Origin of the sequence: Flavobacterium sp., assembly GCF_043756175.1 — a bacterium.
Taxonomy (GTDB): Bacteria; Bacteroidota; Bacteroidia; order Flavobacteriales; family Flavobacteriaceae; genus Flavobacterium.
The window spans coordinates 1-43,266 of sequence record NZ_JAYURN010000079.1 but is presented as its reverse complement, the minus strand read 5'-3'; the positions used below and the strand labels follow the sequence as shown (position 1 = coordinate 43,266).

Here is a 43,266-nt window from a genome sequence, read left to right as displayed (position 1 = left end):
TTTACACATTCGAGTTTAAATGTATAATCATATTTGACTTTTCTTTCCATAAAAATACCCCCAAATAGTGTCTAACTTTTTGGGGGCAGTCTAAAATTTCTAATCGGATTTTTTTATAATGGATTTTAACTTTTACAATAAAAATATTACATCATGCCTGGCATACCGCCACCCATTTGTCCGCCACCAGCATTTTCTTCTTTTATTTCTACCAAAGCACATTCGGTAGTAAGAATCATACCAGCAACAGAAGCTGCATTTTCTAGAGCTACACGAGTTACTTTTTTAGGATCGATAATTCCAGCTTTTAGCATATCTACATATTCATCAGTTTTAGCATTGTAACCAAAATCACCTTTTCCTTCGGCAACTTTTGCAACAACAACTGAGCCTTCCAAACCTGCATTTTCTACAATAGTTCTTAATGGAGCTTCCACAGCGCGAGATACAATTTGAATTCCTGTTGCTTCATCTGCATTATCCGCTTTAATGTCTTTTAATACATTTTTAGCTCTCAATAATGCAACACCACCACCAGCAACAATTCCTTCTTCAACCGCAGCACGAGTTGCGTGTAAAGCATCGTCTACACGATCTTTTTTCTCTTTCATTTCTACTTCAGAAGCAGCACCAACATAAAGAACGGCAACTCCGCCAGCTAATTTAGCCAAACGTTCTTGCAATTTTTCTTTGTCATATTCTGAAGTTGAAGCTTCCATTTGACCTTTTATTTGATTGACACGATTTTTAATCATATCGGCTTCTCCAGCACCACTTACAATCGTTGTATTGTCTTTATCGATAGTTACTCTTTTTGCAGTTCCTAACATTTCGATAGTTGTATTTTCTAAAGTAAATCCTCTTTCTTCAGAGATAACAGTTCCGCCAGTTAAGATGGCAATATCTTCTAACATTGCCTTTCTTCTGTCACCAAAACCTGGTGCTTTTACAGCAGCAATTTTTAACGCACCACGTAATTTATTTACTACTAATGTTGATAATGCTTCGCCATCTACATCTTCAGCAATAATTAATAATGGTTTCCCTGATTGTGCAACTGGTTCTAAAACTGGCAATAATTCTTTTAGAGAAGATACTTTTTTGTCATACAAAAGGATGTATGGGCTTTCTAATTCTGCATCCATTTTCTCAGGATTGGTTACAAAATACGGAGAAAGATATCCTCTGTCAAATTGCATTCCTTCTACAACATCTACATAAGTATCTGTTCCTTTAGCTTCTTCAACCGTGATAACTCCTTCTTTTCCAACTTTTGCGAAAGCATTAGCGATTAACTCACCAATTACTTCGTCATTATTAGCAGAAATAGAAGCGATTTGTTTTATTTTTTCTGAATCACTTCCAACAACTTTAGCTTGTTTGGTCAAATCGGCAACAATAGCTTCAACTGCTTTGTCTATACCGCGCTTCAAATCCATTGGATTGGCTCCAGCAGCTACGTTTTTCAAACCTTCTTTTACAATAGCTTGTGCCAAAACAGTTGCAGTTGTAGTTCCATCACCTGCCAAATCATTGGTTTTTGATGCTACTTCTTTTACCATCTGAGCTCCCATATTTTCTAATGGGTCTTTCAATTCTATTTCTTTTGCAACAGTAACTCCGTCTTTAGTAACTGTTGGTCCACCAAATGATTTTCCAATAATTACATTACGACCTTTTGGTCCAAGTGTTACTTTTACAGCGTTTGCTAATGCATCTACGCCGCGTTTTAATCCGTCACGTGCTTCTATATCGAATTTTATATCTTTTGCCATTTTTATTTGCTTTAGGCAGAAGGCTTTAAGCTTTAGGCTTTTCCTGCTGCTGAATTAGTATTTGTTTTAATTTGTAAATTTTACTTTTTATAATATTATTTTCCTTTTCTAGGATTTCAAATGATTCTAGATTAATATAATTTAGGTCTTTTGAAAGAATTAATAAATATTTTGTTTCACTTGCAGAACCTAAGGCAATATTAAGAAATTGATTAAATTCTTTGTCTGAATTTCTTCCGCAACCTTCGCTTATATTTGTCGGGATTGAAGAAGTAGCTCTTCTAATCTGACTTGTTAAACCGTATAATTCTTCTTTTGGAAAAGTTGAAGTTATTTTATAAATTTGCAAAGTTAGTGAATGACCCAATTGCCAAATCTCATATTTTTTAAAATCTCTCATTACTTAAAGCTTATTGCCTATGGCTTAAAGCTAAATGATTGCAAGAATATCTTCTTCTCTCATTATCAAATAATCTTTTCCTTCTAGTTTTAATTCAGTTCCTGCATATTTTCCGTAAAGGACAGAATCACCAACTTTTACTGTTAGTGGTTCGTCTTTTTTTCCGTTTCCAATTGCAACGACAGTTCCTTTTTGTGGTTTTTCTTTGGCGGTGTCTGGAATAAAAATCCCTGAAGCTGTTTTTGTTTCAGCAGCTACTGGCTCTATAAGAACTCTGTCTGAAAGTGGTTTGATATTTAATGCCATAATGTTATATGTTTGTTTTATTAATATTATTGTCTTTTCAGAAATTATGCCAAGCCATTAAAACTGACATTTTTTCTTATAAAAAATGCCAGCATTGACAGGCTGGCACTTTGTTTTTGTATTTCGTAAGAAACTATTTTTTTGCTTCTTCTGTTGCTGGTTTTGCAGCTTCGGTAGTAGCTGGCGCTTCAACTGGTTTTGTTTCAGTAGTTGCGGCTGCTGGAGTTGCTTGTGGTGCAGTAGGAATTGCTGGAGTTGTAATAGCGCTTTCATCAATTATTTTGGAACCAGTGTCGCTATTTCCTCCATTAAAACTTAAGCTTGACATTAAAATCAATACAATTAATGCACCTGCAAGATACCAAGTACTTTTGTCTAAAAAATCTGTTGTTTTTTGTACGCCTCCCATTTGAGTTGAACCACCTAATGAAGAAGATAATCCACCACCTTTAGGGTTTTGAACCATGATAACTACGATAAGTAGAAAACAAACTATTGTTATTAAGACTAGAAAAATTGAAAATGTGCTCATTGTTTAACTATTATTATTTTGTTGTAACGTTTTTATATCCGAAATTCGGTCTGCAAAGAAAGTAATTTTTTCTGGATATTTCAAAATTAATATCTCATATGCTTGAATTGCTTTACTATATTTTTTTTGTTCTAAATAAACCTTAGCCAAAGTTTCGGTCATTAAATATGAATTATCTTCTGTTTTTATAGCAAATACAGGTGTTGAAGTGTCTTTTTTAACTGGCGAAATTTTAGGATTGGCTTCTATAAATTTATCTATAATATCTAATTTTGATGACAAATTATTTTCTAAAACAGGGTTTTCGTCTCTAATTATTGGTTTTATTTTAGATAATTGTAACCATTCTTGAAACGAATGTGTTTCTGAATTATTGAATGTTAGTGGTTTTCCTATATCTAATTTTTCTTCAACTGTTATAAGCTCAACCTTTTCCGTTATTATTTCTTCTTCTATATCTTGAGTTGCTTCTTTGATAGATGAAATAATCGATTTTTCGAGATTGTTTACCTCTGGTTTTATTTCAGCTTCAACTGTTTCAATTATTGTACTACCTACAACTGTTATATCGAGAATTTGAGCTTCTTTTTCTTCAAAAAAACCTTTTTGAATACCTGTAAAATTTTCGGAAGTGATTAAATCAAATAAAATAGTTCTGTCGGTTGTAAACGCTGCTGTGTGTTTTAGTTCTGAATTATATTTGAAACTATTTTGTTTGTATAAACCTTTTAAATGTATACTTCTAGCACTTTGGAAATAAGGAAAATCACGCAGAATTTTTTCCAAAGCAACAATTTGCCTGTCATTGACGGCATCTGGTTTGTTTATTAAATAAGTGTATTCTGTTACGTTCATTTTCAGATTTCAATCTAAAATTAAATTACCATTTTGCTAATGTAGCGTTAAACATATCTTGCGAAATGCGTTCGAAAATTAAGTCTAGAGATTTTTTTAGTTGCGCTCCTGTTGGTAAATTACCTCCTGGGAAATCATCATAAAAATTAAAGCGCCTCTCGAAATCTTCTTCTGGTTTATTTTTGTTTGAAAACTTAAGATTGATGGTTATCGATAATCTACTTTGTGCTGCCGTTAAATCGGCAGTAGCTGTCATTGGGCTAATTCTGTAATCTACAATTTCGCCTTCGTAAACTAAATCTCCGTCAGTTGATGTTAAGTTTAAATTGGTTTGATTTTGAATTAAATCCTGCAAACGACGTGTAAAATCTCGGTCTATTCCTGGTTCTACTAATTCGGAAACATTTTGAAAATAACCTACTTGAAACGTTTTTGCATCAATTTTCCCTGTTCCAGTAAAATTGTAAATAGAACAACCTTGAACTAAAAAAACGGAAAAAAGTAAGAGTATGTATTTTATTCTATTCATTTTATTTTAAAAATTGCTTCTCTAGTTGACTAACGATCGAGCCAAAGATATTTAAATAATTGTCAATTGTCAATTATTTATTATCAGTTAAAGGTCAAATTGTTTTATTTTTCTATACAAAGTTCTCTCAGAAATTCCTAATTCGTCGGCGGCAGCTTTGCGTTTCCCTTTGTTTTTTTCTAACGATTTTTTAATCATTTCAATCTCGCGTTGCTCCAATTTTAAGACTTCTTCCTCTTCGATGGTTTCGGCAAACAAATAATTATCTTCACTTTCTTCAAAGTCATTTTCTTCGTCATGATTGTTGAAAGTTGTATTTCTTGGTTCTTCTTCAAACGAAATTTCGCTATCGGCTTCCTTAGAACCGTATATTTTCTGAATTAGATTGGTGTTGATTTCTTGCACTTTTGCCGAACCATTTTTCATCAATTCCAATGTTAGTTTCTTCAAATCATGCAAATCACTTTTCATATCAAAAAGGACTTTGTATAATATATCTCTTTCTGTCGAAAAATCGCTTTCCGACTTTTTATTCTTAATAACTGAAGGCAAATTGCTTCCTTCTTGTGGCAAATAGGATAATAAAGTAGCACCTGAAATATCGCGATTGGTTTCTAAAACCGATATTTGTTCGGCCATATTTCGCAATTGACGAATGTTTCCTGACCAACGAAATTTTTGTAAAACAGAAACGGCATTGTCATCTAATCTCAAAGGAGGCATTTTGTATTTATGTGCAAAATCGGCAGCAAATTTCCTAAAAAGTAAATGAATATCATCTTTTCGGTCACGTAAAGGCGGTAATAAAATGTCTACGGTACTCAACCTATAATATAGATCTTCTCGAAATTTTCCCTTTTCGATGGCATCAAATAAATTAACATTGGTTGCAGCCACTATTCGAACATTAGTTTTTTGTACTTGCGATGAACCTACTTTTATAAATTCTCCATTTTCTAAAACTCTAAGCAAGCGGACTTGTGTTGTTAGCGGTAATTCGCCCACTTCATCTAGAAAAATAGTTCCACCATCGGCTACTTCAAAATAACCTTCTCGGGTTCCAGTTGCACCTGTAAAAGCTCCTTTTTCGTGACCAAAAAGTTCGCTGTCTATGGTTCCTTCTGGTATAGCTCCGCAGTTTACAGCTATATATTTTGCGTGTTTTCTGTGTGAAAGCGAATGAATTATTCTTGGAATGTTTTCTTTTCCCACACCACTTTCACCAGCTACCAATACCGAAATGTCAGTAGGAGCAACCTGGATAGCTTTTTCTATAGCACGATTCAATTTGGGATCATTTCCAATAATCTCGAATCGTTGTTTTATTGATTGTACTGTTTCCATTTTAATTAATAATTGATAATGAACAACTGATAATTATTTTAGATAATAAAACTGAAATTGTCAATTATCTATTATCAATTGTCTATCTATTTTTGATTGGTTGTTTCCTCAGTTTTGTGTTTTGGAAAATAAGTTCTAACGGCATAAAAAGTAATAGAAAATCCTACTACAAATGCAATTATTGCCATGATTATGTTTTTTTTCGACATCTTATTTTAACTTTTTTTAATTTGTTGTTTTTTAGCCACAGATTAAAAAGATTTTCACAGATTTTTAATCATTTTTTATAAGGCATATCTTTTATATTGAAGCGATTTGTTTTGAAAATTCACTAATAATCCAATTTCTGAATCTGCAAGTTTTAAATAATTTAGAACTTGGGCAGTATGTTCGTTAGAAAATTCTTTAACAGCTTTAACTTCTAATATTATATCTTCATTCACTATGAAATCCGCATAGAATTTATGTGGTAAAATTTGACCTTTATATTCAATCAAAAACTCTTTTTCTCTTTCGAAAGGAATCTTATTTTCTTTAAACTCAATTTCTAAAGCATCTTTATAAATTACTTCTAATAATCCTGGACCGAGAGTTCTATGAACTTCCATACAAATACCAATAATTTTATAAGTTTCCTCTTCTCTGTAACCGTCCATATTTATTTTATGTTTTTGCCGCAGATTAAAAAAATCTGTGAAAATCTTTTTAATCTGTGGCTAACTTTTTTAATTCATCTCACTCAAACCAACTGCAATTCCTTTCAAAGTTCCGCTTGTGCAACTTTCTATTTTTACATTTACAAATTCACCAATTTTAAAATTCTCTTTAGGGAAAACCACTGTAATACTTTGTGAATTTCTTCCTGAAAATTCTTCTTTCGATTTTTTAGACACTTTTTCTACTAAAACTTCTACAGTTTGACCTATGAATTCTTCACTTCTCAACCAAGCGTGTTTTTGTTGCAAATCGACAATTTCTTGTAATCTTCTGGCTTTTGTTTCTTCAGTAACGTCATCTTCCATTTTTCTTCCAGCCAATGTTCCTGGACGTTCTGAATACGAATACATATAACCGAAATTATACTTTACATATTCCATTAAACTCATAGTATCTTGGTGATCTTCTTCGGTTTCGGTAGGGAAACCAGCAATCATATCTTGCGAAATAGACGCATTTGGAATAATTGCTCTAATTTTATCAATCAAAATCATATATTCTTCACGAGTATGCAAACGATTCATTTCTTTCAAAATTCTATTACTTCCCGATTGAACCGGTAAGTGAATGTGTTTGCAAATATTAGGATGTTTCGCAATAACATGCAAAACACTTTCGTGCATGTCTTGTGGATTTGAAGTCGAAAAACGAATTCTCATTTTAGGAAAACAAACAGCAACCATTTCTAGTAATTGATCAAAATCGACAGCAGTAGCTTTTTGCATTTCGGTAGCATTGGTAAAATCTTTTTTCAATCCACCACCATACCATAGGTAACTATCTACATTCTGACCTAAAAGCGTAATTTCTTTAAAACCTTTGTCCCATAAATCCTGAATTTCAGCCATAATACTTTGTGGTTCACGACTACGCTCACGTCCTCGAGTAAAAGGAACTACACAAAACGTACACATATTATCGCATCCACGAGTAATCGAAACTAAAGCCGTAATTCCGTTACTCATTAATCGAACAGGCGAAATATCTCCGTAGGTTTCGTCTTTGCTCAAAATTACATTTATGGCATCACGACCTTCTTCGACCTCATTTAATAAATTAGGTAAATCTTTATAAGCATCAGGACCTACAACTAGATCGACAATTTTTTCTTCTTCTAGAAATTTGTCTTTCAAACGTTCGGCCATACAACCTAAAACGCCTACTTTCATCTTCGGATTAATACGCTTTACGGCATTGTATTTCTCCAAACGCTTGCGAATAGTTTGTTCCGCTTTGTCCCGAATAGAACAAGTATTTACCAAAACCAAATCGGCTTCTTCCAATATATTTGTAGTATTATAGCCATTTCCCGAAAGGATAGAAGCTACAATTTCCGAGTCCGAAAAATTCATCGCACAACCATAACTCTCTATAAAAAGTTTCTTGTTGTTTTCGGGTTTATTTTCTAAAACAAGACTTTCTCCTTGTTTGCTTTCTTCGATAATCTTTTCCATAAGTCAAATTCTTTGGCAAATATAGTATAAAACAAAAAATCTGACAAGATGGCAGTTGTGATTTAACAAATTTTTTATTAGGAGCTGTTCCCGCCATTCGCTATATCTTTTGCTTTCTAAAGAAAAAAGCAAAAGGATGTCGCTGCTGTCGGGGCTAAAATACCCAGTTTCAAAAGAAAATTTCTCTAAAAATCAAACCAAAAAGACATTATATAAAAAAAAAATATACTTTTGCCAAATCAATAAAACAGCAATGGCAAAGAATTTAGTAATAGTCGAATCACCGGCAAAGGCAAAAACAATCGAAAAATTTCTTGGAGCAGATTTCCAAGTAGAATCAAGTTATGGTCATATTGCCGACTTGCCGTCTAAAGAAATTGGAGTAGATGTGTTAAACGGTTTTAAACCCAAATACGAAGTTTCGCCCGACAAAAAAGCGTTGGTTTCGAAACTAAAAACTTTAGCTAAAAATGCCGATATGGTATGGCTAGCTTCCGATGAGGATCGAGAGGGAGAAGCGATTTCTTGGCACCTTGCGGAAGAATTGAAACTAGATCCTAAAAAAACGAAGCGCATTGTTTTTCACGAAATTACAAAAACTGCAATTTTAAAAGCAATAGACAATCCACGTGAAATAGATTATAATTTAGTTAATGCTCAACAAGCACGTCGTGTTTTAGATAGATTAGTAGGTTACGAATTATCGCCAGTATTGTGGAGAAAAATAAAAGGAGGATTGTCGGCTGGCAGAGTCCAATCAGTTTCTGTTCGGTTAATTGTAGAACGTGAAAGAGAAATTATCAATTTTAAACCTGTTGCGACTTATTCTGTTCAGGCTGAATTTACTAACGAAGCAGGAAAATCATTCAAAGCAAAACTACCTAAGAATTTTAATACTAAAAAAGAAGCTGAAGATTTTTTAAATAAAAATATCGGTTCTATATATAAGGTAGGAGATTTAGAAACAAAACCTACAAAAAAAACGCCAGCAGGACCATTTACTACGTCGACTTTGCAACAAGAAGCAGCTCGTAAATTGTATTTGCCAGTAGGAATTACCATGCAATTAGCCCAACGTTTGTATGAAGCTGGATTGATTACTTATATGAGAACAGATAGTGTGAATTTATCTAAAGATGCGATGGAAGCTGCACAAGCTGAAATTATTAAATCTTATGGAAAAGAATATGCTAAACCTCGAACTTTTGTCAATAAAAGTAAAGGCGCACAGGAAGCACACGAGGCAATTCGTCCAACTGATATGTCGCAACATACTGTAAATATTGACCGTGATCAAGCAAGATTATACGATTTAATTTGGAAAAGAACACTCGCATCTCAGATGGCTGATGCCGAATTGGAACGTACCAATGTTAAAATAGAAGCCAATAATCATTCAGAACTTTTTACAGCCTCTGGAGAAGTAATTAAGTTTGAAGGATTTCTAAAAGTATATTTGGAAGGTCATGATGATGACGAAGAAGAGCAAGAAGGAATGTTGCCTTCGATGAAAGTAAATGAAAAATTAGCAAATAATTATATTACTGCTACCGAGCGATATTCTCGAGCTTCAGCAAGATATACCGAAGCTTCTTTGGTGAAAAAATTAGAAGAATTAGGTATCGGTCGTCCATCTACTTATGCGCCAACAATTTCTACAATTATTAATAGAAATTATGTGGAAAAAGGAAATTTAGAAGGTCAAGAAAGAAATTATACACAATTGACACTTCAATCAGGTAAAGTAGGAGAGAAGTTGCTTAAAGAAAACACAGGATCTGATAAAGGGAAATTGGTTCCGACAGACATTGGGACCATAGTTACAGATTTCTTAGTGAAAAATTTCGATAATATTTTAGATTATAATTTTACTGCCAAAGTAGAACAAGATTTTGACGAAATTGCCGAAGGAAATATTCAATGGGCAAAAATGATGCAAGATTTCTACGATAAATTTCACCCTACGGTAAAAGATGTTGAAGCTAATGCTGATAGAGAATCGGGAGAAAGAATTCTGGGAATAGACCCAAAATCTGGAAAACCAGTTTCGGTTCGTTTGGGTAAATTTGGACCAATGGCACAAATTGGTGCGGCCGATGATGATGAAAAAACATTTGCAAGTTTATTGAAAGAGCAAAATATTGGAAATATTACTTTAGAAGAAGTATTGAATTTATTTTTACTTCCAAAAAATCTTGGAACTTATAAAGGTGAAGAAGTTGAGGTTTCAAACGGACGTTATGGTCCTTTTATTCGTTTCGGAACTACATTTGTTTCTTTGCCAAAAGGAGAAGAACCTTTGAATGTGGATTTGAATAGAGCACAAGAATTAATTGACGAAAAATTATTGGCCGATGCACCAATTGCAGTTTATAAAGGTGAAGGAGTACAAAAAGGAACAGGTCGTTTTGGACCTTTCTTAAAATGGAATGGTATTTTTATCAACGTAAGTACAAAATACAATTTCAATGATTTGTCACAACAAGATATTGAAACGATTATTGAAGATAAGATTCAAAAAAATATCGATAAGGTAATTCATAATTGGGAAGCTGAAGGGATTTTGGTTCAAAAAGCCCGTTGGGGAAGATCTGAAATTACAAAAGGTAAAATTAAAATCGAATTAAGCAAAGACGTTGACGCAACAAAATTGACATTGGCCGAAGTGCAAGAAATGATTGCTAAGAAAACACCAGTAAAAAAAGCACCAGTAAAAAAAGCAGCAGCTAAAAAACCTGCCGCAAAGAAAGTAGTTGCTAAAAAGAAATAAAATATGGCATTCGATTTTTTACAACCATTAGACCAAAGTTTTTTAGAATTTATTCAAGGATTGTCACCGCAAACTTTGGGTAAGAAGGTTGTATTTCATACTGATGCTGAATTTCCAAACATAGAAAATGCATCTATCGCAATCATTGGTGTTTTAGAAAATAGAGGATTGGGAGATACGAACGAAATTGTCGATTTATCAAACATAAGAAAAGAATTTTATGGTTTGTTTCCAGGGAATTGGCAAACACAAATTATCGATTTAGGAAATATCGTAGCAGGAGAATCGTTAGAAGATACTTATTATGTTATAAAAACTGCGGTTGCTCATCTCATCAAAAATAAAGTCATTCCAGTCGTTATTGGTGGTTCGCAAGATTTAACCTATGCTATGTATCGCACTTATGATCAGTTAGAGCAAATGGTTAATGTGGTTTCAATAGACAGTACATTCGATTTTGCACGAGAAAATGGCTTAGAATCGGAATCATATCTAACAAAAATGATTGTCGATGAGCCAAATAATCTGTTTAATTATAGTAATATAGGTTTTCAAACGTATTTTAATGCGCAAGAAGAAATAGATTTAATCGAAAAATTATATTTCGATGCCTATCGTTTGGGCGAAGTTTGTAATAATCCAACAATAGCAGAACCTGTTTTTCGTGATGCGGATTTGGTTAGCATCGATTTATCGTCAGTAAAGTCTTCAGATTCAGGGAATTTTGCTACATTTGTTCCTAATGGTTTTTCAGGCAAAGAAATTTGTTCTTTATCGAGATACGCTGGGATTAGCGATAAAGTGAGTTCTTTTGGTGTTTTTAATCACAAAAATACTAAACAAGAATCGGTTTTAATAGCCCAAATAATATGGTATTTTGTTGAAGGTTTTCATTTCCGGTCTAACGAATATCCATTTGGAACCAAAGAGAATTATATTAAATACATTGTTACTTTGGAAGATGAACTTGTTTTTTACAAAAGTAATATTACTGAGCGATGGTGGATCGAAATACCATTTATATCATTACAAAACAATAAGTTAAAGAAATCTACGTTATTGCCTTGCGTATACGAAGATTATTTAGCTGCGTGTGCGGGCGAAGTTCCAGAAAGATGGTGGAAAGCCCAAAGAAAAAATATTATTTAATTTCCAACAACATAAAATATAGCGAAAACCAATTATTTTTAACTTTTTTAAGGTTTTTTTAATAAAAAAATTGTTTTTTTGAAAATAAATAAATAGGTTTACGCCCTTAAAAGATATGAATATATACTTAACCCAAATTTATATGAAGAAGTTCATTTTATTAGCAGTGCTGGTTTCATTTTTATACAGCTGCGGTTCAGGAGACAAAGGAGAGCTTGTAGGTGTTAAAGGTAAAGCTTGGCATACCGAAAAGCCTTTTGGTATGACATTAGTGCCTGGTGGTGCTTTTATCATGGGTAAATCAGATGATGATTTAGCAAACGTACAAGATGCTCCAACTAAAACAGTTACTGTTCGTTCGTTTTATATGGATGAAACAGAAATTACTAATAGTGAGTATAGACAGTTTGTTTACTGGGTAAGAGATTCAATTGTTAGGACTCGTTTGGCTATCTTAGCTGATGAATTAGGTGAGAAAAATGATCCTAAATCTAAATCTTCTAAAAAAGGTGGTAGCATTGCTGATTATGCATTTGTTGATGCTGATACAACAAATATGAGTGTGTATGACAAATACATGTACGATAATTATTACAGTGTTGGTACTGGTGATGATCCTTATGCGGGAAGAAAAATAAACAACAAGATTCCTTTGAAATGGCAAACGGGTCAGTATCCTGATGATAAATATACGGAAGTTATGGACTCTATGTATATTCCTTCTGAAGAAGCATACAATGGTTTAAGAACTATTGATGTAGAAAAATTAAAATTCCGTTATTCTTGGATGGATATTCAAGCAGCAGCAAAAGCAAAAAAGGGAAAGCGTAAAGAATTTATTCGTAAAGAAGAAGTTAAAGTTTATCCTGATACAACGGTTTGGATTAAAGATTTCGCTTATTCCTACAATGAGCCAATGCATAATGATTACTTCTGGCATCAAGCATATAGTCAATATCCTGTAGTAGGGGTAAGTTGGAAACAAGCTAAAGCATTTTGTGCTTGGAGAACTTTGTTTAAAAACTCATTCGTTAAAAAACAAAAAGGTCGAGATTTAATAAATACTTTCCGTTTGCCTACAGAAGCAGAATGGGAATATGCTGCTCGTGGTGGTATAGAATCTGGTACTTACCCATGGGGAGGGCCTTATGCTAGAAATGACAGAGGTTGTTATTTAGCTAACTTTAAACCAGTGCGTGGAGATTATGCGGCTGATGAGGCTTTGTATACTGTAGAAGCTCAATCTTATGAGCCTAATGATTATAACTTATACAACATGTCAGGTAACGTAGCGGAATGGACAGACTCGTCTTACGATCCTGCGGCTTACGAATATGTCTCTACAATGAATCCAAATGTCAATGATCTTAAGAATATGCGTAAAGTAACGCGTGGTGGTTCTTGGAAAGATGTTGCGTATTACTTACAAGTAGGTACACGTGATTTCGAATATGCAGATTCTGCAAGAAGTTATATCGGATTCCGTACATTACAAGATTATATGGGAACTGATGCGACAGGAAACGCAGGAAAATAATTAATTAACCAAACTTTATTTTATATTTTAACTTAACTAAATTTATTTATTATGGCAATTTTAAGCAAAAAAGCAATGAACTTCGCTTACGGTATGGGAGCAGCAGTTGTAATTATTGGAGCATTATTCAAAATTACTCACTTCGAATTAGGGCCTTTAACGGGTACTGTAATGCTATCGGTTGGATTATTAACAGAAGCTTTAATTTTTGCATTGTCAGCTTTTGAGCCAGTTGAGCATGATTTAGATTGGTCATTGGTTTATCCAGAATTAGCTGGTGGTGCTGCTAGTGATAAAAAAGAGAAAAAAGAAGATTCTCAAGGATTGTTGTCTCAGAAATTAGATGCAATGTTGAAAGAGGCTAAAATTGACGGAGAGTTAATGTCAAGCTTAGGAAATAGTATTAAAAATTTCGAAGGAGCTGCAAAAGCAATTTCTCCAACGGTAGATTCTATGACTTCTCAAAAGAAATATTCTGAAGAAATGAGTATGGCGGCTGCGCAAATGGAATCATTAAACAGCTTGTACAAAGTACAACTAGAAAGTGCAACTCGTAACGCACAAGCAAACAGCGAAATCGCTGATAACGCTTCTAAACTTAAAGAACAAATGCAGTCTATGACTTCTAATATTGCTTCATTGAACAATGTTTATGGTGGTATGCTTTCTGCAATGAGTAACAAAGGATAATTAGTTTTTAACTAAATTTATTTACTAACAAAACTAATTTAAAATAAAATGGCAGGAGGAAAATTAACCCCTAGACAGAAGATGATTAACCTGATGTATCTGGTTTTTATCGCAATGTTGGCAATGAATATGTCCAAAGAAGTGTTATCAGCTTTTGGATTGATGAATGAAAAATTTGAAGGCGCAAACACTTCGGCAGTTGCTACAAATGAGCAAATGTTATTGGCTTTAGATACTAAAGCGGCTGAAGCTAAAGGTGAATTTGCTGTTGCGGCTGCATCTGCACATAAAGTTGAAGCTGTAACAAAAGGTTTCTATGCTTATATTGAAACATTAAAAAAACAAGTGTTAGAAGGTGTTGAAGTTGATCCAGAAACTGGAAAACTACCTTACGAAGCAATGGATAAGGGAGAAAGTATTGACAATTGGTTCACGGGTGAAGGTTACGCTCCAAAAGGAAATGAAATCATTGCTAAAATTGAAAAATTTAAAGTGGATATAAAATCATCTCTTGGGTCTGAAATAAAATATGGTCCACTTTTAACAGAAGTAAACAAAAAATTCGATGTTTCTGATGTAGCTAACAAAGAAGGTTTGAAAGATAAGTATTTGGCTTACCACTTTAAAGGTTTTCCATCAGTTGCTTCATTAGCTAAACTTTCTGCATGGCAAAATGATGTTAAAAAATTAGAGTCAGATGTATATAGCGTAGCTTTAGGTAAAGCAGCAGTTTCTGCAGCTTCATATAGCAATTATAAAGCTATCGTTGCACTTGATAAGAATGTATATTTTGCAGGTGAAAAAGTTACTGGTAAAGTGGTTTTGGGTCGTTATGACGAAAACACTAAGCCTTTTGGATTTACAGGTAATGGTGCGAGTTTAGATGCAAACGGTCAAGCTAATATTTCATTAACTGCAGGAAATGTTGGAGAACAAACACTTGCAGGACAGTTTACTTTCTTAGAAGACGGAAGGACTATTCCTTTGAAATATGAAGGTAAATATGTTGTAGTACCTAGACCAAATTCTGCTACAATTTCTGCAGATAAAATGAATGTTGTGTATCGTGGTGTTCCTAACCCAATGACAATCTCATTTGCTGGTGTTGCTAATAATAAAGTTAAAGCATCTGCTCAAGGTATGTCTGGTAGCGATGGTAAATACGTATTAAGAGCTGGTTCTGGAACTTCTGTAATGATAAATGTTTCTGCAACTTTACCTGATGGTAAAGTAGTTTCTGATAAAAAAGAATTCCGTATCAAAGGTTTGCCTGCTCCAACTGGAAAAATCCGTGGTGAGGTTGCTGCTAAAGGACAAAAAGGAAACTTAGGATCTTGTACAATATCTGCAGTTATGGAAGATTTCGATTTCCCAGTTACTGTAAATGTGACACAATTTAATATTAAAGTACCTGGACAACCTACAATCGTAGTTTCTGGTAACAAAATGGATGGTAGAGCAAGATCTGCAATTGACAAAGCTACTAGAGGTGATGTAGTTGTTATTTCTGAAATTAAAGCTAGTTTTCAAGGAATTGACCAAGTTGCAAAAAGAGTTTCAACTTGTACATACGAAGTACAATAATAGTTTAAGAATTTCGTTTTAGTTCTATAAACTTTACAATTATAAAATTATGAATTGGAGAAATTTATTTTTAGTTATTATACTTATTGCAGGAAGTTCTTCTTCTTTTGCACAATCTAATTTGTTGAATGCTAAAATACCAACTGATATTGGTAAAAAATCAGCTGCACAACAGTTAAAGGATAATGACAAACCATTAGAATATGGTTACGTTGACGACAGAGATATCTTGATGTCTAAGAAAACTTGGGAAATTATCGATCTTGATGAAAGAATCAATTTTCCTTTGTATTATCCTATAGATACTGCTAACGTTGGTAATGAGCGTCGTTCATTATATGATGTTTTAGTAAAAGGGATTAAATCTGGTAAAATCACAGAAGTATATGGTGATAGTTATTTTAGAGAAAAGAAAACATTAAAAGATATTAATGCTTCTTTAACTAAAACTGATACAACCGATGCTGGTAGAGAGCAAATGAATGAAGATCCAGATGCTTTTAGAACTAGAGTTACTGAAGTGCCAATTTACGAAAATGTTAAAGTTGGTAAAAAAACTAAAAAGAAACAAGTTGGTACAGAAAAGAAAACTATTCCTGCTACTAGAACAATTTCTGAAGAGTTTATTAATAAAACAGACTTAGCTTCAATAGACGTTTCTGATTATAAAATTGTAGGATTGTGGTATTTCGACAAACGTCAATCTGATTTGCGTTACAGAATCTTAGGAATCTGTCCTGTAATACCGGATGTTTATACTATGGATAAACCAGAAAAAGAGTATGTTGATTTATTCTGGGTTTTTTATCCAGGAGCAAGAGAATTATTACATGAATGGAAAGCATTCAACGATAAAAACTCTTCAATGCCAATTACTTTTGATGATTTGTTAAACTCACGACGTTTCAATGCGCTTACTTATAAAGAAGAAAACGTATATAATGATAGAGAAATTGTAGACTACATGAAAGATAATTCATTAATGCAATTGTTAGAATCTGAAAGAGTAAAAGATAAAGTTCGTAATTTTGAGCAAGATATGTGGAATTACTAATATAATTTTCTCCAATTTAATATATAAAAACTCTTACCAATTTGGTAAGAGTTTTTTACTTTTGCAAAATGATTGATTACTTAATTATTGGATCCGGAATTGCAGGAATTTGTTTTGCAGAAACTGCTTTGCAAAATAATAAGACTATTTTTGTTTTTGATAATGATTCCCAAAACTCCTCAAAAATTGCTGGAGGAATATATAATCCAGTCATACTAAAACGTTTTAGCGAAGTTTGGAATGCTACAGAGCAAGTAAAATTCTTAAACGAATTTTATCCCAAAGTAGAAACTCGTTTAAACGTAAAAATTGATTTTAAAACACCAGTTCTAAGAAAATTTTTTTCAGTTCAAGAACAAAACAATTGGTTTATTGCTTCTGATAAACCTAATTTATCACCTTTCCTATCCACAAATATTCTGCACAATACCTACTCGGGTATTGACGCTCCGTTTGGTTTTGGCGAAGTTTTGCATACAGGATATCTCGATACAAGATTGTTTCTCGAATCCTATCACTGTTATTTGAAAGAGAATAATTTATTTTCTAGCGAAAGCTTTGATTATTCACAATTAAAAATGCATACCGATTGTGTTTGTTATGGTGATATAAAAGCTAAAAACATCATTTTTGCCGAAGGATTTGGTTTGCATTCAAATCCATATTTCAACCATTTACCATTAGATGGAACAAAAGGCGAGCTTCTAATTATAAATGCACCCAATCTAAATTTAGATTGCATCTTAAATTCTAGCGTTTTTATTTTACCTATCGGAAACGATTTATTCAAAGTTGGTGCTACTTATAATTGGGCCGATAAAACAAATAATCCATCGGAAGAAGGGAAACAAGAATTGCTTGAAAGAATTAACGAATTGCTTAATTGCGAGTTCGAAATCATCGAACATTTTGCAGGAATTAGACCAACGGTTAAAGACAGGCGACCGCTTGTTGGGACACATCACGAACATAAAAATCTTCATGTCCTTAACGGATTGGGTACTCGCGGTGTTATGCTGGGTCCGTCATTAGCGAAATCATTGTTCGATAATATTGAAAATAATATCCCACTAGATACTGAAATGGATATTAAACGCTTTAATAAAAAGCGTTAAGAGATTCTTTGAGTTTTCTTTAATTATAATAGCCATGGTAATAATAATTGTAATGTGAGCTATTTAACTAAAATTATTTACAACATAATTGGTTATGATGTCTATTATTGAGTTGATGAGAGCAATAATAGTGATCATGTAGTTAATAACAATTATAATGTCCTTTATAAAAGAGATGATGTTGTTGATTCAATCGTACTAGTATGGTAATTATATTGACAATATTGTTATCACAAACAATAAATATGTTAATTATATTAATAGGATGAACAATAACATAGATAGTGTGTGCAATAATATTACTAATTGTCGCTATATTATTTATTAACGTATATGATTTTTCATATATTTTCATTCCTGCTCCTCTAATGAGAAGAGGAGCGTCTGAGTTGGAATGAATTTGTGTGAGTAAAAGAATTAGATTTTGAGTCCTTTTACTAGATTGTATTCGCTAGATTGATTTCCGTATTGTGATTTGATACTGTCTTTTATTCGAATTGCAATTTGTGATAGTTGGTTATAACTAGAAATTCTTGTATCATTATTTTGTTTTAGTTGCGAGTAAGAATCCATTACTTGATTGTTTGCTGCTGTTGCATTTGTATGTATCGCATCAAGGTTTGTTACTAGAAGCTGATTGTTTGAAGGATTATAGTTTACGCCAAAGTTTGTTAGATTAGTAATTAAGTCTGCAAAAAATTGTGTTTTAGAACTGTAAGACTGATAAGATTGACTTACCGATGCTTGATCTGTTGTTGTTGTAGGTTTTGTATTTGCACCTCTTATTTTTGCAATAATACTCGCCACGTCTGTTGCTTCTTTAGCTTGTTTGCCAAAACTTGCTTTTACAGTAGCATTTATAGGTGAAAGGATTTTTTGGATGGAATAATCACTTTTTTCAAATAGTTGTTTTCTGCTTTCGACTGATAATGAATAAGTTTGCTTTTTTGTTGCGACTGTGTTGTTTAGGTTTTTAATTTGAGTAATAAAGTTGTTGAATTCATTAAAGCTAAATTCTGGTTTTTGAGGTTGGTAGTTTACAAAGGTTTGTAAAGCGGTTGCTAATTTTTCTGCATTGCCAATACGTGCACCATAACTGTTTTCTGAAGTTGATTTCATAGTAAATAATTTAAGTTTTTAATTGATTAAGTTTTTATTTAATCAAATAGTTTGCCTTTGTGATAAATTAAAATTTAAAATTTTGTTAAAAATTTACTTACAATTTCATTGAATCGTTAATAGATTGATTTTATGATTTTTAAATAGATTAAAATAATTTTTGATTACTCTAATTTATTTTGGTTAGAAGTGCATCTAACTAAAAACTATGATTGTTTGGTATTGCTTTTTAATTGTAGTTTTGCCGAAAAAATAAAAAACATACTGAATTATGAAAAAAAATCTTACTTTATTGCTGTTTCTAATTGGTTTTATTTGTAATGCACAAAAAATAAGCTTTGATTATGATGAAGCGGGTAATCAAATTCAAAGATGGTTGTGCTCAAACTGTCATGATAAAAATTCAGGTGAAACACCTAAAGAAATTGCTGATTTAAAACAAGAAGATTTACAAAAATTCTTTCCAACAGATGTGATTTCCTATTACCCTAATCCAGTAAAAGAACAACTTTATCTTAAATGGGAATTGGTAAATGATAATAAAGTAACTTCAATACAATTGTATTCATTGAGTGGACAGTTGGTAAAATCATATACTAAGTTAGAAAACACAGACAATTATGCGATGACTTTTGGGGCATACCCTAATGGTATATATACATTATTACTTGTATATACGAATGGAGAAAAAAAATCGATAAAAATCATAAAAGAATAGAATAAAGCAATACAAAACAATAAACGCCAAAATATGAAAAAGTTAATGTTAATCTTTCTTTTACTTTTAGAAACGATTTCTTACAGTCAAAATAAAAATTTAGGAGGAACTCCTGTACAGGGAATTATAGCCATAAAAAGAGATCAAACAAATATTGGTACCTCAAAAACAGAAAACACTTCAAAAGCAACGACTACAACATTAGCACCTTCAAATCCTACAGGAGGTTCTCAAGAAGTTGGAATTACTGAGGGTCAGTTAGATGTTTCCTTAACAGGAGGGGCAACATATAATATTCCTATTGCAGTGCCACCAGGAAATAATGGAATTGTACCACAAGTTAGCTTGGCTTATAATAGCCAAGGAGGAAATAGTTTAGCTGGTTATGGTTGGAACATAACAGGAGTATCAGCAATTACTAGAATCCCATCAACAAAATTTCATGATGGAATAATTGATGCGGTCGATTTTGATAATTTAGATCGCTTTGCTTTTGATGGACAGCGTTTAATGCTGAAAAGTGGTACTTATGGCGGTAATGGGGCTGAATATGAAACAGAAAATTTTAGCAATATAAAAATTACGTCTATTGGTGTTTCTCCTTTTGGAGCAAATTATGGACCTGCCTATTTTTTGGTACAATATCCTGACGGTTCATTAGCGCAATATGGTGCTTCAACCGATTCTCAGTCTAAAACAGACTGGGCAATTACTTTTTGGCAAAATCCACAAGGAGTAAGAATAAATTACAATTATACCGTATCTAATAATTCTATAAGAATTACTTCCATTAAATACGGTGCTATTGGTTCAAATACTCCAATTAATGAAATTCAATTTATATACAGAACAAGAAATAGACCTGAGAGTCTTTTTTTAGGAGGAGAAAATTTTATATTAAACTCCATCTTAAGTGAAATAAGTGTTTTAGGAAATGGTATTGGTTTTAGAAATTATATTTTATCACACGATGTTACTTCATTAGGTTACGAACGATTAACTAGTATAACTGAAAAAAGTGGTGATAATGCAAAGAGTTTTAATCCAACTATTTTCAAATATGAAGATTTATCAAATTCGATTACTCTAAGTGATCCTTTATCGTATATAAGCACAACAAATACTACTCAGTACAATACAGGTATGATTTCTGGTGATTTTACTGGAAAGGGAAATATGGATTTTATTTTATATCCTACCAATGGACCAAATGCAAAAAATCAATATTGGCTTTTTTCTAACATTCAAGAAGGGACAAATGCCACGCTTGGCTATATACATAATGTTGGGAATTTTGAAAAAATTTTTCCTATTTCATGGCTTGGAGGAAGTGAAACATACGGATATAAACTAATGCCTATGCAAGGTTGGAATGTTGTAGCATACAATGAATCGACTAATACTACGACTTTTACGAATTACTCTAAAGGAGATGCAAGTCCTATTTATTTTCAAGATGTAAAATCATACAAGTTTCCTAAATTTATTAATGGGTATTATAATGAATGTATTCCTATTGTAAATCCAGCAAACAACAATCAAGATCAACAAGCTAAAACAGTTGATCCAATAGGTACAGGGCCAGTGTATATTGAAGTGATAAAAGTTATACCTAAAGAGTATTTGAACGGCGATTTTAATGGGGACGGAATATCGGATGTTATTGTTGTAGAAAAATCCTTTACTTATTGTATGAGTAGTGGTTGTAATACCTATACAGTAACTAATAATTCAGGTAGTACCTATTTTGTAAATTTAGATAGACGACTAACTAGTAATTATGTAAATGCTTCTGGGCATGTTCAAATTACTTTAGGTAGTAAACTTGAAGTAGCTGATGTAAATGGAGATGGAAAATCAGATGTTTTGATGTTTGATTCAGGCAGGGTAATTGCTTATTCTTTAAATGAGAATAAACAACTTGAACAATTATGGGTAACCAACGATTCTGATATTTCTGTAGTATCTGAAAGACCAACACTTATTGGCGATTATAACGGAGACGGAAAAACAGATTTCATTATTCCGCAAGGATTTGGGCAAGTATTTGCTAAATTTATTTCTACAGGGAATGGATTCGTAAAGAGTGTTGAAACATACCAAATTGCAAATAAGGATTTTTATAATGATTATCTTTCTTACGACACCTTCGATTATGGAAATATTATACCAAATGACATAAATAAAGATGGTAAAACAGATTTAGTTTTAGCGAAATATAGAGTTGATCGAGTTAACAATGGTGTGTCAACATTTGATATTAATGTCAAATTTTATACAAATGTATCGAATAATTTTATTTTAACATCTGAACAAGATTTGATACCTGGCTATGAAAACAGTACTTGTTTACCGCTTCCTATATTTTTACCTTCGGATAAAATAAATAATTCTCTCGAATTAGGATTTGTCTACCAAAATAAAATAGTTAGATGTAATTCTCCAAAAGATTTTAGTAAAGAAAAATTGCTTAAATCAATAACTGTTGGTAACGGACTAACTGAATCCATAACTTATAAACCTTTAATTGAGGAAGAGGGATACAATTCAGATAATATTTTATTATACAAACCATCAACTAATATAGAGAATTATCCAAACACAGATGTAAAAGGGGTGCCTAGTTTTCAAGTCGTTTCGAAACTAGAAAAACAAAGTCAAAATACATATAAAAAACAACTTTTCGGATATTATGGTGCGGTATCAAATGTGGAGGGTCAAGGTTTCTTAGGATTCAGAAGTTTATGCAGAACAAATTGGCATAATGATAACCTTCAAGTAATATCGAGTGTTACCAAACACGATATAGCAAAAAGAGGTGCTCTTATAGAAAGTTATAGTTTTTTGAACACCAGTTATAATTTTGAACTAACCCCTTCTGATTTTATAAGCAAATCAGTGATAAATTATGATAGTAGCTTGTCTTCAAATAAAGTATTTAAGATTTGGAACACAACTGCTATTAGTACTAATGGACTCGATGGGACATCAAGCGAAACGTCAACTCAATATGATGAATATAATAATCCAACAATAAACACATCTATTATAAAATCAGGAAGTATTGTTGAACAATCAGAAACGGGTATTTTAACTTATTTAAATCAACCTACTGGCACAACTTATTATATTGGTCGCCCACAAAAGAAAAACACTAGTATAACACATAACGGAGATACAACTACTGCGGAAGAAATATATACTTACAATAGTAATCATTTGCTTTCTCAAATTCAGAAGAAAGGACACCTAACCAATTACATCGCAGAAGATAATGAGTACGATACTTTTGGGAATATTACCAAAAAAATCATTACAGCAACACCTTTAGCACCACGAATAAACAATTATGAATACGATACTTCAGGACGGTTTTTAATCAAGAGTACAGACATTGAAGGATTAAACACTCAGTTTGCCTACAATACAAGTAATGGATTACTTAATTCAGAAACTAATCCTTATGGTTTAACAACTCAGTATTTTTATGACGTTTGGGGCAAAAAAATAAAAACAACCGATTATTTAGGAAAAAGTGTCAATACTACTTACACCAAACCCGAACCAACCACCAGTTTAATCAATACAATAAGTGACGATGGCAGTTCGAGTACAACCAAATATGATGATTTGGATAGAGAAATCGATTCAGGAACAAAACATATAGACAATCAGTGGTCTTATGTAACAACACAATATGACGATTATGATAGAAAAGTAAAAGTATATGAGCCACATCTTCCTAATAATGGTAGTAATTTTACAGCATACACTTATGATGGTTACGGACGACTCATAAAGACTGTGGAGCCTACAACCAAAACAACTAACATTACTTATTCAGGGTTAACAACCGTAGTAAGTGATGGTTTAAAAACAGTAACCACAACTAAAAATTCATTAGGAAATCCTGTATTCGTTACCGATAATGGGGGTACGATTAATTATACCTATTTTGCCAATGGGAATTTAAAAAATACGAATTTTGAAGGTACAATCATTAGCATGGAATATGATGGTTGGGGCAAAAAAACAAAATTAACAGACCCATCGGCAGGAACTTATTTATATGAGTATAATGCTTTAGGAGAAAGTACAAAAGAGGTCAAGCCAAATCCGAAAGGTGAAATAAATTATACCTTAGATAGTTTTGGAAAAATTACAGAAAAAAGAATTACGAGTGCTGATAATTTAACGGATTCAAAAACAACTTATACCTACGACCCAACTTCAAAATTAGTAACGGCTAGCCGTTATGATGATTTTCTTGAAGGAACACATACCGATTATACCTATACTTATGATGCTTCAAAAAGAATCATTAAAACGACTGAAAGTAATCTAGCAACAGCCAGTTTTGAACATCAAACAAAATATGATGATTTTGGAAGACCCCTCAAAGAACTATATAGTGCTACAAATTATGCCAATGGGAAGACATCTAACAAATGGGTTCGAAACACCTATAAAAATGGTTGCAAATGGCAAATTATCGATGAAGCTACAAGTCAAATACTTTGGCAAAAAAACACAGTAAATGCCAAAGGACAACTAATATCGGGGAGATACGGTAGTGGAATTACCGTTTCCAATAGCTATGATCAGTTTGGATTTCCAACACAATTCAAACATGAATTTTTTGATGATGGTATTGTTGTAAATGGTACAATTGGTGTAATGGTCAATGTGATGACGCTAAATACAACTTTCGAGCCTATAAGAGGAAACCTAACCAGTCGTTCTAATAGTTTGTTTGCCGTTAGTCAAACCACAACCACAAATTCTCCTACTGGCCCAGTGACTACAACCAGTATGGTGCCGTATGCTGAAATTTTTAAATACGATTCCTTAGACAGGCTAACAGAGTGGGGAGCAGTACCCGAAACACTACTCAATTTAGGGTTTCAATATGCAAAACTACCATTACCAGCTAATTTAGAGCAGTTTATACCTGTTGCAGGAGGTGTTTTAACCAATAATTTGCTAAGTAAGCTAAACATAGCCACTACCGCAGCTAATTCGGGAGGAGAAAGAAATGTATTTGCTAACGCTACAAGCGGTACTAAATTGCGTTTCAAAGCCGATGTAAATAAAAATGGGACGGACAAAATTCGTTTGGTAGCAGTCGAAAAAAACATTACAACTGGAATAGAAACACCATATGAATTAGGATTAGCTAATGAAGGAACTTTTGAAATAGATTATACTGTTGCAAGCAGTAATGTAAATCTATTTTTAAGATTCGTCAAAAGTCCTTTAAGTACTGATGTGGGAACTTTAAAAAATTTCAGAATTGACAATGTTATTGTTTCAAAAATAGTAAGTGAAATTCAAAGTTATGATAACAAAGGACGTATTACTAAAAATAAATTAGGAGATTATAACTATATAAATACTAGTAAGCAATACCAAAACACGTCTGTTTTTACCACACCAGAAGCTAATAATTATTATAGTTTAAGACCACTACAAAATGTAAGCTATAATGCCTTTAAGAGTCCTGTACAAATAACAGAACAAGGAATTGAAAAAATTGATTTTTCTTACAATACTTTCAATAATAGAAGTGCCATGTATTATGGTGGTCTACAAGTTGACAAACTACAACGAAGCAAACGCAAGTTCTATGATGCCAGTGGCACAATGGAAATTAAATACAATACCAACGGCGTAACAGAGTTTATAACGTATATAGGAGGTGATGGATATAGCGCACCTATCACACTAAGAAGTGACGGTACAACACAAGAATATTTGTATTTGCATCGAGACTATCAAGGTAGTATTATGGCGATTACGAATCAAGCAGGAGTAGTCCTAGAAAAATGTTTGTTCGATCCTTGGGGTAGTATTGTAAAAGTACAAGATGGAGCAGGCAATACTTTGGCTGGATTAACCGTTTTAGACAGAGGTTATACGGGACACGAACATTTAGAAAAAGTAGGTTTAATAAATATGAACGGTCGTATATACGATCCTAAATTACACCGTTTCTTGCAACCTGATAACAATATACAAGACCCATATAATACCCAAAATTACAATCGCTATGCCTATGTAATGAATAATCCATTAATGTACACAGATCCTAGCGGAGAATTTTGGCACATTGTAATTGGCGCAGTTATTGGTGGGGTAATAAATTGGGGTGTTCATGGTTTTAGATTCGATATGCAAGGTCTAAAAGCTTTTGGTATTGGCGCAGGAGCAGGAGCATTAGGCGCATTAACAGGTGGTGCAGCATTTGCAGCCGCTGGTGGCGCAGCCGCAGGAGCAGGAGGAGCACTTGCGGGAGCTGCGGGAAGTGCAGTAGGTGCTGGTGTGTCATCTAGTTTTTTAAGTTTAGGAAACCACTTTGTACTGGGAGATCCTTTAATGACTACAAAACAAATAGTTACAGGTATCGTAATAGGTGGGATTACTGGAGGTTTGTTTCAAGGGGCTAGTGCATTATTAAATGGTAAATCTTTTTGGACTGGTACTGCTCCAAGAATAGCAGTAAAACCTATCACTTTGCAAGCAGCAGGATTAGCTGAGACAAAAGGATCAGGGTTACAACAAAATGGAGAAAAAATAGAGAGTAGTATGCCTAAATTAGCATCTCCTAAAGAGATGACTCAAGCAGCAAAGCCTACCACTTTCTCTAAAGTAACTACTGTTGATGGAAAAACATCTTGGAAAACAGATGGGTTTAAAGTAGTTGAAGATAGTGGAACAAATTCTGTATATCAAGGTGTTGATAAAGCTACTGGACAAGTAAAATATTATGGAATAACAGAGAGAGTTCCTGAGGTAAGATTTGGAGAACATCTTAATTCCATTGGTACTGGTAAAGAACTGTTGAGATATGAAGTAATTGATGGAATGGAAAATTTAAGTAGAATAAATGCTCGAATATTAGAACAATCATTGATAAATCAAGCAGGGAAAAGTAATTTATTAAACATAAGAAACTCCATTGCACCAAAATTTTGGTCGCAGTACGGTATAAACCCTTAAGAAATGAAACGAGTAATTGTAAAAAAAGGAGATGTTTTTTTTGTTAAAATTGATGATACTAGTAAAAGGTATTTTCAATACATTACAAATGATTTAAAACAACTGAATAGTGATGTAATAAGATGTTTTAAAAAAATATACTCAATTGAAGAAACCCCAAATTTAGACGAAATAATAAATGATGAAATATTTTTTTATGCTCACTGTGTAACAAAATGGGGAGTTAAACTAGGCTATTGGGAAAAAGTAGGTAATATAGACAATGTAGGTGCATTTGAGCAGATTTTGTTTCGTGGCACAAATGATTACGGCACAATAAAGGGAGAAGAACCTATAAAAGTTTCAAATAATTGGTATGTATGGAGGATAGGAGAGCTAAAATCAACATATCTTGGCAAACTTGAAGGAGAAAATAGAAATGCTGAAATAGGAATTGTTATGGATGCTGAAAGCATTGTACACAGAATAAGGACAGGTTATTATGATGGATTTTATCCAGATTACAAATAGGTTGTCAAGAACCAAACCAGACTGATCAAATATATAACCAAGAATAGCAGTAAAACCTATCACTTTGCAAGCAGCAGGATTAGCTGAGACAAAAGGGTCAGGGTTACAACAAAATGGAGAAAAAATAGAGAGTAGTATGCCTAAATTAGCATCTCCTAAAGAGATGACTCAAGCAGCAAAGCCCACTACTTTCTCTAAAGTTACTACTATTGATGGAAAAACATCTTGGAAAACAGATGGTTTTAAAAGCCAAGTGCCTGCTGAGTACTACCCTCAAAATAATGGCGCAATGCAAGGAACAACTCAAAGTACAGTTTTAGAAGCAGGTACAAAAATAGATAGATTTGGTAGTGAAGCTGGTAAGTTTTTTTCACCAGAAGGAACAGAATTGCAATTGAGAGCTCTTCCTCCCGGGAATAATGGTAATTATAATGTATATGAAGTATTAAAACCATTTCCAGTACAAAGTTCAATAATAGCACCTGCTTTTAATCAAGTTGGTACAGGGACTCAATATTTAGCTCCAATTAGTGCTAAATACTTAAAAGATTTTGGATATATTATTAAAGTTAACTAATTTTTTTATGATACCTAGAACTATCAAAGAATTAAAAAAGTATATGATTGACAATTGTTATAATTGTGACTTATATGCTGTTATAGATAAGCAAAAACATGATGGCTTTGGATTGGAAGAGTGGGGAGAATTATACGTTTGGTATTATGTCGAAAGAGGAAATCGCGAAAATATTAATTATTTTAACGCCGAAGAAAAAGCTGTAGAATATATCTATGATGTACTTTTGACAGATAAATTTGCGAGAAGTCATTTTTTTAAATTAATTGACGATCCATTAAAAAAAAATGAATTAGTAAATAGCCTTAATAATAAAAAGATAGAATTTTGGACAGATGAGATACCTTATCTAGGTATAGATGGTAAGGCGACAAGATTCTTTATTGTTGGTTGTGATATAAAAAAAGTGAAAGATTTCAATTAATTTTTAATAGAGCCAGAATAGCACTACATTTAGTAGAAAAGGTTTATAATATGAATGATTTAAATAAAATTGAAATTTTAATATTAGAAAAGCTTTCTTTAAAGTATCCAAGTATAAGAATGCATATTCCAATTATAAAAGTTTTGAACCGAAAAATTACTGGTGTAGGAATGTATGTAAATTTCTACTATCCTGATACCCTTATAATTCCTAGTCTCGAAATAGAAGAAGCATCAATAAGCACAAATGAGAATATTGAAGTTGAAAATTTAGAGTATGGTCTAGGTTATGAATTAGATATATCTAATGGAAAAATTAAATTTATTGAGTTTGTTACTTATGGTGAGGAATGGGATGGTAATTTTGTTGGTTATAAATTTATTTAACAAACACAATGTATATTCCTTTTTAATATGAACGATTGGAGACTAAAATTAAAGGGCACAGAAGATAATTATGACTGGTTTAATTCTATACAAGTATATAAAGCTTTTTCTGATAATAATTTATCAATTAATGATACCATAGATATAAATGTAAGATTAATGTTTATTATTACTTATTGTCTTTTAGAAGGAAATTTTTCTGAAAAGGAAAATGAATATGGAGAGAAAATATTAAAGAAAATATTTAAAGAGAGTTACAAAAAATTTAGTAATAATTCTGATTATTTATTTTGTATTAGTGTTGTGACAAAATTAAATGAATATGCTTTTGATTTAAATGTAAAAGAACCCGAAGTTTTTATAAATAAAGCTATTGTTTTAAATCCAAATATTAATTTATATAAATATTGGCTTTCGAGATTAGAAAAACAAGTAGATTTTGATGAAGAATATTTGTATTCAAATTTTATTAATGATTGGAGAGAAAAAAAGGGTTTATTAGGTAAATATATAGTTGATTCTTTAAGAAAAAAAAACAAAAATAAAAAATCCATGTAGTTAGGTATAGGGACAAAAAATATTTACATTAAATAAACTATATTTTTCCAATTTTACGAAGAGTAAACAAAATGTAATAGTAAATTCTTGCAAGGTCAAGTCTAGAGAACTATAATAAAACATCGCAAATTTGAGATCAATAACCTATTTTTGCAAAAAAAATAAAAAATCATGAAAAAAATAATATTCCTACTACCACTACTATTTTGTATGTGTACAAAGTCAGACGAAAGTGTAGCGCCACCTATTGAGCCAAAAAGTACTTTCGCAATTACTGCAACACCATCATCGGCTAATGTGGCTGTAGATGAGAATTTTACTATAACAGTAGCCGCAAACGAAACCATAAAAGGTTTGGGTGCTTCGTTAGACAACTTTGCTACGGGTGGGCAAATGTTTACAGATTTTGGCACTTCGAGAGTATTGTATTTTAATACTTTAGGAGCAAAAACGATTGCTATTAAAGCTACATCAGCAAGTGGCGCAGTATTTATTAAAAATGTTAACATCAATGTTACTCGTGGTAATGCTCTAAAAATTACGGGAATGCAAATTACGGCGTTCGACAATATGAACAATACATGGGATCCTGAATTTGGACCAACTGACCCAAATAGGTTAGCAGATGTGCTTTTTAATTTTAATACAAGTCAGATTTATACCTATTTTGAAACTCAAATGACGAAGAGAAGATGGTATCTCTCAACTGTAAAACAAAATCAAGGAGATTTAACTTGGGATTTAACCAATGCTAATTTATATATAAACCCAAACAGGGAGATAACTTTTAGCTTAGGAGACGAGGACACACCTCCTGTAGGTCAAAATCTAATTCCTAATTTACCGGATTATAGAATAATTTCCTTTGCTAATTATTTAACTACAAAACCCACAACAATTACCTATTCTTTTCCTGATGCAAACTTGTCATTTATTATGACGGTCGAATGGGCTAATTAGTTATTATAATAAAAAAAAACGACTATGAAATTAAAATTAATCCTTTACTTTTTCTTAATTCCATTACTCACTTTTGCACAAAGGGAAGCTAATATTTGGTATTTTGGTAATCATGCAGGATTGGATTTTAACAGCGGTTCTCCAGTTGCGTTAACGAATGGACAGCTAAACACCCAAGAAGGTTGTGCAGTATTATCTAATTCGGCTGGGCAATTATTGTTTTATACCGATGGAAGTACGGTTTACAACAAAAATCATGTAGTAATGCTTAATGGGACAGGTTTACTTGGTCACTCTTCTTCAGCTCAATCGGCAACGATTGTTCCTAAACCTGGATCTACTACTTTGTTTTATATTTTTACAACCGACAATGAACATGATCCAAACGGATTCAGATATTCAATCGTAGATTTGTCATTAGATAGTGGTTTAGGAGCGGTAACATCTAACAAAAACGTATTGGTTTATACGCCTACAATAGAAAATTTAGCAATTACCAAACATGCTAATGGTACTGATTATTGGATAATAACCCACGGATGGAATAATAATAGTTTTCATGCTTATTTATTAACTGCTTCTGGTTTAAGTGCTGTACCAATAACAACAAATATTGGAAACGTTGTAGCGGGTATTGGATTTGTTGCAGCAGGAATTACTAAAATCTCTCCAAGTGGGTCAAAACTAGCTTTTTCTAGTGTGTCAGATTTTGTACAGCTTTTCGATTTTAATAATAGTAATGGAATTATTTCAAATCCACAAACGCTATTGTCAGAATTCGGAGAATTATATGGATTAGAGTTTTCTCCAAACGAATCAGTTTTGTACGTTACAAATTCTTTTTATTATGATACGAATGCTTTTTTTAATAAAGTATATCAATTTAATTTATTAGCGTCTAATATATCTGCCTCAAAATTAGAATTATATAGTGGGCCACTAACACCAGGTCAATTACAATTGGGTCCTGATGGTAAAATTTACTTGGCAGTATACAATCAAACTAAATTAAGTGTGATTAACAACCCTGATATTGTTGGATTAGGCTGTAATTTCCAACTAAATGCAATAGATTTAGGAGGTAAAATAAGTATGGGAGGTTTACCTTCTTTCAGTCAATCTTTTTTTTTTAATCCGACTATTCAATTTGATAATGCTTGTGTAGGGCAGAGCACACAATTAACATTTAATACAAATCAAACTATTTTAAATACCACTTGGGATTTTGGTGATGGTACACCGACAAGTAATAACATCATAGCCAATCACATATATACCGTTGCTGGAACTTATACGGTATCAGTGGTGGTAACAAGCCCTTTAGGTATAGGTACAAATACTAGAACTATTGTCATTTCAGATGTGCCAACTGCCACCCAACCACAAAATATGTTGCCATGTGACAATAATAACAACGGCTTGTATAATTTCGATTTAACTACTCGAAATTTAAGTATATTAAATGGTCAAAATGCTAGTTTATATACTGTAAAATATTTTGCCAATGCAACAGATTACGCAAAAAATATAGCGATTGCAACACCAAGCAGTTACCAAAATGCAACGGCTTACCAACAGCAAACTATTATTGCAGAAGTGTCTAACAATGCTAATAGTGATTGTAAAGCAACCACTACTTTTAACATTGATGTTTTTGATACGCCACTCCCAAATCTTCCTGCCAACATATTAAACTTAACTTCTTGCGATAACACAACAGTAGGAACAGATACAGACGGAAAAGTTATTTTTAATTTGACACAAAGAGCTAACGCAATTTTAAATGGTCAGTTGGCTAGTCAATTTACGATTACTTATTATCGTGATGCAGCTTTAACAAATCAAATACTAACTCCAACGAGTTATCAAAATACCAATCCCGCAGAAACTATTTATGTAAAAGTAGCAAACAATGACAATACGAATTGTGTAGCCACTACCTCATTTAATTTGCAAGTATTTTCGTTGCCATTTATTACAACCATAGTAGATTTGAAACAATGCGACGACAACACAGATGGTTTTAGTATTTTCAACCTAACGGAAGCCAACGCTAAAATTTTGACCAATATTACAAACGAAACTTTTTCTTATTTCGAAACAGCTAATGATGCTCAGAGCAATATAAATCCCATTCCAAATTTTACTACTTACACCAATCAAATTGTAAGTAATGATGTGATTTATGTTCGAGTTTCTAATGACAATGGTTGTTTTCGTGTGGCGCAACTCAATTTGATTGTTTCGACGACACAAGTACCTGTTACTTTTACTAGAAATTTTACCCAATGTGACGATGCTATTTCAGGAACAAATACTGATGGTATTTCAGCTTTTAATTTTTCAAGCGTCGATACAGAAGTTAGGAATCTTTTCCCTGTAAATCAATTATTAACCATTACTTACTATCGAAAATTAGCCGATGCTTTAGCAGAAAGTAACGCTATAACCAATATTTCAAATTACCGAAACATTGGTTATCCGAACACACAAAACATATACACCAGAGTTGATAGCGATTTAAACAATGATTGTTTGTTGTTAAAAAGTTTTATCACTTTGAATGTAGAAAGAATTCCTATAGTGAGTCCAATTGTCAGGAATCATTGCGATGACAATCAAGATGGTAAATATGGTTTTGATACTTCAAATTTGCAAACCACTTTATTAAATAGTTTAACAAATGTTACCGTTACTTATTTTGACCAAAATAATAATCCTTTACCTAGTCCGCTACCCAATCCTTTTGTAACGGCTTCACAAACTATTAAAGTAGTGGTTACTAACAATACTGCCAAAGCTTGTTCGTATGAAACAACCATACAGTTTGTTGTGGATGATTTACCAGAAGCTTTTTCTATCCCAACGACTTTAGCCACTGTTTGTGATGATGAAGCAAATCCAATCAATCAAAATGGTTTGTATTCTTTTGATACTTCAACCTTTCAAAATACGATTTTAGGAAGTCAAACAGGAATGGTAGTAAATTATTTTGATGCTGTTAATAATCCTTTACCAAGTCCTTTACCAAATCCGTTTGTAACTGGTACGCAAAATGTAAGAGTAGATGTTATTAGCCCAATCAATACTGTTTGTAAAGCAACTTATACTATTGTATTTGTTGTAAAGCAAGTACCTAATATTAATTTATTAGGTGACGAACTAGTTTGTAACGAACAAACAATCTCAAAAACGATTGATGCGGGACTTTTAGACCCAACCCAAGCACCAAACTATACTTATGTTTGGAAACTAAACGGTAATCCAACTGTGATAGGAACAAATTATACCTTAAAAATAAATCAAGCAGGAATTTATACTGTTGCTGTTTCTAATAGTTTAAATTGTCCTACGATAAGAACAATTACTGTTGCTGCTTCCGATAAAGCTACTATTACATCGGTAAACGTCGTAGATTTGACCACGCCAAATAGCATAACAGTTTATGTTACTGGTGCAGGGAATTATGTTTATGCAATTGATGATATAAATGGTTTGTATCAGGATGAAAATGTATTTGCTAATGTGAGTGCAGGAATTCACACGGTTTACATCAAAGATTTAAATGGTTGTGGCGTTGTACCTAAAGAAGTTGCTGTTTTAGGAATTCCAGATTATTTTACGCCAAACGGAGATGGCTATAATGATTATTGGAATATTAAAGGTGCAAATAGCACTTTAAACGCTAAAACCATTATTTATATTTTTGACCGTTTTGGTAAATTAATTAAGCAAATTACACCAACCAGCCAAGGTTGGAATGGTACTTTCAACAATCAAGCATTACCTGCAACAGATTATTGGTATTCTGTAGAACTAGAAGATGGAAAAACTGTAAAAGGACATTTTGCTTTGAAGAGGTAGGTTTTTTTATTATAAAAATATTATATTTTTTCTTTCCAATCTTTATCATAATGGATAAAAATATTAATCCATATATTCCTAGAAATTCTCATGATAATTGGCATAAAACAAGTTAGCGAAAGCATAATAGCGACAAAAGAAGTCTTTAAATTAGTATGAAAACCATAATGTGACATCAAAAAAGTAGCGATACTAAGTAAAACTCCTAAACCATAACTAACGAACATTGCACCAAAAAAGAACGAAGGTTCCATTTTATATTTCAGACCACAATGACTACATTTTTCGTGCATATCGAAAACTTTACTCAAAATATAGCTATTTTTTACCATATACATACTTTCTTCATGACATTTAGGACAAGTTCCTGTTAAAATGCTATATAATTTGGATCCTTTTTTTAACATTTGCAAAAAATTTAGTTTACCATGATTTTGGTGATACAAATTTACGATTTTCATTCAATGTTTAAAGTATCAAAACTTTAAACTTTAAACAAAAAGATAATGCTTAACATACACAATTTGTCGGTTTCCTTTGGAGGAACATATTTATTTGAAGAAGTAACCTTCAGAATGGGCGCTGGCGATAGGGTAGGACTTGTTGGAAAAAACGGTGCAGGAAAATCGACCATGCTAAAAATATTAGCAGGTGATTTCAAACCTGATTCTGGTCAGATAGCAACAGAAAAAGAAGTAAGAATAGGTTTTCTTCGTCAAGATATCGATTTCGAACAAGGAAGAACTGTTTTAGAAGAAGCCTATGAAGCTTTTACAGATATTAAAATTGTTGAAAAAAAATTAGAAGAAATTAACCATCAATTGGTTACTAGAACCGATTATGAAAGTGAGGAGTATTCTCAAATTATTGAAGATTTATCAGATTATACACATCGTTTCGAACTTTTAGGTGGTTACAATTATGTAGGTGATACCGAGAAAATTCTTCTCGGATTGGGTTTCAAACGTGAGGTTTTTGATAATCAAACAGAAACATTCTCTGGTGGATGGCGTATGCGTATCGAATTGGCGAAATTATTGCTTCAAGCGAATGATATTCTGCTTCTCGATGAGCCAACCAATCACTTGGATATAGAAAGTATCATTTGGTTAGAAAGTTTCTTGCGTAATTATCCAGGTGTTGTGGTTATTGTATCGCACGATAAAATGTTTTTAGATAATGTGACAAACAGAACTATCGAAATTTCATTAGGAAAAGCTTACGATTTCAACAAACCGTATTCTGAATATTTAGAATTGCGTCATGAAATTCGTGAAAAACAATTGGCTACTCAAAAGAATCAAGCCAAAAAAATTGAAGAAACTGAAAAGTTAATCGAAAAATTCCGTGCCAAAGCCTCTAAAGCCTCTATGGCGCAATCATTGATTAAAAAATTAGATAAAGTAGAACGGATTGAAGTCGATGAAGACGATAATTCAGTAATGAATATTTCATTTCCAGTTTCTAAAGTGCCAGGAAAAGTAGTAGTCGAAGCGGAACATGTTACCAAAGCTTATGGTAATAAAACGATTCTAAAGAACATTTCACTTTTAGTAGAACGCGGAAGCAAAATTGCCTTCGTTGGTCAAAACGGACAAGGGAAATCTACTTTTATCAAAGCGATTGTAAATGAGTTTAAATACGAAGGATCAATCAAATTAGGACATAATGTACAAGTAGGTTATTTTGCTCAAAATCAAGCCGAATATCTAGACGGAGAAATTACGTTATTGCGCACTATGGAAGACGCTGCAACCGATAGCAACCGTAGCAAAGTGCGTGATATGTTGGGTTCATTTCTGTTTAGAGGCGATGATGTTGAGAAAAAGGTAAAAGTACTCTCTGGAGGAGAAAGAAACCGTTTGGCGTTGTGCAAGTTGCTTTTGCAACCTATCAATGTTTTATTGATGGATGAGCCTACGAATCACTTGGATATCAAATCTAAAAACGTACTAAAAGCGGCACTGCAAAAGTTTGAAGGAACTTTGCTTTTGGTTTCTCACGATAGGGATTTCTTGCAAGGCATGTCAAACTTAGTATATGAGTTTAAAGATCAAAAAATTAAAGAGTATTTAGGCGATATTAATTATTTCTTAGAACAACGCAACATGGAAAACATGCGTGAAGTCGAGAAAAAAGATATCGAAAAGAAAGAAGCGCCTACCACAAATGCAAAAACATCATACGAAGACCAAAAGAAAAACAAATCACTTCAAAATCGTTTGAGCAAAATAGAAAGTCAAATAAAGGATTTAGAAAAAGACATTCAACAAGACGACAAAGCGTTGGCGTCTAACTATGACAAACACCTAGAAGATGCAAAATTCTTTATTGCCTACAACAAGAAAAAAGCCGATTTAGATAAATTATTAGAAGATTGGGAAGTTGTGCAAGGCGAAATAGATAACGCTAATTAGGAGCTTTTCCAGCTTTCAGTTATAAGTTTTTTCATTTCCTTATTTTTTTCTAAGCAAAAAAAGGAGCTTCTATCGTCGCTCTTTTTTCGCAAGAAAAAATATAACGAAATTTCAAAAAGCTTTTCACTTCAATCTGGGCTAAAAACCAACGTTGAAATGATGATTGACATTTAGTTAATTTAATATAAATCAAATTAACTATTATCTGACTGAGACTAAAGACTTATAATAGTTTTAGATAAATAAAAAGGTATAATAATAAGGTTGAAAAACATATATCATGATTGTAATTGTTTTACTATTTATTTTTAGTGTAATATTATTTTTTTTAGGCTTAAGATTTTCTGCGATTTTTTTTAAGTCTAAAGAAATAATTCAATTTACATTAGTTGAAGATGAAAATATATTTCAAATTAATACAGATGGGAAATATTCCGTATGTATTGTAGGTGGTGGTAGTATAGAGAATTTTAACATAACTATTAAGTCAATTGAAAACGGTAATTTATTAGAGACTAAAGAAACTTTTTTTAAAGCTAGATTTATGAAAAATGGAGGTGTCGGGACAGTTTTTTATGACTTTTATGTTGCAGAAGTTGGTGATTATTCATTGAAAGTTGAATGTATTAATAATTTGTCTGTTAAAACATCAATGTTAAAATCAATTTCATCTATTGAAAAAAGAAAGGCTATAAATGAGATTTCTATTTTAATTAAAGAATATTCCTCACCATATCATTTTATACTTGGACTTGTTTTTAGTATAATCGGTCTTATGATTTTGTTGTTAGACACTTCATTCTATTTGTACAAATTGGGTGTTATTGTACCAACTCATTAATTGTGTTTGTTGCAGTTTATTTTTCTTAGACGATATATTTTGAATTATTTAAACGGATTTCGTTCAATCCAAGTCACTTCTGGATCAAAATACTGAAATAATTTTCCAATATATTTATTAATAAAAGGATTAGAATGAGAAATAAAACCAACCATTTGGATAGGTTTTGCACCAACGGAGCTTTTTATTTCGAGTGCTGTTCGTGAAAAAATAAGTTTCGAATATTTCTTGGTAATCGAATAGCCAATCATGTCGTACAACATATTCAAATACAACATTTTTTCTTTTTGATGCTCATCATCATAACCAAGAAAATAAGTATCTAAAGCATTTCCGTTTATAATCATGGTGTTGAAGCCAATGAGTTTTTCGTCAAGAAAATAACCATAAAAAAGAAATTTATCGTGTAAGATTTCTTTCAAATTGGCAAAATGATTTTCGGCCAAATAAAAAGTATTGAAAGGTGCATTTTTAGTCACATTAAAATACAATTCGTTTATTTTAGATTGATTTTCTCTAATTTCTTCTAAACTCATTTGTCGTTTAGAAACCATTTCCGATTTTTTCCTTGCTCGTTTGTAATGGTCACGGTATTTTTTTGACAATGCAGTTGTGTAATCATTTTCGTTTTCCCATGAATCGTGATTGGTAAAAACCATATTAGGTTGTGTCGAAAACTGAAAATATTTCTTGAAACCATCAATTTTGAAATTATCACTTTCGGTAGCTGTAAAATCTTTAAACGAAGTGATGTGAATTTTTATTCCTGATTTTTTCAAATCAATTTTAAGCTGAGAAATGGCTTTTTCGAGTATTGATAATCCTTCGGAAGTGTCGATATTTCTGTTAAAACAATAAGCGTTTTGTCCAGTAAGCATATTATTGCCAACAAAAAGAACATTGGCAGCAAAAGTCCGAAAGGTAAAATCACGTAGCTTCGATTTAATGCAGCTTTTGTTTACGCCAAAAGAAGAAACATCAGTTAGATTTAGAATTTGAGTTAATGCAACCCCAACAAGATCTTCATTTTTAAACAAACCAATATAATGACAAGTCATATTTTTTGGCGACGATTCGTCTAAAACCTGTAAATATTTTTTAGATAAAAAAATGTTGTTTACAGCGACTTCGTTCCATTTTTCAGGAAGTTCGCTCGTGTTTTTGTATATAAGAAAGGAGTAATTTGTTTCCAAAAGTATAAAAAAATCTCTTCACCAAAAGTAAAGAGATTTATGTTTAATTAAATGTTAAAATTATTTCATTCCACAAATTATTCCGCCCATAATAGCAAAACATACAATCCAGAATCCGCCAGTTACAAGAGTATATTTGAAGCTTCTTCTTTCGTATAAAGCATTTGTGCCAATAACTGGAAGCGCTAAAAATAATCCTAGCATAGTTCCGTGTAAGGCGCCATGTTTGAAAGTTCTAAAAGCGTCACCATAATCTGCCATAAAAGCTGTATAAGAAGGTTTCGCAGTTGCAACATCTCCGCCAATTAGTCCCAAAGCGCCAAATTGATGAATTGTGACAGTTTGTAAAATAAAAGCAATAAAAAATGCATACAAAATAGAAACTCCAAATATTAAAAGCATGTTTGGTTTTTCTCCTTTTTCAGGATTTATTCCGGTTTCTTTCATCCAAATAGTTCCGAAAACTTTTGGGTTATACCAGATAAATCCAACGACAAGTGTAGATAATGCTGCGAGTAATAATGCTAAAAAATTAATTTCCATGGGTTTGTTTTTATGGTTAGTTACTCAAATATAATAAAAAAAGACTTTCGGTTAGGAAAGTCTTTGAAATTGTAATGTAATATTTTGATTAATCTTCGGCAGCTTCACCAGATTTTCTGTAAATGAAATTTCCGTAAATATGACGTTTTGCAAAACGATTTGGAGATTCAGCATTAACCATTTTTACATAAATATTTCTAGGAACACCAATGTATTCATATTCCATTCCGTTAAAATATTTAATATGTAAAGTTTGTTTCTCTAAATGAAAACCATGAATATTAGAATTTGTAATAGTATCAGTATATTCAGGAAGGTTTTTCTCGACAGTTTCGGCCGAAATACTTACTAAAAAGTGGTAAGCACTAATAATCTGTTTGCTTGTTTCTTCAGCAGCTAGTTTTCCAGCTTCGTCATTTACAAATTTATCAGGATGAGAATCTTTCATGCTGTTTCTGTAAATAGTTTTTAATTCTTTCAAAGTTACATTTTTGTCAACTTCAAGTAACTTTCTGTATTCGATAACTCTTTTCATACCAATGTTTAAAAATAATATTTAAAAAAAGCCACTCTTTTCAGAATGGCTTGCTTAGTAGCGGGAACAGGACTCGAACCTGTGACCTTCGGGTTATGAGCCCGACGAGCTGCCTACTGCTCTATCCCGCGATGTGCGTTTGTATTTTGCTACTTAGTAGCGGGAACAGGACTCGAACCTGTGACCTTCGGGTTATGAGCCCGACGAGCTGCCTACTGCTCTATCCCGCGTTATTTCGAGTGCAAATGTACAACCAATTTCCTTTCGTACAACAAAAATAGTAAAAAACTTTATATTTTTTATATTATACTGATTTTTAATGTTTTAAATTCTATTTTAGCATCTAGTGAAATAGTACTTATATAATTAAGATTTCTTTTTGTTGCGACTATTCACTTGATATAACTACCTTTGCCAAATAAAATACAATATAAATGTCACATAAAGCAGGTTTTGTAAACATCATAGGAAATCCAAACGTTGGAAAATCGACGTTAATGAATGCCTTTGTTGGAGAACGATTATCGATTATTACATCAAAAGCACAAACAACACGTCATAGAATTCTTGGAATTGTAAATGGAGAAGATTTTCAGATGATTTTGTCTGATACACCAGGAATCATTAAGCCAGCATACGAAATGCAGGAATCGATGATGAATTTTGTAAAATCAGCTTTTGAAGATGCTGATGTTTTGATTTATATGGTCGAAATTGGAGAACAAGACTTGAAAGACGAAGCTTTTTTTAATAAAATTATTAATGCCAAAATTCCTGTTTTATTACTTTTAAATAAAATAGATACTTCAAACCAAGAACAACTGGAGGAGCAAGTGGCTTTCTGGACTGCTAAAGTTCCTAATGCAGAGATTTTTCCAATATCGGCATTACAGAATTTTAATGTGCCAGAAGTTTTTGATAGAATTATAAAATTATTGCCAGAATCTCCAGCTTATTACCCTAAAGATCAGCTGACGGATAAGCCGGAAAGATTCTTTGTAAACGAAACCATTCGTGAAAAAATATTGCTACATTATAGTAAAGAAATTCCGTATGCGGTAGAAATCGTAACCGAAGAATTTTTTGAAGATGATAATATTATCCGTATCCGTTCCTTAATAATGGTAGAACGTGAAACTCAAAAAGGAATCATTATAGGTCATAAAGGCGAAGCACTGAAAAGAGTAGGAGTAGAGTCTCGTACTGATTTAGAGAAGTTTTTTGGTAAACAAATACATATCGAATTGTATGTAAAAGTGAATAAAAACTGGAGAAGCAACGCAAATATGTTGAAACGTTTTGGTTACAATCAATAGATTTCAGATTTTAGATTTTAGATTTTTTTTAAACATGAATAAATTTGGAATGTTGGTGAAGCCCTGATAGTAGTGAAAATCCTTTTGTTTTTTTTCTTTAGAAAAACAAAAGATTGTAACGAATAGCAGGGAATAGCTCCTAAAAATACTATATAAACATAGAATCTTAGTTACTTAGCAACTTAGTCGCTTTTTTGACTACCTTTGCAAAAAATTAGAATACCTTATTGTTTGATTTTAAGTGCATAATGATTCAGTCTTTCTGAAATATAATCTCTAAAATCTGCAATCTAAAATTAGAAATATGAATAACATTGTTGCGATAGTAGGAAGACCTAATGTAGGGAAATCGACCCTTTTTAATAGGCTGATACAAAGAAGAGAAGCTATTGTAGACTCGGTTTCTGGAGTTACCAGAGATAGAAACTACGGTAAAAGCGAATGGAACGGAAAAGAGTTTTCTGTGATTGATACTGGCGGATATATTCGTGGTTCGGACGACGTTTTTGAGGGAGAAATCCGCAAACAAGTCGAATTAGCGATTGACGAAAGTGATGTGATTATTTTTGTAGTCGATGTCGAAGAAGGAATTACTCCTATGGATGATGCGGTTGCTAAAATGTTGCGTAAAGTAACCAAACCTGTTTTACTTGCTGTAAATAAGGTAGATAATGCGATGCGTGAGAAAGATGCTGTCGAGTTTTATAACCTAGGATTGGGCGAATATTATACTTTTGCTAGTATTTCAGGAAGCGGAACAGGAGATTTACTAGATGCTCTTATTGATGCTTTTCCTGTAAAACCATTACCAACACAAGAAGAAATTGTATTGCCTCGTTTTGCAGTTGTGGGTCGTCCTAACGCTGGAAAATCTAGTTTCATCAATGCCTTAATTGGTAAAGAAAGATTTATGGTTACCGACATAGCGGGAACTACTCGTGATTCAATAGATACTAAATACGATCGTTTTGGTTTTGAATTTAACCTAGTAGATACAGCGGGAATTCGTCGTAAAGCGAAAGTAAAAGAAGATTTAGAATTTTACTCAGTAATGCGTTCGGTTCGTGCGATTGAACATGCTGATGTTTGTATATTAATTATCGATGCCACTCGTGGTTTTGAAGGTCAAGATCAAAGTATATTTTGGTTGGCCGAAAAAAACAGAAAAGGTGTTGTTATTTTAGTGAATAAGTGGGATTTGGTCGAAAAAGACACCATGTCAACCCGTGATTATGAAGCTAAAATTCGTGAAGAATTGATGCCGTTTGTCGATGTGCCTATTCTTTTTGTATCGGCGCTTACAAAACAACGTTTACTGAAAGCATTAGAAGCTACTGTTCAAGTTTATGAAAACAGACAACAACGTATTTCGACTTCGAAATTTAACGACTATATGTTAAAAATCATCGAAAATCACCCACCACCAGCATTGAAAGGGAAGTTTGTGAAAATTAAATATTGTATGCAGTTGCCAACACCAACGCCTCAGTTTGTGTTTTTTGCCAACTTACCGCAATATGTAAAAGATGCTTACAAGCGTTTCTTAGAAAATAAAATTCGTGAGAATTGGGATTTTGAAGGTGTTCCGATTGATATTTATATTAGAGAGAAATAAGATAGAAACAGGCAAATTTGCCTGTTTTTTTTTATGCTTATATCACTTGTAAATATATTTTAGTTCCATGTTTTTTGTCTCATCGAGCGTAGTCGAGATGCTGTAATGGTTCTCGACTGCGCTCGAACTGACAATTGGACTAATTTATATATATCATACCACTTAATATTTAAAAATACTGGAATATTTATGGACTATATTGTCATTCTGACGAAGGAAGAATCTCACAATAATAGTATATGATGAGATTCTTCCTTTGTCAGAATGACAAACTGCGTGTTTTTTTATTCCAGTAAATTAAAATACTAAATGGTATAAATTCTCAAACTGATATCTTAAAATTGTGAATATCTATTTTGTTACTTATGGTTTTTATTATCCTTTAAAATTTACCTTTGACCTCATTAAAAAAAAGAGAAATATGAGTGCGATTTGGTATGAATGCAAAGTAAAATATAGAAAAACAGACGATACGGGTATACAGAAAGTTGCGACAGAACCATATCTAGTTGATGCTTTGTCTTATACGGAAGCAGAAATTAGAATTAACGAAGAAATGTCTGCTTATATCAGTGAAGAATTTAAAATCACGAATATAAAAGTGGCTAATTATGCCGAAATACATCCTTTCGAGAATGCTGACCGTTGGTTTAAATCGAAAGTTTCATTGTTAGCTTATGACGAAGAAAGTGGCAAAGAACGCAAAACAAATATGTATATATTATTGCAAGCCAATGATGTAAAAGAAGCCTATGACAATACCGTATCTGTGATGAAAGGGACTATGGGTGATTATACTATTCCAGCTATTTCTGAATCTCCGATTATGGATGTTTTTCCTTATTTTAGTGGTGAAGAAGGGGAACTGGAACAGTTAGAA

Annotated in this window: 35 protein-coding genes and 2 tRNA genes; 21 read left to right on the top strand and 16 right to left on the bottom strand. The window is 32.5% G+C overall.

Annotated elements, in window-relative coordinates; all coding sequences use genetic code 11:
- Nucleotides 1–146 precede the first annotated feature (146 nt).
- From groL to miaB, 9 genes are all read right to left on the bottom strand, one after another.
- A complete protein-coding gene (gene groL, locus ACH2BP_RS05920; protein WP_091473476.1) occupies nt 147–1,775 on the bottom strand; it encodes a chaperonin GroEL in 1,629 nt (542 codons plus the stop codon).
- A gap of 25 nt (nt 1,776–1,800) precedes the next feature.
- Nucleotides 1,801–2,175 (bottom strand): four helix bundle protein, encoded by a 375-nt coding sequence (locus tag ACH2BP_RS05915; RefSeq protein WP_395057953.1) that lies wholly within the window; start codon nt 2,173–2,175, stop codon nt 1,801–1,803.
- Nucleotides 2,176–2,205: 30 nt separating this feature from the next.
- Nucleotides 2,206–2,481 carry a co-chaperone GroES gene (groES, locus tag ACH2BP_RS05910; protein ID WP_395057951.1) on the bottom strand — a complete coding sequence of 92 codons (276 nt, stop codon included), beginning with the start codon at nt 2,479–2,481 and terminating at the stop codon, nt 2,206–2,208.
- Between the two features lie 133 nt (nt 2,482–2,614).
- Nucleotides 2,615–3,013: a preprotein translocase subunit SecG gene (gene secG, locus ACH2BP_RS05905; protein WP_395057949.1), complete on the bottom strand. Its 399-nt coding sequence runs from the start codon at nt 3,011–3,013 to the stop codon at nt 2,615–2,617.
- 3 nt (nt 3,014–3,016) lie between these two features.
- A complete protein-coding gene (locus ACH2BP_RS05900; protein ID WP_395057947.1) occupies nt 3,017–3,868 on the bottom strand; it encodes a tetratricopeptide repeat protein in 852 nt (283 codons plus the stop codon).
- Between the two features lie 25 nt (nt 3,869–3,893).
- A complete protein-coding gene (gene lptE, locus ACH2BP_RS05895) occupies nt 3,894–4,397 on the bottom strand; it encodes an LPS assembly lipoprotein LptE (RefSeq protein WP_395057945.1) in 504 nt (167 codons plus the stop codon).
- Between the two features lie 87 nt (nt 4,398–4,484).
- Nucleotides 4,485–5,741 (bottom strand): sigma 54-interacting transcriptional regulator, encoded by a 1,257-nt coding sequence (locus ACH2BP_RS05890; protein ID WP_395057943.1) that lies wholly within the window; start codon nt 5,739–5,741, stop codon nt 4,485–4,487.
- Nucleotides 5,742–6,025: 284 nt separating this feature from the next.
- Complete coding sequence (locus tag ACH2BP_RS05885; RefSeq protein ID WP_395057941.1) at nt 6,026–6,397, bottom strand: GxxExxY protein; 372 nt, start codon at nt 6,395–6,397, stop codon at nt 6,026–6,028.
- Between the two features lie 69 nt (nt 6,398–6,466).
- Nucleotides 6,467–7,912, bottom strand: a complete 1,446-nt coding sequence (gene miaB / locus ACH2BP_RS05880) for a tRNA (N6-isopentenyl adenosine(37)-C2)-methylthiotransferase MiaB (RefSeq protein WP_395057939.1) — start codon at nt 7,910–7,912, stop codon at nt 6,467–6,469.
- Nucleotides 7,913–8,165: 253 nt separating this feature from the next.
- On the opposite strand from miaB, the gene topA reads away from it, so the two are divergent.
- The 7 genes from topA (at nt 8,166) to ACH2BP_RS05845 (ending at nt 17,811) form a co-directional block, all read left to right on the top strand.
- On the top strand, nt 8,166–10,682 hold the full coding sequence (gene topA / locus ACH2BP_RS05875; protein ID WP_395057937.1) for a type I DNA topoisomerase: 2,517 nt from the start codon (nt 8,166–8,168) through the stop codon (nt 10,680–10,682).
- Nucleotides 10,683–10,685: 3 nt separating this feature from the next.
- Nucleotides 10,686–11,831 carry a formimidoylglutamase gene (locus tag ACH2BP_RS05870; protein WP_395057935.1) on the top strand — a complete coding sequence of 382 codons (1,146 nt, stop codon included), beginning with the start codon at nt 10,686–10,688 and terminating at the stop codon, nt 11,829–11,831.
- A 142-nt stretch (nt 11,832–11,973) separates the two neighbouring features.
- On the top strand, nt 11,974–13,368 hold the full coding sequence (gene gldK / locus ACH2BP_RS05865) for a gliding motility lipoprotein GldK (RefSeq protein WP_395057933.1): 1,395 nt from the start codon (nt 11,974–11,976) through the stop codon (nt 13,366–13,368).
- Between the two features lie 51 nt (nt 13,369–13,419).
- The gene (gene gldL, locus ACH2BP_RS05860) at nt 13,420–14,058 is read left to right on the top strand and encodes a gliding motility protein GldL (protein ID WP_395057931.1); all 639 of its coding nucleotides are present in this window, start codon (nt 13,420–13,422) and stop codon (nt 14,056–14,058) included.
- Between the two features lie 48 nt (nt 14,059–14,106).
- Entirely contained in the window at nt 14,107–15,642 is a 1,536-nt protein-coding gene (gene gldM / locus ACH2BP_RS05855) for a gliding motility protein GldM (RefSeq protein ID WP_395057929.1), read from the top strand.
- Between the two features lie 49 nt (nt 15,643–15,691).
- Nucleotides 15,692–16,696, top strand: coding sequence for a gliding motility protein GldN (gene gldN / locus ACH2BP_RS05850; RefSeq protein WP_395057927.1), 1,005 nt, complete (start codon nt 15,692–15,694; stop codon nt 16,694–16,696).
- A gap of 68 nt (nt 16,697–16,764) precedes the next feature.
- Nucleotides 16,765–17,811, top strand: a complete 1,047-nt coding sequence (locus ACH2BP_RS05845; protein ID WP_395057925.1) for an NAD(P)/FAD-dependent oxidoreductase — start codon at nt 16,765–16,767, stop codon at nt 17,809–17,811.
- Between the two features lie 417 nt (nt 17,812–18,228).
- Here the strand turns inward: ACH2BP_RS05845 and ACH2BP_RS05840 are convergent, their stop codons facing one another.
- Nucleotides 18,229–18,930: a hypothetical protein gene (locus tag ACH2BP_RS05840; protein ID WP_395057923.1), complete on the bottom strand. Its 702-nt coding sequence runs from the start codon at nt 18,928–18,930 to the stop codon at nt 18,229–18,231.
- A gap of 271 nt (nt 18,931–19,201) precedes the next feature.
- Here ACH2BP_RS05840 and ACH2BP_RS05835 point away from each other — a divergent pair, with 271 nt between their 5' ends.
- The 9 genes from ACH2BP_RS05835 to ACH2BP_RS05795 all read left to right on the top strand — a co-directional run bounded on the left by ACH2BP_RS05835 (nt 19,202) and on the right by ACH2BP_RS05795 (nt 33,926).
- Nucleotides 19,202–19,648: a T9SS type A sorting domain-containing protein gene (locus ACH2BP_RS05835; protein WP_395057921.1), complete on the top strand. Its 447-nt coding sequence runs from the start codon at nt 19,202–19,204 to the stop codon at nt 19,646–19,648.
- 33 nt (nt 19,649–19,681) lie between these two features.
- Complete coding sequence (locus ACH2BP_RS05830) at nt 19,682–26,647, top strand: RHS repeat-associated core domain-containing protein (RefSeq protein WP_395057919.1); 6,966 nt, start codon at nt 19,682–19,684, stop codon at nt 26,645–26,647.
- Nucleotides 26,648–26,650: 3 nt separating this feature from the next.
- Nucleotides 26,651–27,157: a hypothetical protein gene (locus ACH2BP_RS05825; protein WP_395057917.1), complete on the top strand. Its 507-nt coding sequence runs from the start codon at nt 26,651–26,653 to the stop codon at nt 27,155–27,157.
- A 64-nt stretch (nt 27,158–27,221) separates the two neighbouring features.
- On the top strand, nt 27,222–27,734 hold the full coding sequence (locus tag ACH2BP_RS05820) for a TNT domain-containing protein (protein WP_395057915.1): 513 nt from the start codon (nt 27,222–27,224) through the stop codon (nt 27,732–27,734).
- A 7-nt stretch (nt 27,735–27,741) separates the two neighbouring features.
- On the top strand, nt 27,742–28,158 hold the full coding sequence (locus ACH2BP_RS05815; RefSeq protein WP_395057913.1) for a hypothetical protein: 417 nt from the start codon (nt 27,742–27,744) through the stop codon (nt 28,156–28,158).
- Nucleotides 28,159–28,277: 119 nt separating this feature from the next.
- A complete protein-coding gene (locus ACH2BP_RS05810) occupies nt 28,278–28,544 on the top strand; it encodes a hypothetical protein (protein WP_395057911.1) in 267 nt (88 codons plus the stop codon).
- 27 nt (nt 28,545–28,571) lie between these two features.
- Complete coding sequence (locus tag ACH2BP_RS05805; protein WP_395057909.1) at nt 28,572–29,102, top strand: hypothetical protein; 531 nt, start codon at nt 28,572–28,574, stop codon at nt 29,100–29,102.
- A gap of 171 nt (nt 29,103–29,273) precedes the next feature.
- Complete coding sequence (locus ACH2BP_RS05800) at nt 29,274–30,062, top strand: hypothetical protein (protein WP_395057907.1); 789 nt, start codon at nt 29,274–29,276, stop codon at nt 30,060–30,062.
- A 24-nt stretch (nt 30,063–30,086) separates the two neighbouring features.
- A complete protein-coding gene (locus ACH2BP_RS05795; protein ID WP_395057905.1) occupies nt 30,087–33,926 on the top strand; it encodes a T9SS type B sorting domain-containing protein in 3,840 nt (1,279 codons plus the stop codon).
- 20 nt (nt 33,927–33,946) lie between these two features.
- On the opposite strand, the gene ACH2BP_RS05790 is transcribed toward ACH2BP_RS05795, so the two are convergent.
- Entirely contained in the window at nt 33,947–34,333 is a 387-nt protein-coding gene (locus ACH2BP_RS05790; protein WP_395057903.1) for a DUF983 domain-containing protein, read from the bottom strand.
- Nucleotides 34,334–34,432: 99 nt separating this feature from the next.
- Between ACH2BP_RS05790 and ACH2BP_RS05785 the strand changes: the two genes are divergently transcribed.
- Entirely contained in the window at nt 34,433–36,343 is a 1,911-nt protein-coding gene (locus tag ACH2BP_RS05785) for an ABC-F family ATP-binding cassette domain-containing protein (protein ID WP_395057901.1), read from the top strand.
- A 280-nt stretch (nt 36,344–36,623) separates the two neighbouring features.
- A complete protein-coding gene (locus tag ACH2BP_RS05780) occupies nt 36,624–37,184 on the top strand; it encodes a hypothetical protein (protein ID WP_395057899.1) in 561 nt (186 codons plus the stop codon).
- A gap of 44 nt (nt 37,185–37,228) precedes the next feature.
- Here ACH2BP_RS05780 and ACH2BP_RS05775 read toward each other — a convergent pair whose 3' ends face one another.
- From ACH2BP_RS05775 to ACH2BP_RS05755, 5 genes are all read right to left on the bottom strand, one after another.
- Nucleotides 37,229–38,377, bottom strand: a complete 1,149-nt coding sequence (locus ACH2BP_RS05775) for an 8-amino-7-oxononanoate synthase (protein ID WP_395057897.1) — start codon at nt 38,375–38,377, stop codon at nt 37,229–37,231.
- A 60-nt stretch (nt 38,378–38,437) separates the two neighbouring features.
- Nucleotides 38,438–38,920 carry a DUF1761 domain-containing protein gene (locus tag ACH2BP_RS05770; protein ID WP_395057895.1) on the bottom strand — a complete coding sequence of 161 codons (483 nt, stop codon included), beginning with the start codon at nt 38,918–38,920 and terminating at the stop codon, nt 38,438–38,440.
- Nucleotides 38,921–39,008: 88 nt separating this feature from the next.
- Complete coding sequence (locus ACH2BP_RS05765; protein ID WP_395057893.1) at nt 39,009–39,455, bottom strand: KTSC domain-containing protein; 447 nt, start codon at nt 39,453–39,455, stop codon at nt 39,009–39,011.
- Between the two features lie 58 nt (nt 39,456–39,513).
- Nucleotides 39,514–39,586: transfer RNA gene (locus ACH2BP_RS05760), tRNA-Met, on the bottom strand.
- Nucleotides 39,587–39,612: 26 nt separating this feature from the next.
- A tRNA-Met gene (locus ACH2BP_RS05755) sits at nt 39,613–39,685 on the bottom strand.
- Nucleotides 39,686–39,889: 204 nt separating this feature from the next.
- Here ACH2BP_RS05755 and era point away from each other — a divergent pair.
- The 3 genes from era to ACH2BP_RS05740 all read left to right on the top strand — a co-directional run.
- Nucleotides 39,890–40,771, top strand: a complete 882-nt coding sequence (gene era, locus ACH2BP_RS05750) for a GTPase Era (protein WP_395057891.1) — start codon at nt 39,890–39,892, stop codon at nt 40,769–40,771.
- Nucleotides 40,772–41,075: 304 nt separating this feature from the next.
- Nucleotides 41,076–42,386 carry a ribosome biogenesis GTPase Der gene (der, locus tag ACH2BP_RS05745; protein WP_395057889.1) on the top strand — a complete coding sequence of 437 codons (1,311 nt, stop codon included), beginning with the start codon at nt 41,076–41,078 and terminating at the stop codon, nt 42,384–42,386.
- Nucleotides 42,387–42,807: 421 nt separating this feature from the next.
- Nucleotides 42,808–43,266, top strand: a 459-nt coding sequence (locus ACH2BP_RS05740; protein ID WP_395057887.1) for a DUF4494 domain-containing protein, incomplete at its 3' end; no start/stop codon positions are given.

Excerpts from the sequence above, each read along its gene's own strand:
- ACH2BP_RS05805 (WP_395057909.1), top strand. The coding sequence starts at position 28,572 with ATGAACGATTGGAGACTAAAATTAAAGGGCACAGAAGATAATTATGAC.
- secG (WP_395057949.1), bottom strand. The coding sequence starts at position 3,013 with ATGAGCACATTTTCAATTTTTCTAGTCTTAATAACAATAGTTTGTTTT.
- ACH2BP_RS05785 (WP_395057901.1), top strand. The coding sequence starts at position 34,433 with ATGCTTAACATACACAATTTGTCGGTTTCCTTTGGAGGAACATATTTA.
- ACH2BP_RS05840 (WP_395057923.1), bottom strand. The coding sequence starts at position 18,930 with ATGAAATCAACTTCAGAAAACAGTTATGGTGCACGTATTGGCAATGCA.
- ACH2BP_RS05765 (WP_395057893.1), bottom strand. The coding sequence starts at position 39,455 with ATGAAAAGAGTTATCGAATACAGAAAGTTACTTGAAGTTGACAAAAAT.
- ACH2BP_RS05885 (WP_395057941.1), bottom strand. The coding sequence starts at position 6,397 with ATGGACGGTTACAGAGAAGAGGAAACTTATAAAATTATTGGTATTTGT.
- ACH2BP_RS05780 (WP_395057899.1), top strand. The coding sequence starts at position 36,624 with ATGATTGTAATTGTTTTACTATTTATTTTTAGTGTAATATTATTTTTT.
- gldK (WP_395057933.1), top strand. The coding sequence starts at position 11,974 with ATGAAGAAGTTCATTTTATTAGCAGTGCTGGTTTCATTTTTATACAGC.
- ACH2BP_RS05870 (WP_395057935.1), top strand. The coding sequence starts at position 10,686 with ATGGCATTCGATTTTTTACAACCATTAGACCAAAGTTTTTTAGAATTT.
- ACH2BP_RS05915 (WP_395057953.1), bottom strand. The coding sequence starts at position 2,175 with ATGAGAGATTTTAAAAAATATGAGATTTGGCAATTGGGTCATTCACTA.
- gldN (WP_395057927.1), top strand. The coding sequence starts at position 15,692 with ATGAATTGGAGAAATTTATTTTTAGTTATTATACTTATTGCAGGAAGT.
- der (WP_395057889.1), top strand. The coding sequence starts at position 41,076 with ATGAATAACATTGTTGCGATAGTAGGAAGACCTAATGTAGGGAAATCG.
- ACH2BP_RS05815 (WP_395057913.1), top strand. The coding sequence starts at position 27,742 with ATGATACCTAGAACTATCAAAGAATTAAAAAAGTATATGATTGACAAT.
- ACH2BP_RS05890 (WP_395057943.1), bottom strand. The coding sequence starts at position 5,741 with ATGGAAACAGTACAATCAATAAAACAACGATTCGAGATTATTGGAAAT.
- ACH2BP_RS05835 (WP_395057921.1), top strand. The coding sequence starts at position 19,202 with ATGAAAAAAAATCTTACTTTATTGCTGTTTCTAATTGGTTTTATTTGT.
- groES (WP_395057951.1), bottom strand. The coding sequence starts at position 2,481 with ATGGCATTAAATATCAAACCACTTTCAGACAGAGTTCTTATAGAGCCA.
- ACH2BP_RS05845 (WP_395057925.1), top strand. The coding sequence starts at position 16,765 with ATGATTGATTACTTAATTATTGGATCCGGAATTGCAGGAATTTGTTTT.
- ACH2BP_RS05770 (WP_395057895.1), bottom strand. The coding sequence starts at position 38,920 with ATGGAAATTAATTTTTTAGCATTATTACTCGCAGCATTATCTACACTT.
- gldM (WP_395057929.1), top strand. The coding sequence starts at position 14,107 with ATGGCAGGAGGAAAATTAACCCCTAGACAGAAGATGATTAACCTGATG.
- groL (WP_091473476.1), bottom strand. The coding sequence starts at position 1,775 with ATGGCAAAAGATATAAAATTCGATATAGAAGCACGTGACGGATTAAAA.
- ACH2BP_RS05790 (WP_395057903.1), bottom strand. The coding sequence starts at position 34,333 with ATGTTAAAAAAAGGATCCAAATTATATAGCATTTTAACAGGAACTTGT.
- miaB (WP_395057939.1), bottom strand. The coding sequence starts at position 7,912 with ATGGAAAAGATTATCGAAGAAAGCAAACAAGGAGAAAGTCTTGTTTTA.
- ACH2BP_RS05795 (WP_395057905.1), top strand. The coding sequence starts at position 30,087 with ATGAAATTAAAATTAATCCTTTACTTTTTCTTAATTCCATTACTCACT.
- topA (WP_395057937.1), top strand. The coding sequence starts at position 8,166 with ATGGCAAAGAATTTAGTAATAGTCGAATCACCGGCAAAGGCAAAAACA.
- ACH2BP_RS05830 (WP_395057919.1), top strand. The coding sequence starts at position 19,682 with ATGAAAAAGTTAATGTTAATCTTTCTTTTACTTTTAGAAACGATTTCT.
- ACH2BP_RS05810 (WP_395057911.1), top strand. The coding sequence starts at position 28,278 with ATGCATATTCCAATTATAAAAGTTTTGAACCGAAAAATTACTGGTGTA.
- gldL (WP_395057931.1), top strand. The coding sequence starts at position 13,420 with ATGGCAATTTTAAGCAAAAAAGCAATGAACTTCGCTTACGGTATGGGA.
- ACH2BP_RS05800 (WP_395057907.1), top strand. The coding sequence starts at position 29,274 with ATGAAAAAAATAATATTCCTACTACCACTACTATTTTGTATGTGTACA.
- ACH2BP_RS05825 (WP_395057917.1), top strand. The coding sequence starts at position 26,651 with ATGAAACGAGTAATTGTAAAAAAAGGAGATGTTTTTTTTGTTAAAATT.
- ACH2BP_RS05900 (WP_395057947.1), bottom strand. The coding sequence starts at position 3,868 with ATGAACGTAACAGAATACACTTATTTAATAAACAAACCAGATGCCGTC.
- lptE (WP_395057945.1), bottom strand. The coding sequence starts at position 4,397 with ATGAATAGAATAAAATACATACTCTTACTTTTTTCCGTTTTTTTAGTT.
- era (WP_395057891.1), top strand. The coding sequence starts at position 39,890 with ATGTCACATAAAGCAGGTTTTGTAAACATCATAGGAAATCCAAACGTT.